A 54,612-nucleotide genomic window follows, 5' to 3' on the forward strand; every position below is an offset into this window, starting at 1 on the left:
CGTCCGGCCCCTCCAGCGTTCCCGCCTTCGGTGAAGCGGTATTTACGGAGGAGAAACGGCAGGGGCAAGGAGAAAAATGCGCCTCAGCCGCAACTATCTTTCATCTCTTTGAATTTTCATGAAAAATTTAGTCCCCGGCGCACCCGTGAAAGGATGGACGGCCAGCTTTGGATCAAGCACAAGGCGAATCTTCATCCTGACCATGGCACGATTCCCACCGGAATCGGCTCTTTACCGTGATCCAGGTGCAGCAGAATCGCTGCATTGCCCATCTTGCAGGCAATGTGGCAGCCCTTGGCGACGCGCCGGTGACAGTTCCACGACGGTTCAAGAACGAAAAAGGCGCGACCCTTGCGGATCGCGCCTTTCGGATGTGCGTGCTGCCGGACTCAGCGCTTCGAGAACTGGAAGCTGCGGCGTGCCTTGGCCTTGCCGTATTTCTTCCGTTCCACGACGCGCGAGTCGCGGGTCAGGAAACCGGCGGCCTTCAGCGCGGCGCGCAGGCTGGGTTCATACAGTTGCAGCGCCTGGCTGATGCCATGCTTCACGGCGCCGGCCTGACCCGACAGGCCGCCGCCCTTGACGGTGGCCTGCACGTCGAACTGGTTGGCCACGCCCGCCACGTCGAACGGCTGGCGCAGGATCATCTGCAGCACGGGCCGGGCGAAGTATTCGGTGATGTCCTTGCCGTTCACCACGACCTTGCCGGAACCGGGCTTGACCCAGACCCGGGCAACGGCGTCCTTGCGCTTGCCGGTCGCATAGGAACGGCCCAGGCTGTCACGCTGCGCTTCGCGGCGGATGGGGGCATCGGCCACGACGGCGGCGCTGCCCGACACGACGGATTTCAGATCGTCGAGGCTCTTGATGTCTTCGGCCATAATCACGCGCTCCGGGTGTTCTTGGCGTTCAGGACCTTCACGTCCAGAACTTCGGGCTGCTGCGCCTCGTGCGGGTGTTCGGTCCCGGCATAGACGCGCAGATGGGTCATCTGCTGCTTGCCCAGCTTGTTGCGGCTGATCATGCGTTCGACGGCCTTGATCACCACGCGTTCTGGATGGGCGCCTTCCAGCACCTGGCGGGCCGTGCGGTGCTTGATGCCGCCCGGGTGGCCGGTGTGCCAGTAGTATTTCTTGTCATCGCGCTTGTTGCCGGTCATCTGCACCTTGTCGGCGTTGATGATGATGACGTTGTCGCCCATGTCCATGTGCGGGGTGAAGGTCGGCTTGTGCTTGCCGCGCAGGCGGCTGGCGACGATCGTGGCGAGGCGGCCCAGAACGACGCCCTCGGCGTCGATCAGGATCCACTTCTTCTCGATCTCCGCCGGTTTCGCGGTATAGGTTTTCATCTTTCGTCCCTTCAGGGTCGTCATAATGCGAGATGGGGGTGTATCGGGGATCGCAGCCGATACGTCAAGCATACGGGATGCAAATATGTCCATTAATAACAATTGCTTGCCATTTAGGTATCTAGATACCACATCATAGCGCGCTGTTTTCCGGCCTTTTCGGCGGAATCGCGTAGGTCATCGAACAGCGGGCCACCGGATCCCCTGCCCCTTCCGAAAGGATCAGCGCCTCGGCCACGGCCAGGCTGCGGCCCAGCTTCAGGATCCGGCATTCGGCCAGCAGATCGCGCCCTGCCGCGGGCTTGCGCATGAAGTCGATGGAAGCGTTCGTCGTCACCGCAAGCGCCACCGGTCCGATCCGCGACAGGATCGCGCAATAGATCGCGATGTCGGCCAGGGCGAAGATCGACGGGCCGCCGACGGTGCCGCCGGGCCGCAGATGCCGGTCGTCCACACGCAACCGGGCGACCAGCTTGTCGGGACCGACCGATTCGATGCCGTGATCCCCTGCGGCCTGCGGGAAATCCCTGGCCAGAAAGGCATTCAGCGCCTGTGCGTCCATCACGATGTCCATGCTTTTCCTCTTGCCCCTTGCGGCATAGGCTTGCGGTCAAACGGGAGGAGAGATCAAGATGCCGGACCTGATCCTGCGCCAGGACACCGATCACATCGCGCGGCTGACGCTGAACAGCCCCGCCAACTACAATGCCTTGTCGGCCGAGATGATCGCGGCCCTGACGGATGCCCTTGCCGATGTCGCGGGGGATCAGGACATTCGCGTGGTCGTGCTGGCTGCCAGCGGCAAGGCCTTCTGCGCGGGCCACGACCTGCGGCAGATGCAGGCCGCGCGGGACGGTGCCGACGGCGGGGCTGCGGGTTTTGCCGATCTGTTCGAGACTTGCGCGCGGATGATGCAGATGATCCCCGCCCTGCCGCAGCCGGTGATTGCCGAGGTCCAGGGAATCGCCACTGCCGCCGGATGCCAGCTGGTCGCCTCTTGCGACATGGCGGTCGCGGCGGAAACCGCGCGCTTTGGCGTCAACGGCGTGAACATCGGCCTGTTCTGCTCGACCCCGATGGTCGCCCTGACCCGTGCCATCCCGCCCAAGGCCGCGTTCGAGATGCTGGTGACGGGCGAGTTCATCGACGCCGCCCGGGCGCAGCACCTGGGCCTGGTCAGTCGCGTCGTGCCGCCTGAGGATCTGACCGGCACCGCCATGCAGATGGCCGCGACCATCGCCGCCAAGCTGCCCGCCGCGATCCGCCTGGGCAAGCGCGCCTTCCACGAACAGTTGCGGCTTGGCCTTGCGGAGGCCTATGTTTCGGCGGGCGCCGCGATGTGCCAAAACATCCTGCTGCCCGACACCGCCGAGGGCATGGCGGCCTTCCTGGACAAGCGCCCGCCAAGCTGGGCCTGATCCCTTCACCTTTGTCCAAATATCCTCGGGGGTGAGGCCGCTTGCGGCCGAGGGGGCTGAAAGCCCCCTGCCTCGCTGCCCGTCAGCGCGCCGCCAGGGCCTTCACCAGCTCGGTGAAATGCTCGCCGCGCTTCTCGAAGTTCGGATACTGGTCGAAGCTGGCCGCCGCCGGTGCCAGCAGCACCGTCTCGCCCGGATGGGCCTCGGAAGCGGCGCGGGCAACGGCGGTTTCCATGGTTTCGGCGATGTCATAGGGGGTCTGGCCGATTTCCAGCGCGAAATCGCGGGCGGAATGGCCGATCAGATAGGCCTTGGCCACGCGCCCCAGATGGGGGGCCAGCGCCCCGATGCCGCCTTCCTTCCCCAAGCCTCCGGCGATCCAGCGGATCCGGTCAAAGGCTTGCAGCGCCTTGGCGGCGGCATCGACATTGGTGGCCTTGGAATCGTTGACGTAACGGACGCCGCCGATCTCGGCCACGGTCTGGCTGCGATGCGGCAGGCCCGCGAAGCTGTGGAACGCGGCCTCGATCTCTCGCGGCGCAAGGCCAACGGCGCGGCAGGCGGCATAGGCCGCGCAGGCGTTCTGGTGGTTGTGCGCGCCGGGCAGGCCCCGGACCCCGCGCAGGTCGATGGAGGCCGCCTGCCGCCCCTTGCGGTATTCGGCAAGATGCCCCTTGCGCGCAAAGACCGACCAGGCCGCCCCGTCCAGCTTCGAGCCAGACGAGACGCGGATCACCCGGTCGTCGCTCGGCCCCATCGACAGTTGCCCGGCAAGATACAGCCCCTCGATCTCATCGACGCCGATCACCGCGCGGTCCGGCCCGCCTTCGGCGAACAGCCGCCGCTTGGCCGCGAAATAGCCCCCCGGGCCGCCGTGGCGGTCCAGGTGGTCGGGCGACAGGTTGGTGAAGACCGCGACATCGGGCGTCAGCGCGCGGGCCAGTTCGGTCTGGTAGCTGGACAGTTCCAGCACCACGACCTCTCCGTCGATGGCGGGTTCCAGCGACAGCACGCCCGTGCCGATATTGCCGCCCATCTGCGTCGGGCGGCCCGATTCGGACAGGATGTGATGGATCAGCGCGGTGGTGGTGGACTTGCCGTTCGACCCCGTCACGGCGATCACGCGGGGGGCGCGGTCGAAGCCGTCCCAATCCTCGGTCGCGTAGCTGCGGAAGAACAGGCCGATGTCGTTGTCCACCGGGATGCCCAGGGCATAGGCCTTGGCGATCACCGGGTGGGGCCTTGGGTAAAGATGCGGGATGCCGGGGCTGGTGATCAGGGCCGTGACGCCATGCCAGGCATCGTCGCGGGTCAGGTCAAGGATGGTCAGGCCATCCGCCGCAGCCGCCGCGCGCGTGTCGTTGCCGTCGTCCCAGGCGACAACGGTGGCGCCGCCTGCCGCCAGGGCCGCAGCGGTGGCCTTGCCGGAACGTCCCAAGCCCAGGACAGCGATGGTTTGGCCTTCGACGCCTTGAACCGGAATCATGAATTGCTCCTGTCAAAGCCGGGGGCTTCGCGCCCCCGGACCCCCGCGGGATATTTGAAGTCCAATGCAGGCATCAGCGCAGCTTCAGCGTGGCCAGTCCGATCAGCGCCAGGATCAGCGAGATGATCCAGAAACGGATGACGATCTGCGGCTCGGCCCAGCCTTTCTTCTCGAAGTGGTGGTGGATCGGGGCCATCAGGAAGACGCGGCGGCCGGTGCGCTTGAAATAGGCGACCTGGATGATGACCGACAGCGCCTCGACCACGAACAGCCCGCCGACGATGGCCAGCACGATCTCGTGCTTGGTGACGACGGCGATGGCGCCAAGCGCGCCGCCCAGGGCGAGGCTGCCGGTGTCGCCCATGAAGACCGCCGCCGGGGGGGCGTTATACCACAGGAAGCCCAGGCCGCCGCCGATCAGGGCCGAGACGAAGATCAGGATCTCGCCCGAGCCGGGGACATGGTGGACGCCCAGGTATTCGGTGAAGTCCACCCGGCCCACGGTATAGGCGATGACGCCCAGGGTGCCGGCCGCGATCATCACCGGCATGATGGCAAGGCCGTCCAGCCCGTCGGTCAGGTTCACGGCATTGGCGGACCCCACGATCACAAGCATCCCGAAGGGAATGAAGAAGTACCACAGGTTCACCAGCACGTCCTTGAAGACAGGCAAGGCGACCTGTCCGCTGAGATCCGCCGGATGCAGCCACATCGCCCAGGCCGAGGCGACAAAGGCCAGGGCCAGGCCCATCGCCATGCGCTTGCGGCCCGACACGCCCTTGGTGTTCTGCTTGCTGACCTTGGCGTAATCGTCGGCAAATCCGATCGCGGCATAGCCTGCCGTCACCAGCAGCACGATCCAGACATAGCCGTTGTCCAGCCGCGCCCACAAAAGCGTGGAAAAGAACAGCGCCGACAGGATCAGGATGCCGCCCATCGTGGGCGTGCCCGCCTTGACGAAATGCCCTTCCGGGCCGTCGTCGCGGATCGGCTGGCCCTTCTTCTGCGTGCGGCGCAGGTAATTGATCAGCGGGCGCCCGAAGATGAAGCCGAAGATCAGTGCCGTGAAGAAGGCCGCCCCCGCGCGAAAGGTGATATAGCGGAACAGGTTGAAGAGGTCGCCCCCTTCGGACAGGCCGCTGAGCCAATAAAGCATCGGTTATTCTTTCGTTTGGAATGCAGGCGTTTGCGCCCTGCGGCGCAAGGCGTCAACGACGGTCGAAATCTTCGAGGACTTGGACCCCTTGACCAGCACGATGTCGCCGGGGGCCACCAGATCCGCCGCGCAGGCCGCCAGTTCCCCGGCGGTTTCGGCCCAGACCCCGCGCTTGGCGGGCGGCAGCGCGTCATGCAGCGCGCGCATCCGGGGACCGGCGCTGTGGACCAGATCGACCTGCGCCATGGCCGGATCGTCGGCCATGTCCCGGTGCATGGCGATCTCGTCCGCACCCAGTTCCAGCATGTCGCCCAGGATTGCGACGCGCCGCCCGCCTTGCAGTCCTGCCAGCGTGGCAAGCCCCGCGGACAGGGATGTCGGATTGGCGTTGTAGGCGTCGTCGATCAGGCGGATGCCCGCCAGATCCTCGACCGCGCCGCGTCCCTGGGGGGGCAGCCAGTCGCCTAGGTGCCTGGCGGCTTCCTTGAGGTCGGCGCCTGCGGCGGCAAGCGCGGCCAGCACGCCCACCGCGTTCATCGCGAAATGCGCGCCGGTGGTTTGCAAGGTGAAATCAACGGTTTCGCCGCCGATCCTTGCGCGGCATCCGATGGCGCCGTCCTCGGGCTTGGCCTGGACCAGCTTGGCCTGGCCGTCGCGGCCAAAGCCCATGACAAGCGCGCCCGCGGTATCCGCGCAGTCGCGCAGGATTTGCGTGACCGGCAGATCCTCGGGGATGATGGCGTGGCCGATGGGTTCCAGACCCTGGAAGATCGACCCCTTTTCGCGGGCGATGCCTTCGATGGCCCCAAAGGCCTCAAGATGCGCGGCGGCGACCGTGGTGATCATCGCGACATGGGGGCGGGCCAGGCGCGAGAGCGGCGCGATCTCGCCCGGGTGGTTCATGCCGATTTCCACAATAGCGAAGTCGGTGTCGCGCGGCATCCGCGCCAGGGTCAGCGGCACGCCCCAGTGGTTGTTGTAGCTGGCCTCGGCCGCATGGATGCGCCCCTGCCCCGCCAGCGCCGTCCGCGCCATGTCCTTGGTCGAGGTCTTGCCGACCGATCCGGTGATGGCGATGACCTTGCCCGCCATGCGCCTGCGCCCGGTGCGGCCCAGGGCCTCAAGGGCGGCCAGCACGTCGGGCACGACCAGCAGCGACGCGGTCGGGACGACCCCATCCGGGATCCGGCTGACCAAGGCGGCGCAAGCCCCCTTGTCCAAGGCCTGCGCCACGAAGTCATGTCCGTCGCGCGCGTCCGTCAGTGCGACGAACAGATCGCCCGGCCGGATCGTGCGGGTGTCGATGGAGACGCCCGTGGCAACCCAATCCCCTTGCGCCTGCCCGCCCGTGGCAGAGGCGGCCTCATCGGCTGTCCAAAGCGTCATATCTTGCCGTCCAGTGCCGCGACCGCGACGGATGCCTGTTCGGCATCGTCGAAGGGATAGATGTCGTTGCCGATGATCTGGCCGGTCTCGTGCCCCTTGCCGCAGATCAGCAGCGCGTCGCCCGGCAGCAGCGCATCGACGCCGCGCAGGATCGCCTCGGCCCGGTCGGCGACCTCGGTGGCATCCGGCCCCGCGCCTTCCATCACGGCGGCGCGGATAGCGGCGGGATTTTCGGTCCGGGGATTGTCGTCTGTGACGATCACCACATCGGCAAAGTCGCGCGCGCCCTCGCCCATCAGCGGGCGCTTGCCCCGGTCGCGGTCGCCGCCCGCGCCGATCACGCAGACGATGCGGCCCATCACGTGCGGGCGCAGCGATTGCAGGGCGGCCACGACCGCGCCGGGCTTGTGGGCGTAATCGACAAAGACCGTGGCGCCATTCTCGCGCTGCGCCACAAGCTGCATCCGCCCGCGCACGGTGTGCAGGTCCGGCAGGACGCGCAGCACGGCATCCGCCGAATCGCCCGCCGCCAGGACAAGGCCCATCGCCGCCAGCACGTTTTCGGCCTGGAAGCCCCCGATCAGCGGCAGGCGGACCATGTGCGGCTGGCCCATCAACGAGAATCGCAGATCCTGCCCGGTCGCGTCATAGCGTTGCCCCAGGATCCGCAGCATGGCCTCTTCGCGGGTGCCCACGGTCGTGACGGCCAGCCCGCGGTCGGTGGCGATGTCCAGCATCTGCCGCCCGCGTTCGCCGTCGATGTTGATGACGGCCGCACCGCCGTCCTCCAGGATGTGGTTGAACAACAAGGCCTTGGCCGCGAAATATTCGTCAAAGCCCGCGTGGTAATCCAGATGGTCCTGGCTGAAATTGGTGAAGGCCCCGGCCTCGACCCGCACGCCGTCCAGGCGGCGCTGGTCCAACCCGTGGCTGGACGCCTCCATCGCGGCATGGGTGACGCCCGCTTGCGCGGCTTCGGCCAGAATGCGGTGCAGGGTCAGGGGGTCGGGCGTGGTGTGGGACAGCTTGGCCTGATAATCGCCCTCGACCCCCATGGTGCCCAGGCTGATCGCCTTGTGCCCCAGATGCTGCCAGATCTGGCGGGTGAAGCTGGCGACGCTGGTTTTGCCGGATGTTCCGGTGACGGCCACCACATGGTCGGGCTGCGCCTCGAACCACAGGGCGGCGGCGCCGGCCAGGGCGGCGCGGGGATCCTCGGCGACCACCACGGCGCCGTTCCAGCCGGACAGGGCATCCGCCGCCATCTCGGCGCCCGCGCGGTCGGTCAGGACGGCGCCCGCCCCCATCCGCAGGGCATAGGGGATGAATTCCGCCCCATGCAGCGCCGATCCCGGCAGGGCGGCGAACAGATGGCCGGGCTTCACGGTGCGGCTGTCCAGCGACAGGCCGGTGATGGCCGGGTCGCGCCCGTCCCTTGCCCGCAGCCCAAGCTGCGACAGCGTCTTCGTGCCTTGCCCCACCGTTTCACCCGTCATTGATTTGCGCTGACCTTTAGCTCATCGCCCGGTTGCGATTCAACACGGGGGGCGAAGCGCGGGGCGATGACCGGCAGGTTTTCGTCGGTGACGGGTTCCAGGCCCACCAGCGGGGCCAGGCGGCGGATGATGGCGGAGGCGACGGGGGCGGCGGTGGCGCCGGCCGTGCGGCTTTCCCCGCCGGGACCGGTTACGGACGGTTCGTCCAGCGTCACGATCATCACGTATTTCGGCGCGCTGGCCGGAAAGACCGATGCGAAGGTCGAGACCACCTTGTTGTCGTAATACCCGCCCGAGGGGCGCGGCTTGTCGGCGGTGCCGGTCTTGCCCGCGACCTCGTAGCCTTCGACCTCGGCCTGCTTGGCGGTGCCGCGCGTGACGACCTGGCGCAGCATGTCCACCGCGCGGGCGGCGGCGCGTTCGGACAGGATCCGTTCGCCCTGGGGCCGGGTGCGACCGTGGATCAGCGTGGGCGTGACCTTCACGCCGCCATTGGCGACGGTGGCATAGGCCGCGGCCAGGTGCAGCGGGCTTGCGGCCAGGCCGTGGCCAAAGGACACGGTGGCGGCGGTCACGGCGGGCCAGCGGGTCGGGACCAGCGGCTTGCCCGTGGGGGCCTCGACCATCTCGATAGGCAGGGGGTCGAAGAAGCCCAGCTTCTGCAAGAAGGCCTTTTGCCGTTCGACCCCGATCATCTGGGCGATGCGCACGGTGCCCACGTTGGACGACTTCACGATCACGTCCGTCGCCGACAGTTGCGGGCCATAGTTGGAAAAATCGTTGATCCGGTACTTGCCGATGCGCATCGGCGTCGTGGTGTTGATGCCGCTGTTGGGGTTGATGATCTGCAAATCCAGCGCCTGCGCGACGGGGAAGATCTTGAAGGTGGACCCCAGTTCGTACTGCCCCTGCACCGCGCGGTTGAACAGCGGGCTGTCGGACGGATCGCCCTTCAGCAAGGGGCGGGGGCGGTCGTTCGGGTCGAAATCGGGCAAGGACGCCATGGCCAGGATCTCGCCCGATTCGATCTCCATCAGGATGCCGGTGGCGCCCTTGGCGCTCATCACCTCCATGCCGGAGGCCAGCACCTGCTCCATCGCGGATTGCACGGACAGGTCGATGGACAGCTGCAAGGGCGCGCCGTCGTTGGCGGGATCGCGCAGCCAGCCGTCGAAGGCCTTCTCGACGCCCGCCACGCCCAGGACCTCGGCGCTGTCCACGCCTTCGTTGCCGAAGCCCGACCCGCCCAGGATATGGCTGGCGATGTGGCCGTTGGGATAAACGCGCATCTCGCGCGGGCCGAACAGCAGGCCCGGCTCGCCGATGTCGTGGACGGCCTGCATCTGTTCGGGCGACATCTTGCGCTTGATCCACATGAACTTGCGGCTGCCGGTGAAGTCGCGCAGCAGCTTGTCCGCGTCCAGATCGGGAAAGATGCGCGCCAGGTTCCGCGCCGCGCCCACCGGATCGACCATCTGGTGCGGGTGGGCATACAGCGAATGCGTCAAAAGGTTCGTCGCCAGCACCCGCCCCTGCCGGTCGGTGATGTCCGCGCGCTGCGAGACGATCTGCGCCGACATGACCTCGCTGCGCGGCTCGATCGGATCGGTCGAGGCCAGCGCGCCCATGCGCACCCCCACCGTCCCGAAGCCCAGGACGAACAGGCTGGCCATCAGCGCCAGCCGCCCCTCGGCCCGGCGGCGGGCCTTGTCCTGGATCGCCTCGTGGCGCAGGCGGCGGTTCTCGGCCTCGATGGCGTCAGGGTTCTCGCCACGCTCTCGGGCGCGGAGGATCCGGGCCAGGGGACGCAAGGGGATGCGGATCATGACGGTCACTCCTGCGGGGCGGCGGGGTTGCCGGAAGATTCGGATGCGACTTCGGGTTGCGGCGCGGGGGGCTTGGGATAGTCGATATGGCCCAGATCCATCACCTGCCCCGCCTCGCGTGGGATCAGTTGCAGCCGGTCGAAGTTCAGGTCCACCAGTTCCCGCAACCGGTCGGGACGGTTGAGATAGGCCCATTCGGCGCGCAGCACGCCCAGATCCTCGCGCAACTGGGCGATCTCGCGCTGGACCTGGCTCATCTCGCCCAAGGCAGCCTGGGTGCGGTAGTTCTCGCGGTAAGCCCAGAAGGCCAGGCCCATGACCAGAAGCGCGCAGGCGAGATAGGTCAGGGGACGCATCAATGGCCCCCCTTCGGCAGGCGCGGCATGGCCAGTGCATCGGCATCGACCGCAGCCGCAGGCGCGTCGGTGCGGATCGCCACGCGCAGCAGGGCGGACCGGGCGCGGGGGTTGGCGGACTCCTCTTCGGGGTCGGGACCGATGGCGCGGCGGAAGGGCATGGTGAAGGCCGCGGGCGCCATGTCCTGCACGGGGGCATAGCGGCTGCCCCCGCCCGCGCTGTTCGACCGGGCCTGCATGAACCGCTTGACGATGCGGTCCTCCAGCGAATGAAAGCTGACAACGGCCAGCTTGCCGCCGGGCTTCAGGGCGCGCTCGGCGGCGGAGAGGCCATCGACCAGCTGGCGGAATTCGTCGTTCACCCAGATGCGGACCGCCTGGAAGCTGCGGGTGGCGGGGTGGCTTTGCCCGGGCTTGGGGCGCGGCAGGCACCCGGCCACGACCTCGGCCAGCTGCGCCGTGCGGGTCAGCGGGCGGGCGGCGACGATGGCGCGGGCGATGCGGCGGGCGGCGCGTTCCTCGCCGTAATGATAAAGGACATCGGCGATCACCGCTTCCTCGGCCGTGTTCAGCAGGTCGGCGGCCGACGGCCCCGCCTGTTCCATCCGCATGTCCAAGGGTCCGTCGCGCAGAAAGGAAAAGCCGCGTTCCGCCAGATCCAGCTGCATCGAGCTGACGCCCAGATCCAGCACCACGCCGTCCAGCGATTCGCCCGCAAGTTGATCAAGGTCGGAAAACGTCCCCTCGACCAGCCGCAGCCGGTCGCCGTATTCGCCCGCCCAAGGCATGGCCATGTCGAAGACCAGCGGGTCGCGGTCCACGCCGATCACCCGGTCGGCGCCTGCCGCCAGCAGGCCCCGGGAATAGCCCCCCGCCCCGAAGGTGCCGTCCAGCCAGACGCCGGAAACCGGGGCAACCGCGCGAAGCAGCGGGGCAAGCAGGACGGGGACATGCGATTCGGCCATGGCCTAGCCCTCGTCCACCTGGTCCAGGAAGGACCGGGGATCGAATTCGGGACCGTGCCGGGCGGTGAAATCCTCCAGCGCGGTAACATCCTTGGGCCGCGAATCGGGGTGATAAACCTGGATGTAATCGCCGCGCGATTCGAAGATCGTCTCGGATCCTTCACTAAAGCCCAGCTTTTCGCGCAATTTCTGGGGCAGCACCAGGCGGCCCTCCTTGTCGATTTCCAGATCGGTGGACTGGCCGTTCATCAGCACTTCCAGCCAGCGGCGCTCGGGCGAGCCGCGCGTCAGCTTGTCGATCTGGGCGTCGATTTCCTCGATGGCCTCGATGCTGTAAAGCTCGATCCAGTTCCACCAGTCGGGACCGTACACGGCCACCAGCTGCGTGCGTCCGGTGTTGGCGGTGGCAAAGGCAGGATCGCCGGCATCGAACACGCGCCGCAGCCGGGCGGGGATCGACATCCGACCCTTGCCATCGACCTTGACGGATTCAGTGCCTCTGAACTTCCGCGTCACCCTTGGCCTGCCTCACTGCCGCTCTTTCGCCCGCCCGAAAGAGAAAGGGCGGACCGGGCCGCTGCCACTGCCCGATCCGCCGCCCTCGTTCCCCGTCCGGCCCCTTTTTTGGGGTCTGTCCCTGTCACGCGCCACCTGGGGGAGGTGCTGCTCGCGCGTGCGGGCGCTTATTTGGAAAACGGATGCCTGTATGAAAGCCTGCTCGCCTGGGGGGTCTTGATGCCCCTTCGCTGCCCGTCTTCGTGATCTGGTTGTGGCACGGGAATTCATGGGAAGCAACGGTATTCTTCGCCAAGCGGTGAAACCAAAGCGCGAACGGCGGAATGTCGCATATTTGCCATTTGCCTGTTTCGACTCGGGAAAAGCCCCATGCCTGGGGATTTCGCCCCATGAAACCACCAGATCTGGAGAATTAACTTTTGTTATTTTGCGTGCCGTGAACCGGCGCCGCCCGGGTCAGGCAAGATGACCTGTTGCCACTTATCCACAGAAAACTGGGGCTGCGGATTTATCGCTCACAGGGCTTCACGCCGCTGCGATTTGGCCGGAAACGGATGGCACCCCGCCAAATCCCTGCATTCCCGTTCATTCCCAAGCCGTTTCGATTTCAGGCCACGCCGTCCCGGATCAGGCGTGCTGCAAGCCGGGCATAGGCCTGGACCGTCGCGCCCTCTCCCAAGGCGACCGGACGGCCCGAATCGCCCGCAAGCCGCACGTCCAGTTCCAGCGGCAGCTCGCCCAGGAACGGCAGGCCCAGCTGCGCCGCCTCGGCCGCGACGCCGCCATGGCCGAACAGATGCGCCTCGTGCCCGCAGTTGGGACAGACATAGGTGGACATGTTCTCGATCAGGCCCAGCACCGGGGTCTTCAGCTTGTTGAACATGTCGATGGCCCGGCGGGCATCCAGCAGTGCCACGTCCTGGGGCGTGGACACGATGACCGCCCCCGTCACGGCGGCCTTCTGGCACAGGCTCAGCTGCACGTCGCCGGTGCCGGGCGGCAGGTCGATCAGCAGCACGTCCAGCTCTCCCCAGTTCACCTGCTGCAGCATCTGCTGCATCGCGCCCATCAGCATGGGACCGCGCCAGACCACCGCCTCGCCTTCCTTCAGCATCAGGCCGATGGACATGACGGTGACGCCATGGGCGTGCAGCGGCTCGATATGCTGGCCGTCGGGGCTGGCGGGGCGGCCCGAGATCCCCATCATGCGCGGCTGCGAGGGGCCATAGATGTCGGCGTCCAGCAGCCCGACCTTGCGCCCGGCCCGCGCCAGGGCCACCGCGAGGTTCGAGGTCACGGTCGATTTGCCCACGCCGCCCTTGCCCGAGCCGATGGCGACGATGTTCCTGACGCCCGGGATCGCCTGCGGTCCCGCCTGCCCGGTCGGATGCCGCCCGATCTGCAACGAGGGCGCCGCACCGGACGTTCGCACGGCCTCGGACTGCTTGCCGGCGGGGGCGGTCATGACGATCTGGACCCTGGACACGCCCGGCAGCGCCTCGAGCCGGCGCTTCGCCTCGGCCTCGACGGGCGCAAGGCTGCGCGCGACGGCGGCGTCCGCGACCTCCAGCACGAATCTGACCGTGCCTTCGTCCACGGTGAAAGCGCGCACCAGATCGGCCTTTTCCAGCGTCCGCCCGTCCGGCAGCACGATATCAGAGATTGCCCTTAGGGCAGCTTCACGGTTCACGGACATGTCAGGCCTGTTCTTGCAACGTCAGCGCCAACATGGTCCAACGCGGCCCCCGCATCAACCACCCGCCGCAATTTGCGGCACCGGGCCACCGGCGTTGTGTCCCTCGCCCATTTTTGCAGCGCGGCGTGATCGCTAACGCCGTTTGGCCGTCACATTTTTGTCATAGATTGCAGGACACAAGCGGCAGGTTGCCGCGCCAGTCATGCGATTGCTGCATGGCAGCATTCCCGAATGATCCATTGTGCAGCCGCAGCATTAGCGCCATCTTGGGTCCATCGAAACAGCGCAAGGCCAATCCGGGTCAGCGCAGATGCCAGACGCCGAAAAGGAAACACATCATGGCTGCCATCGCCAACACCCACAACGCCGCTGCCGCTACCGGCTTCGCTGGCCGTCTGATGGCTGCGATCCAGCACATGCAGGAAAACCGCGCCCGCCGCGTGATCTATCGCCAGACGGTTCGCGAACTGAACGCCCTGACCAGCCGCGATCTGGCGGACCTGGGCATCAACCGCGCGATGATCGGTCGCCTGGCCCACGAAGCGGCCTGGGGCACGAAATAAGAATAAGCTATTCCGCCCCACCCTCCTCCCAGGGGCCGGAACGGGCGGCATCCTCACTCCTCCTCCCAGAGGATGCCGCCGAAACAGCGCAGGAACCCTTTCTCCTCCCTGGGGTTTCAGCGACAGGCGGCGACCCCTCCTCCTCCCTCGGGGTCGCCGCACACGAAACATAGCCGCCCCATTTGCGGCAACGAGATACGGCCCGTCCTCTCCTCCCCTCGGGCAGGGCCGTTTGCGGTGAAGCCTTTCCTCCTCCCCGGCTGAACCGCACCCCACATAGCCGCCTCATTTGCGGCACCTGATGCGACGGACCTCTCCTCCTCCCATGGTCCGCTCGTTGGCGGCAACGGCCCTCCTCCTCCCTGGCCTTGCCGCACCCCATACGCGGCCCCTCCCTCCTCCCTGGGCCAGCGTTACGCGGCGGCGCCCTCCTCCTCCCTGGCGCCGCCGCCCCTCCATAGCCGCCTTGTTCGCGGCACCCTGATGCGACGGACCCCTCCTCCCATTGGTCCGCTCGTTGGCGGCAACGGCCCTCCTCCTCCCTGGCCGTGCCGCACCCCAAACGCGGCCCCCCCTCCTCCCTGGGCCAGCGTTCCGCGGCGGCGCCCCTCCTCCTCCCTGGGCGCCGCCGCTTTTCGTTTGCAGCCCCGGAACCTGGCGATTCGCCTCGCGTTGAGAGGCGAAAGGGGATGGACATGAGCAAATTCCGCGTGGGCACGGCCGTCGAATGGGACTGGGGCAAGGGCACCGCCACCGGCACTATCACCGAATCCTTCACCGAACCGGTCGAACGCACCATCAAGGGCGCCACGATCAAGCGGAACGCCGATCCCGAAAACCCCGCCTACCTGATCGAACAGGACGACGGCGACCGGGTGCTGAAAAGCCATTCCGAACTGCGCAAGGCGACTTGAGGCTTTCGCCGACCTGTGGCGCGGGCTAAGGGCGGCTCATGCTCAGCTATCAACATGCCTATCACGCGGGAAACCTGGCCGACCTGCACAAGCACGCGCTGCTGGCCGCCGCGCTGGATTACCTGACGCGCAAGGACAAGCCCTTGTCCTATCTGGAAACCCATGCCGGGCGGGGCCTCTATTCCCTGGACGGGGCCGAGGCCGCGAAAACGGGAGAGGCGCGCGCGGGCATCCGGCGGGCCGAGGCCGAGGGCTGGCTGCTCCCCGATCACCCGCTGCTGGCGGCCCTGGCGCAAGTCCGCCGCAGTCATGGCCCATCCGCCTATCCCGGATCGCCGCTGATCGCCGCGCATTTCCTGCGCCGGGGCGATTCCGCGCATCTGGCCGAACTGCATCCCGCCGAACACGAGGCGCTGACCCATGTCGCGGGCTTTGCCACGCTGCACCGTCAGGACGGCTTCCAGATGGCGCAGGCGGTCTGCCCGCCGACCCCCCGGCGCGGGTTGATCCTGATCGACCCCAGCTACGAGGTGAAATCCGACTATGCCGTGATCCCGCGCCAGATCGGGCTGATCGCGCGCAAATGGAACGTCGGCGTCATTGCGCTGTGGTATCCGATCCTGCCTGACGCCCGCCACGCGCCGATGCTGGACGCGCTGATGACCGCCCATCCCGAGGCCCTGCGGTCCGAGGTGGCGTTTGCCCCCGCCCGTCCCGGCCATTCCATGACCGGATCGGGCCTATGGGTGCTGAACGCCCCCTTCGGCCTGGCCGGGGAAGCCGCGCGGCTCGAGGCGATCTTCCGCCGCAACGCCTGATCCGGGGGATTCCCCTGCCCTTGCCGCTGTGGCATGATCCGCCCCACCAACCAGAACGGCCCGTTCCATGTCGCAGCGTCTTTCCCTCAGCGCCACCATTCTTCTGGCCCTTGCCGTGGCCCTGGGCGTCTATTTCGCCTTTGCCGCCGTGCAGGGACCCTCGGGCATCCTGCGCCGCATCCAGATCGAGGCCGAGACGGCCGAACTGACCCTCCAGCGCGACACGCTGAAGGCCGAGGTGCAGCAGATGCAGAACCTGACCCGGCGGATGTCGGACGAATACCTGGACCTCGACCTGCTGGACGAACAGGCCCGACAGGTCCTGGGCGTCCTGCGCGCGGACGAGGTGATCCTGCGCTGACCCGCCGTCAGGCTGTCGCCACGTTCGCGGATTGCACCCCCTATCCCGATGCGCTACGCATAGTTTAACGCTGAACTATCCCGACCGCGCTTTGAGGAGGACCCCCCGCATGGCCAGGAAGCCTGCCCCCGCAGCCGAAACGCAATCCCCCGATACCCCGTCCAACGTGTCCCGGGACGAGCTGCTGCAATATTACCGCGACATGCTGCTGATCCGCCGGTTCGAGGAAAAGGCAGGCCAGCTTTACGGCATGGGCCTGATCGGCGGCTTCTGCCACCTGTACATCGGCCAGGAAGCGGTTGTCGTGGGCCTGGAGGCGACCACCAAGGAAGGCGACAAGCGCATCACCAGCTATCGCGACCACGGCCACATGCTGGCCTGCGGCATGGAAGCGCGCGGCGTGATGGCCGAACTGACGGGCCGCGAGGGGGGATACTCCAAGGGCAAGGGCGGTTCGATGCACATGTTCAGCCGCGAAAAGCATTTCTACGGCGGCCATGGCATCGTCGCGGCCCAGGTGCCGCTGGGCGCGGGCCTGGCCTTCGCCGACAAGTACCTTGGCAACGACAACGTGACCTTCGCCTATTTCGGCGACGGCGCGGCCAACCAGGGCCAGGTCTACGAGACCTACAACATGGCCATGATCTGGGAATTGCCGGTCATCTTCGTGATCGAGAACAACCAGTATGCCATGGGCACCTCGATGAAGCGGTCCACGCGGTCCACCACGCTGTATGGCCGGGGCGAGGCCTTCGGCATCCCGGGCGAACAGGTGGACGGCATGGACGTGCTGGCCGTGAAGGCCGCGGGCGAAAAGGCCGTGGCCCACTGCCGCGCGGGCAAGGGGCCTTATATCCTCGAGGTGATGACCTACCGCTATCGCGGCCACTCGATGTCGGACCCCGCGAAATACCGCACCCGCGAGGAAGTGCAGAAGATGCGCGACGAACGCGACGCCATCGAACATGTGCGCGAACTGCTGCTGCAAGGCCGCCACGCGACCGAGGACGACCTGAAGGCCATCGACAAGGACATCAAGGACATCGTGAACGATTCCGCCGAATTCGCCAAGGAAAGCCCCGAGCCTGCCCTGGAGGAACTGTGGACCGACATTTACGCCGAGGACCTGCCCCAGGGCAGCGCCGAAGAACACGCCTGAGGGAGGGTTGAACAAATGGCTACCGAAATCCTGATGCCCGCCCTGTCCCCGACGATGGAGGAAGGCACCCTGGCGAAATGGTTGAAGAAGGAAGGCGACGCGGTGAAATCCGGCGACATCATCGCCGAGATCGAGACCGACAAGGCCACGATGGAATTCGAGGCGGTGGATGAAGGCATCCTGGGCAAGATCCTGATCGCCGAAGGATCCCAGGGCGTGAAGGTGAACACCCCCATCGCCGTGCTGGTCGCCGAAGGCGAATCCGCCGACGACGTGAAGGCGGACAGCAAGCCCGCGCAGGTGCAGGCCCCCTCGACCGCGGAAGGACCAGACGACAAGGGGCAGCCGGGCCAATCCGCCGTCGAAGCCGTCAGGACCCCCGAACCCGACCGCAGCCCCGACTGGCCGGAAGGCACCAAGATGAAGACCATGACCGTGCGGGAAGCCCTGCGCGAAGCCATGGCCGAGGAGATGGAGCGCGACGAGACCGTCTTCCTGATGGGCGAGGAAGTGGGCGAATACCAGGGCGCCTACAAGATCAGCCAGGGCCTGCTGGACCGCTTCGGGCCGCGCCGCGTGGTCGATACGCCCATCAGCGAAATGGGCTTCGCCGGCATCGGCACGGGTGCCGCGTTGGCGGGCCTGCGTCCCATCGTCGAATTCATGACCTTCAACTTCGCCATGCAGGCGATGGACCACATCATCAACTCGGCCGCCAAGACCCTTTACATGTCGGGCGGCCAGATGGGTTGCCCCATCGTCTTCCGCGGCCCGAACGGCGCCGCCGCCCGCGTGGCGGCCCAGCACAGCCAGGATTATGCGGCCTGGTATGCCTCGGTTCCCGGGTTGAAGGTTGTGATGCCCTATTCGGCGGCGGACGCCAAGGGCCTGATGAAGCAGGCGATCCGCGACCCGAACCCGGTGATCTTCCTGGAAAACGAGATCCTTTACGGCCGCTCGTTCGAGGTGCCGGACCTGCCCGACTTCACCATCCCCTTCGGCAAGGCCCGCATTGCGCGTCAGGGCAAGGACGTGACGATCATCAGCTTCGGCATCGGCATGGCCCATGCCCTGGAAGCCGCCGACACGCTGGCCAAGGACGGGATCGAGGCCGAGGTGATCGACCTGCGCACCCTGCGCCCGATCGACTATGCCACGATCATCGACTCGGTCAAGAAGACCAACCGCTGCGTGACGGTCGAGGAAGGCTTTCCCGTGGGGTCCATCGGCAACCACCTGTCGGCCCATATCATGGAAAACGCCTTCGATTACCTGGACGCGCCCGTGATCAACTGCACCGGCAAGGACGTGCCCATGCCCTATGCCGCCAACCTTGAAAAGCACGCGCTGATCACGCCCGCCGAGGTCGTGGAAGCCGTGAAAAAAGTCACCTATCGCTAAGGGGAACGCGTCATGCCGACAGAAATCCTGATGCCCGCGCTGTCCCCCACCATGGAGGAAGGGACGCTGGCCAAATGGCTGGTCAAGGAAGGCGACACGGTCAAGTCCGGCGACATCATCGCCGAGATCGAGACCGACAAGGCCACGATGGAATTCGAGGCCGTCGATGAAGGCACCATCGGCAAGCTGCTGGTGACCGAAGGCAGCGCGGGGGTCAAGGTCAACACCCCCATCGCCGTCCTGCTGGAGGAAGGCGAGGATGCCTCCGCTGCGTCCAGCCCGGCACCCGCCAAGGCCGCAGCCGCGCCTGCCGCCGAGGAAAGGGCCGCCGCCGAAAAGGGCTATGGCGGTCCCATCGGCGCGCCCATCGCAGGCGACGCCGCCCCGGCAAAACCCGCGCCCGCCCCGGTCCAAGCTCAAGGCGACCGCATCTTCGCATCCCCCCTTGCCCGCCGCATTGCCGCCGAAAAGGGCATCGACCTGTCCGCCATCACCGGCACCGGCCCGCGCGGCCGGATCGTCAAGGCCGACGTCGAAGGCGCGAAACCCGGCGCGGCCAAGCCTGCCCCGGCTCCCGTCGCCGCCGCACCATCCGCTGCTCCGGCCCCCGCCGCCGCGCAGGCCCCCAAGGCGCCCTCCGCCGACGCGATCCTGAAAATGTATGCCGACCGCGAAACGACCGAGGTTCCACTGGACGGGATGCGCCGCACCATCGCCGCCCGCCTGTCCGAGGCCAAGCAGACCATCCCGCATTTCTACCTGCGCCGCTCGGCCAGGCTGGACACGCTGATGGACTTTCGCGCCATGCTGAACAAGCAGCTCGAATCGCGGGGCGTGAAGCTTTCGGTCAACGACTTCATCATCAAGGCCTGCGCGCTGGCCCTGCAACAGGTGCCCGACGCCAACGCCGTCTGGGCGGGCGACCGCATCCTGAAGCTGAAGCCCTCGGACGTGGCGGTGGCCGTCGCTATCGAAGGGGGCCTGTTCACCCCCGTCCTGAAGGACGCGCACCAGAAGACCCTGTCGGCCCTGTCGGCCGAGATGAAGGATCTGGCAAGCCGCGCCAAGTCGAAGAAGCTCGCCCCCCACGAATACCAGGGCGGCAGCTTCGCGATCAGTAACCTCGGCATGTTCGGGATCGAGAACTTCGACGCGGTCATCAACCCGCCCCACGGCGCGATCCTGGCCGTCGGCGCAGGCATCCCGACCCCCGTGGTGGAAAATGGCGAAGTGGTGGTGCGCAACGTCATGTCCATGACCCTGTCGGTCGATCACCGCGTCATCGACGGCGCCTTGGGCGCGCAACTGCTGGAAGCCATCGTCACCCATCTGGAAAACCCGGTGGGAATGCTGGCCTGATCACGCCGGACGCTTGAACGAAGGGACGTCCTCAAGGCGCCCTTCCTGCATCTTTGCCTTGGAAAAATATCCCGCAGGGGGTCCGGGGGACGCGAAGTCCCCCGGCGCTCGCGGGACGCAAAAACCTACTCCGCCGCCTGCCGGGGCTGGTTCAGCCCCACTCGCCGCCCCACCCAGCCGGTCAACCGCCCCTGCCCGCCGTGGATCAGCGAAAACAGCGCCGGCACGAACAGCAGCGACAGCACGGTGGACAAAAGCAGCCCCCCGATCACCGCGATCGCCATCGGCGCGCGGAACTCGCCGCCCTCGCCGGTCGCCAGGGCCGAGGGGATCATGCCCGCGCTCATGGCGATGGTGGTCATGACGATGGGGCGGGCGCGCTTGTGGACGGCGTCCAGGATGGCGTCGCGTTTCGCTACGCCGCGCTCGATGGCCGACAGCGCGAATTCCACAAGCATGATGGAATTCTTGGTGACGATCCCCATCAGCATCAGGAAGCCGATCACCACTGCCATGCTGATGGAATTGCCCGTGACGAACAGCGCCAGGATCGCGCCGCCGATGGCAAGCGGCAGCGACAGCAGGATCGACACCGGCGTGATGAAGTTGTGGAACAGCAGCACCAGCACGACATAGACCAGCATCACCCCCGCGCCCATGGCGGTGCCGAAGGCGCCGAAGACCTCGCTCATGATCTCGGCGTCGCCCGAGGGCTGGATGCGGGTGCCGGGCGGCAGTTCGATCCGTCCCTGCAAGGCGGCCACCTGCGCGCTGACGGGGCCAAGCAACTGCCCGTCGGCCAGGTTGGCGCTGACCGTGGTCTGGAACTGGCGGTCGTATCGCCCGATCTCGGTCGCGCCCGCCGACAGGCTGACATCGGCCACGGCCCCCAGCGGCACCTGCCCTTGGGTCGAATTGACCCGCAGGTTCTGCACCGTGACCAGATCGGCGCGGGCATCGGCATTCAGCCGCACGACGATGGGGATCTGTTCGTCGCCCGCATTGAACTTGGCGAGGTTCGCTTCGACATCGCCCAAGGTGGCCACCCGCAGCGTGGTCGCCATGTCGCTGGCCGAGACGCCCAGTTGCGCCGCCACGTCCGCGCGCGGCGTGATCTGGATTTCGGGCCGTTGCAGGCTGGCCGTGGTGGTGACGCTTTCCAGCGACGCCAGCCCCGACATGGCGGCGGCCAGGCGTTCGGCGGCCAGCGCCGCGCCGTCCTCGGTCGTGCCCAGGACGTTGATGGTCAGGTCGTTCTGGCCGTTCTCGTTCTGGAAGTTGATGCGCATGTCGGGCGTATCCGCCAGACGGGCCTTCAGATCCTCCTCCAGCACGAACTGGGATCGTTCGCGCGTTTCCTTCTTGCCATAGTTGATCATCGCCCGCGCCTCGGTCACGTCGGAACCGTCGCTGTAGACGAAGACCGACTGCACCTCGGGCACCTCGTCAATCTGCGCGGACAGGCGGCGGGCGGCGTCCTCGGTCTCGGCGATGGTGGCGCCGGGGGGCAACTCGACCTCGATCTGGCTGCGGCCGATGTCCGAGACGGGGATGAACTCGGTGGGCAGCAGGGTTGCCGAATAGATGGAGGCGGCAAAGATCCCCAGGCCGGTCAGCAGCGTCAAGCCGCGATGGCGCATGGTCCAGCCGACGATGCGCATCAGGTTGCGCATCACGAAACCGTCGCGCTGCTCGGTCCCATGCACCGTGCCGCGCATCAGATAGGCCGCCATCATCGGCGTGATGATCCGCGCCACCAGCAGCGAGAACAGGACCGATACCGCCACCGTCAGCCCGAACTGCTTGAAATACTGCCCCGGGATGCCGCCCATGAAGCTGACCGGGGCAAAGACCGCGACGATGGAAAAGCTGATCGCGATCACCGTCAGCCCGATCTCGTTGGCGGCTTCCTCGCTGGCCTCGTAAGGGGGCACGCCCATGCCGATGTGGCGGACGATGTTCTCGATTTCCACGATGGCGTCATCGACCAGGATGCCGGTGACAAGGGTGATGCCCAGCAGGCTGATGCCGTTGAGCGTGAAGCCCAGCCAATCCATCACGAAGAATGTCGGGATGATCGACAAGGGCAGCGCCACGGCAGCCACCAGCGTGGCGCGCCAGTTGCGCAGGAACAGGAAGACCACGACCACCGCCAGGGCCGCGCCTTCGTACAGCGTTTCCATCGCGCTGTGATAGCTGGCCTCGGTATAGGTCGTCGCGTCGTCGATCAGGGTGATGCGGGCGTTCGGGTAACGCTCGCCGATCTGCGCCAGGCGTTCCTTGGCCGCGTCGCCCGCCGCGAGATCCGAGGCGCCGGTGGTGCGGTAGATGCCGAAGGCCACGACCGGCTGGCCGTCCAGCAGGGCGAAGCTGCGTTCCTCGGCCGGGCCGTCGAGGACCGCGCCCAACTGGTCCAGCCGGATCGTGCGGCCATTGGCGATGGTGATCGGCGCCCCGGCCAGTTGCTCCACGCTGTCGGCCGCGCCCAGGGTTCGGATGGAATATTCGCGTCCCGCCAGATCGCCGCGCCCGCCGCCCAGGTCGATGTTGCGCGCTCGCAACTGGTTCGACACATCCGCCGCCGTCAGGCCATGCGCCAGCAGCCGGTCGGGATCCAGGTCCACCTTGATCTCTCGCGCGGCCCCGCCGATGCGGGTGGTCTGGCCGACGCCATCGACGGTGGACAGTTCCCGTCCGATCACGTCGTCCACGAACTTGGACAGCGATTCGATGGATTGGGTCGGGTCGCTGACGGCATAGGTCAGGATCGGCATCCCCGTCACGTCCAGCCGCCGCACCAGCGGCTCGCTGATGCTTTCGGGCAGTTGCTGGCGGACGTTGGACACCGCGTCCTTGATGTCGTTCACGGCCCGGTCGCTGTCGGTCTCCAGCTCGAATTCGACCACGATCTGCGCCGTGCTGTCGGTGGCGGTCGCCGTGATGTGGCGCACCCCGGTGACGGAGGCGATGCTGTCCTCGACCGGCTGGATCACCTGCGTGGTCAGTTCCGACGGCGCGGCGCCCGGCTGGTCGATGGTGACCTGCACGATGGGCAGGTCGATATTGGGCATCGCCGTGACCGGCAGGCGGGTGAAGCTGTAAAGGCCGACGATCACCAGCACCAGAAAGACGGCGATGGGCGGGACCGGATGGCGGATCGACAGGGTGGAAAAGTTCATGGTCCCGCCCCCGATGCCGCGACGGGGCGGACCTGGTCGCCGGTGCGGAAGAACGCGCCCGACCGGGCGATGACGGGTTCGCCGGGGGCGAGGCCCTCGACGATCTCGCGCCGTCCGTCCCACAGCAGGCCCGCCCGAACGGGGCGGGTGTCCACCGTGCCATCCTTGACGACCTGCACGCGTTCGCCGCTGTCATCCGCCAGGACCGCCCCCGCGGGAACCGTCACCGCCTGCCGCCGGTCGGTGACGACCCACCCGCTGGCGAATTGACCGATCCTGATCCCTTCGCCCCTGTCCAGGCTGATCCGCATCACCCCCAGCCGTGTCACCGGATCGACGGCTGCCGGAACCAGCCGCACCCGTCCCGGCACCGCGCCCGCGCCTGCCACGGTGATTTCGGCCGGGTCGCCGACCTTCAGGCGGCCAAGCGCGGTTTCGATCACCTCGGCCGACATTTCCACCGCGCCGTCGGCCAGCAGGACGAACAGCGGATCCCCGCCGCCGCCCGCCAAGGCGCCCAGTTCCGCGTTGCGTGTCACCACCACCCCCGCCACCGGGGCGATGATGGCGGCGCGATCCAGATCCAGCTGCGCGATCCGACGCGCGGCCTCGGCCTGGGCCAGGGCGGCGCGGGCCACGGCCAGCCCGTCGGCGGCGGATGCCGCCTGGGCGCGGGCATTGGCCTCGGCGGCCACGGCGTCGTCCAGGGCGGATTGGGATACGGTGCCCCCCTGGCGCAACTGGCGCACCCGTTCCAGGGTGGTCCGGGCCTGCGTCAGCAGGGCGGCCGCGCTGTCGATGGTGCTTTGCGCCTGGCCCACGCCCGCCTCGGCCCGCAGGTATTCGGCGCGGGCCTGTTCCAGTTGGGCGGCCAGCGTGTCGGTGGACAGGCGGGCCAGAACCTGGCCCTTGGCCACGCTGTCGCCCGCCTCGGCCAGGATGTCGGTGATCTCATGGCCCGAGACCTGGGGAAAGACCTGCACAAGCTGGCGCGCGACGATGCTGCCCGACACGGGGACGCGGGCCTGGACCTCGGTCACGGCGGCGGCCTCGACCGTGACCGAGGGGGCGAGGGGCGCGCGGGCCTCGGACGCGGCTGCGGGTTCGTTGGCCGACGCGGCCAGCGGCATCATCAAGGCAAGAAGGATCGGAACGATACGCATGTGTCAGCCGCCATGATGACCCCGGGATGCAACATAGTTGCTGAAGCGGGCGGCAACAACGCGCCCGTTTGCCGCTGCCTAGAAGTTGACCGCCACGCCCGGCAGGTTCAGTTCCGTGATCAGGTCGCGCAGTTCCTGCCGCGCGGCGATGTTCGACATGGACAGCTGTTCGGTGCCGATGTCCTTCAGATCCAGCAGGGTCAGCCCGCGCGGGAACAGTTCGCGGAAGATGACGCGTTCCGAAAACCCCGGCGCCACGCGAAAGCCGATGCGTTTGGACAGCGCTTCCAGCGCGCCGCCGACCTTGCGCTTGTTGTGCATCGCCTGGGTGCCCAACCGGTTGCGCAGCACCAGCCAGTCGATCGGTCCCGCCCCCGCCTGCGCCCGCATCTGCCGCGCGGCCCAGACCATCTCGGCATAGATCGAGGGTCCCTGGATCTTGCCCTCTGGCGACAGGCGGGCCAGCAGGTCGAAATCGACGAAGCTGTCGTTCATCGGCGTGATCAGCGTGTCGGCCAGGGTATGGGCCATCTGGCTCAGCCTGGTATGCGAACCGGGGCAGTCCAGCAGGATGAAGTCGCAGGTCTTCTCCAGGTCGGTCAGGGCGGGCGTCAGCGGGTCGCTGCCCTCGCCCATGGCGCCGATCACGGGCATGGGCAGGTCCAGCCCCTCGCGCGCGGCGAAATGGGCGCGGTTTTCCAGATACCGGCCGAAACTGCGCTGGCGCACGTCCAGATCCAGCCCGCCCACGCGGTGGCCCATGCGCACAAGGGCGGTCGCCACATGCATCGAGGTGGTGGACTTGCCCGACCCGCCCTTTTCGTTGCCCACAACGATGATATGCGCCACGAAGCCGCCCCTTGCCGTCCCTTGTCCGGGGCGAAGCCTAAAGGGGGCACGGGGCGAAGAAAAGCGCCGCCGCGCCCATCAGGCCGCGCGCACCGGACCGCGCGCCGGTTCGTCCGATTTCAGCAGCAAGGCCAGCGCCCCCAGGATGGCCACGATGCCGGGCAGCACCATCACGCCCGGCAACCCTTGGCCCAGGGCGGCCTCCAACCCGATCACCCACAGCGGCGTCAGATAGGTATAGGCCATGACCTTGGCGGCGGGCAGGCGCAGCGCCGCATATTGCACCAGCATCGTGCTGAAGGCGCTGGCGAAGACCGCCACATAGAAGATGGTGATCCAGACGATGGCGGGCAGCGCCCCCCAGGCCGTCGCCGTCAGCGCGCCCCATCCCCAGACCGCCGTCAGCATCCCGCCCGCGACCAGCGTGCCGAGGGAGGAGATCAGCGGCCCCTCGCCCCGGTTCAGCTTGCGGACCAGCGGCGTGTAAAGGGCGTGCAGCGCGCAGCCCATGACATAGATCGCCTCGCCCCGCCCGATCTCCAGCCGCAAAAGCGCCGCCGGATCGCCGCGAAAGATCACCCACAGCGCCCCCGCCCCGCCCAGGGCCAGCGCCAGGGCCAGATGCCCGGTCATCCGCTGCCGCAGAAGCAGCCAGGCAAAGCCCGCCGCCATGACCGGCGTCAGGGTAAAGACCGCGCTGGCGGCCACGGCGGGGGCGGTCTTCAGCCCCTCGAACATCAGCACGAAATAGCCCGCGAAGGCCGCGCCCAGCAGAAGGTAGCGCCAAGGCGATTCCAGCAGCGCGCGCGGCCTGCCCCGGCCGGGCACCAGGGCCGCGATCCCGGCCAGAACGCCCGCCGCGATGACGAAGCGCGCTACCGTGATCGCCGCCGGGTCGATCAGGTTCGCGGCGCGCACCCCCAGCGAGAACGACCCGGCCACAAGGGCCGAGAACAGCCCCATCGCGGCATGGCCGCGCAGGGCATCGGTCCGGGTCATTGCGAAACCGGCGCTTGGCGGCCCAGCATGTAGAATTCGTCGTTGGCGCGGAAATCTCCGGCATTGGCCATCCGGTTCGACATGCCGAAAAAGGCCGCGATGGCGCCGATGTCCCAGATCTCGTCCGCGTCAAACCCCGCGTCGCGCAGCGCCTGATGATCCGCATCGGCGATCTGATGGGCCGCAACCGTCACCTTCTCGGCATAGGCCAGCATGGCGCGCTGCCGGTCGGTCAGATCCGCCTTGCGCCAATTGACCGCCACCTGGTCGGCGATCAGCGGGTTCTTGGCCCGGATGCGCAGGATCGCGCCATGGGCCACCACGCAATACTGGCAGTTGTTGATGCCGCTGACCGCGACCACGATCATCTCGCGTTCCGCCTTGGTCAGGCCGGTGTCCTTCTCCATCAGCGCCTGGTGATAGGCGAAGAAGGCGCGGAATTCGTCGGGCCGGTGGGCCAGCGCCAGAAAGACATTGGGCACGAAGCCGGATTTCTCGGCCACGGTGGCAATGGCCTCGCGCATGTCGTCGGGCAGGGTTTCCAGATCGGGCACGGCAAAGCGGCTGATGGGATGGGTCATGGCGGGTTCCTCCTGCCGCGCAGCTTGGCCTGCGGCTTGCAGGCTGTGAAGGGGGTCAGGCGCCCCGCAGCGCGGTGACGGCCGCCTGGACCTTGGGCGAACGGTGCAGATCGACATGCGTGACCAGCCACAGCCGCGATTCCCATTCGGGCAGGGCCATCACCTCGACCAGCCCTTCGGCGCGCGACGGCGACAGGGGACCGATGGCAAGGCCCGCGCGGATCACCGCCTCGCGCGCGGCCTCGTCATTGGCGGTCAGCACGATCCGGGCCGGGTCGATCCTGCCGTGCAGCCAGCGCATCAGCGGCGCATTGCGCGCCTGCGGTCCCAGCAGCGCCAGCGGATGCGCGGCGATGTCCGTCACCGCGCCATGCGCCGCGATGTATTCGGGCGCGGCATAGACCGGATGCCGCAGCGTTCCCATGGGACGCACGACGTAATCCGGCTCGGACGGCTGGCTGCCCGCGCGGATCGCCACATGCGCCTCGCCCGCGTCCAGGCGGAACAGGCGCACGTCGGTGACATAGTTGACCCGCAGCCCCGGATGCCGGCGCATCAGCCGGATCAGCCGGGGCATCACCACATCGGCCAGTTCCGGCAAGGATGTCACGACCAGCTCGCCCTCGATCCGGTCGCCCCCGCCCGCGATCTGCGAGGCCAGCTGGGCAAAGCGTTCGTCGGCCTCGCCCGCGACCTTCAGCATGGCCTGACCCGCCTCGGTCAGGGCATAGCCGCGCGGATGGCGCTGGAACAGCTTGACGCCCAACTGCGCCTCCAGCCCGTCGATGCGGCGGATCACGGTGGCGTGGTGGACGCCCAGCGTTTCGGCCGCGGCACTGACCGTGCCGCTGCGCGCCACGGCCAGCGCGATGCGAAGATCGTCCCAACTGTCGAAATTCATGTGCATCCCCGCACAGAGACTGCGCGTTTATCGCCATTCCGTTCGCCGGGGCATAGCCCTAAATCATCACCAACGCACCAAACCCGAACGGACCTGCCATGAACATCCTGCATATCGACAGCGCCATCACCGGCGATGCCTCGGTCTCGCGCAAGCTGACGGCCGACATCGTGGCCAAGCTGACCGCCGCCAACCCCGAGGCGAGCGTCACCTATCGCGACCTGAACGAGGGCGTGCCCGCCATCGACACCGACTGGTTCGCCGCCGTCCGCATGGCCCCCGAAAACCCCACGCCCGAACAGCAGCGCCTGATCGACATCTCGGACGCCTACCTGGCCGAGGTTCAGGCCGCCGACGTTCTGGTGATCGGGCTGCCCGTCTATAACTTCACCCTGCCGGCGCAGGTGAAGAACTGGCTGGACCAGATTGCGCGGGCCGGAAAATCTTTCCGCTATACCGCCGAGGGTCCCGAGGGCCTGCTGAAAGGCAACCGCGCCATCATCGCCTATAGCGCGGCGGGCACGCCGATGGGGTCGGAATTCGACCATGCCTCGGGCTATCTCCGCTTCATGCTGGGTTTCCTGGGGATCACCGACGTGGACTTCGTGGCCGCCGACCGCCTGGCCATGGACCGCGAGGCGGGCCTGGCCCGCGCGCAAGAGGCGCTGGAAAACCTGGCCGCCTGAAGCTGCGATATTGCAGGGCCGCCACAAGGCCGGCCCTGCCTTGTGTTTTAACGATTACCGCGTGGCGGCGATTTACGAGTTGGTGATACATATCCGATAAGGTTCGGACACCGAAACGGATATCACCATGTTTTCCAGATTTCTTGCCGCCATCGCGATTTTGCTTGCCGTCACCCTGGCCATGCCCGTGACGGTGCAGGCGCAAGGCCCCTCGGTCGCCCAGGCTCCGCAGAATGCGCGCCAATGGAACGCGATGCTCCGGCAGGAAATCCGGCGCTCGTTGCGCCGCTCCGACACCGCGCTGAACACGACGGGCGGCAACGCGCGCAGGTCGGGCGCCGTGGCCCTGATCATCACGCGCGACGGGCGCGTTTCGGATGTCGTGATCCTGCGGTCCAAGGGCAAGGCGATGGATGCGGCCTATGTCCGCAGCTTCTCGAACATGCGGCTGCCGCCTTTCAGCCCGGACATGCAGGGCGATGCCATCACCGTATCCTTTGAAATCGGTGTGAAGCCGGGGTGATGGCGATGCCTGTTCCAAGAAATCGCGCTATTCCGCCGATGCTGGCCTTGCTGACCATGCTTGCATGTCTCGGCCTCACCCTGCCTGCCACGGGACCGGCCCTTGCCCAAGGCACATCCTTCGGCAAGGTGGAACGTGAAAGACCGACGGACAGGCAGGAATGAGCGTCCTTGCTGCACCGGAATCTCCTCCGACAGATCCATGTCGGCGGCGTGGAGGAGGGCACGCCCCCTCATCAGGTGATCGCCAGGTTGACCGTCACGCCCGGGGGAGAGATCACCGACATCAGGCTTGAACGCGCCTCTGCATATCCTCAAGTGAACCAGGCCGTTCTTCGCGTCATTCGCAACGCCCAGAAACAACCGCCCTTCACTCCGGACATGCCCGACCGGCCGCTGGAATTCCGCTTGCCGGTGAACATCAAGCCGTGATGACCCACGGCCCGCGTTGACTCGCGGGCCATTCTTTTGTATCAGCCCCTGGATTCCCGGAAGGACTGTCCCTTCCGGTCCCCGTCCATCACGGGGATCGCCCCCCGTCAGCGCGTCGCGCCCACGGGGGCCAACCTGTTTTGGACCGAAGGAGGCCCGGCGATGTTCGAGAACCTTTCCGACCGTTTGGGCGGCGTCTTCGACCGGCTGACCAAGCAGGGGGCGCTGACCGAGGACGACGTGACCGCCGCCATGCGCGAGGTCCGCGTGGCCCTGCTGGAGGCTGACGTTTCCCTGCCGGTGGCGCGCAACTTCGTCAAGGCCGTCACGCAGAAGGCCACCGGGTCTGCCGTCACCAAGTCGATCACCCCGGGCCAGCAGGTCGTCAAGATCGTCCATGACGAGCTGATCAGGACCCTGCAAGGCGAGGATGCGCCCGACGCGCTGCGCATCGACAACCCGCCCGCGCCGATCCTGATGGTCGGCCTGCAAGGGTCCGGCAAGACCACAACCACCGCGAAGCTGGCCCTGCGCCTCAAGGAGCGCGAGAAGAAGCGCGTGCTGATGGCGTCGCTCGACACCAACCGCCCGGCGGCGATGGAGCAGCTTGCGATCCTGGGCCAACAGATCGGCGTCGATACCCTGCCCATCGTGCCGGGCCAGACCGCCCCGCAGATCGCGAGCCGCGCGAAACAGCAGGCGGCGCTTGGCGGCTATGACGTGGTGATGCTGGACACCGCCGGGCGTCTGCACATCGACCAGGCCCTGATGGATGAGGTCCAGGCCGTCCGCGACATCGCGCAGCCGCGCGAAACGCTGCTGGTCGTCGATGGCCTGACCGGCCAGGACGCCGTGAACGTCGCGACCGAGTTCGACGGCAAGGTCGGCATCTCGGGGGTGGTGCTGACGCGGATGGACGGCGACGGGCGCGGCGGCGCGGCCCTGTCGATGCGCGCCGTCACCGGCAAGCCGATCCGCTTCGTGGGCCTTGGCGAAAAGATGGACGCGCTGGAAACCTTCGACGCGCAGCGCGTCGCGGGCCGGATCCTTGGGATGGGCGACATCGTGGCCCTGGTCGAGAAGGCCCAGCAGGTGCTGGAGGTCGAGCAGGCCGAGCGCATGATGAAGCGGTTCCAGAAGGGGCTGTTCAACATGAACGACCTGAAAGGCCAGCTGGAACAGATGCAGAAGATGGGCGGGATGCAGTCCATCATGGGCATGATGCCCGGCATGGCCAAGATGGCCAAGCAGGCCGAGGCCGCGGGCATGGACGACCGCGCCATCGCCCGGCAGATCGCGCTGATCAATTCCATGACGAAAAAGGAACGCGCCAATCCCGACATGCTGCAGGCCAGCCGCAAGAAGCGGATCGCGGCGGGCGCGGGCATGGAGGTGTCGGAACTGAACAAGCTGCTGAAGATGCAGAAGCAGATGGCCGATACGATGAAGAAGCTGGGCAAGATGGGCAAGGGCGGGATGCTGAAGCAGGCCATGCGCGCCATGACCGGCAAGGGCGGCGGGCTGCCCGACATGGAAAACTTCGACCCCGCCAAGATGGCCGAGGCGCAGAAGATGCTGCAGGATCCGCGCGGCCTGGGCGGCCAACTGGGCAAGGCCGGTCTGCCCGGCGGCTTGTCGGGGCTGTTCGGGAAGAAATGATGGACGCCGCCACAGATAACGCGACCGATCCCGTCGCCCGCGCGGCAGACCTGCTGCGCGACCACCGCGCCAGCATCGACCGGCTGGACGCGATCCTGGTCTATACGCTGGCCGAACGCTTCAAGCACACCCAATCCGTCGGCCGTCTCAAGGCCCGACACGATCTTCCGCCGTCCGACCCTGCCCGCGAAGCGCAGCAGATCGAGCGGCTGGAACGCCTCGCGCGCGAGGCCGACCTGGACCCGGACTTCGCGCGCAAACTGCTGAACTTCGTGATCGCCGAAGTGATCCGGCATCACGAAACCTTCCAATCCTGAGGGGCGCCTGCCCCGCACCCGCCATTCACAAGGAGAATCCCAATGGCAACGAAAATCCGTCTGGCCCGTGGCGGCAGCAAGAAGCGCCCGCATTACGCCATCGTCGTGTCCGACTCGCGGATGCCGCGCGACGGCCGCTTTCTGGAAAAGCTGGGCACCTACAACCCGCTGCTGGCGAAAGACAGCGAAGACCGCATCAAGCTGGACCTGGACCGCGCCAAGCATTGGCTGGACCAAGGCGCGCAGCCGACCGACCGCGTGGCCCGCTTCCTGGAAGCCGCGGGCGTCCGTGAAAAGGCCACGCGCGCCAACATGAAGAAGGCCGAGCCGGGCAAGAAAGCCACCGCCCGCGCCGCGGAAAAGGTCGCGAAAGCCGCCGCCCCCGCCGAGGCCGAATAATCACGACGGGCGGGGGCAACCCCGCCCTTTTCCATCAAGGGGACCGCATGTCACAAGACCGCATCTGCGTGGGCGCGATCGCCGGGGCCTTCGGGGTCGGTGGCGAGGTGCGGCTGAAAAGCTTTTGTGCCGAGCCTGCGGACATCGCGAAATACACCCCCCTGACGACCGAGGACGGCACCCGCAGCTTTACCGTCAAGCTGACCCGCCCCGTCACCGGCGGCCTGGGCGCGCGCCTGTCGGGCGTGGCGACGCGGGAAGATGCCGAGGCGCTGCGCGGCACGACCCTGTGGGCGCCGCGCGCCGCTCTGCCCTCGTTGCCCGACGACGAATTCTATCACGCCGACCTGATCGGGCTGGAGGTCGTTGATCCCGGCGGCGCCGTCCTGGGCCGGGTCCGCGCGATCTTCGACCACGGCGCGGGCGACATCCTGGAGGTCGTGGGCACCAAGGACGTGCTGCTGCTGCCCTTCACCCGTGCCGTCGTGCCCACCGTCGATCTGACGGCGCGCCGTATCGTCGCCGACCCCCCTGCCACCGATGAGTGACCAGCCCAAGTCCCACGGCCGCTTGTCCATCACCCCCAGCCTGCGCCCGCGCGAGCTGATGGCGGAACCGCAGGTGCAAGGCGCCTGGACCGCCAGCATCGTCACCCTGTTCCCCGAGGCCTTTCCCGGCATCCTGGGCCTGTCGCTGACCGGCAAGGCGCTGGCTCAGGGGCTGTGGAACCTGCGCACCATCCCCCTGCGCGACTTCGGCATCGGCCGCCACCGCAACGTCGATGACACGCCCGCGGGCGGCGGCGCGGGCATGGTGATCCGCGCCGACGTGATGGACGCCGCCCTGCGCGAAGCCCGGCAAGGCCTGCCCCGCCCGGTGATCTACATGTCCCCGCGCGGTACCCCCCTGACGCAAGCCCGCGCCCGCGACCTGGCGGGGGGCAACGGCGTCACCCTGATCTGCGGCCGGTTCGAGGGCGTGGACCAGCGGGTGCTGGACGCCCACGACATCGAGGAAATCAGCATCGGCGATTATGTCCTGACGGGCGGAGAGATCGCCGCTCAGGTCTTGATCGACGCGACGGTTCGCCTTATACCGCGCGTGCTGGGGAATCACGACTCTCTGGCCGAGGAATCCTTTTCCATCGGCAACAGGGGGCTTCTGGAAGCCCCCCAGTTCACGAAGCCCGCCCAATGGGAAGGCCGCGAGATACCGGAGGTTCTGCTGTCCGGCAATCACGCGGCCATTCATCGTTGGAGGGCCGGTGAGGCCGAAAGGCTGACCAAGCAACGCCGCCCCGACCTGTGGCGGGCATACCAGGACGGTATGGACCCGGCAAAGGACCGACAGCTCTCGGGCGCATCAGACCAATCGCGGAACCACCGCGAGCATGACAAGGAACCCAGGCGATGAACCTGATCGCAGAACTCGAAGCCGAGCAGATTGCCTCGCTCGGCAAGACCATCCCGGACTTCAAGGCCGGCGACACCATCCGTGTCGGCTACAAGGTGACCGAAGGCACGCGGTCGCGCGTCCAGATGTACGAAGGCGTGTGCATCGCGCGCAAGGGCGGCGCCACCATCGCGGCCAGCTTCACCGTGCGCAAGATCAGCTTTGGCGAAGGCGTGGAACGCGTGTTCCCGCTCTATTCGACCAACATCGATTCGATCGAGGTCGTGCGCCGCGGCAAGGTCCGCCGCGCCAAGCTGTATTACCTGCGCGACCGTCGCGGCAAGTCGGCCCGTATCGTCGAGAAAACCAACTATCGCCCGCTGTCCGACGCGAAAGCCTGAGGGATCATCCGATGAGAAAAGACATTCATCCCGATTACCACGCCATCGAGATCAAGATGACCGACGGCACCACCTACCAGACCCGCTCGACCTGGGGTTCGGAAGGCCAGACCATGACGCTGGACATCGACCCGACCGTGCATCCGGCCTGGACCGGCGGTTCGGCCAAGCTGATGGACACCGGCGGCCGCGTGTCGAAGTTCAAGTCGAAATACGCGGGCCTCGGCTTCTAAACAGCCCTGCCCCGAAATCGCGAAACGCCGCCCCGACCGGGCGGCGTTTTGCGTTGCAGGGTAGAATGGGGGCGCTGCCCCCGTCCCTGCGGGACTCCCCCGGGATATTTCGACAAAGGTGAATGGCAGCGTCAAGCCGCCTCGACGCTTGGCTCGACCAGGGCCACGATGTCCATCATGATCGCGTTCAACTGGAAATCCTTGGGCGTATAGACCCGCGCCACCCCCATCGCCTGCAACCGGGCCGCGTCCTCGTCGGGGATGATGCCGCCCACGATCACCGGGACATGATCCAGGCCCGCCGCGCGGATGCGGGCCATCAGATCCTCGATCAGCGGCAGGTGGCTGCCCGACAGGATCGACAGGCCCACGACATGGGCGCCTTCCTCGGCCGCGCGGGCCACGATCTGCTCGGGCGTCAGGCGGATGCCTTCATAGGTGATGTCCATGCCGCAGTCCCGCGCGCGGAAGGCGATCTGTTCGGCGCCGTTGGAATGGCCGTCCAGGCCCGGCTTGCCCACCACGAACTTCAGCCGCCGTCCCAGGCGGGCGCTGACGGCATCGACGGCCTCGCGGATCTCCTCCAGCCCCTCGGTGCGGTTCGACGGATTGGCCGACACGCCGGTCGGGCCGCGGTATTCGCCATGCACCTGCCGCATCACGCCCGCCCATTCGCCGGTGGTGGCGCCTGCCTTGGCCGCCGCGATGGAATGGGGCATGACGTTTTCCCCCCGCCGCGCCGCGTCGCGCAGCGCGCCAAGGGCCAACTGCACCGCGCCTTCGTCCCGCGCCGCCCGCCACGCCTGCAACCGGGCGATCTGGTCCTGTTCCACCGCAGGATCCACGACCATGATCCCGCCGTCGCCCGCCGTCAGGGGCGAAGGCTCGCCCCCCTGCCAGCGGTTCACGCCCACCACGACGGTTTCGTTCGTCTCGATCCGTCCCAGCCGTTCGGCGTTCGATTCGACCAGCCGCGCCTTCATGTAGTCGATGGCGGCGATCGCCCCGCCCATGTCGTCCAGCAGGCGCAACTCGTCGCGCGCGCCCTGCTTCAGTTCCTCGACCTTGGCCGCGATCACGGGGTTGCCGTCGAACAGGTCGCCGTATTCCAGCAGGTCCGTTTCATAGGCCAGGATCTGCTGCATCCGCAGCGACCATTGCTGGTCCCAGGGGCGCGGCAGGCCCAGGGCCTCGTTCCAGGCAGGCAACTGCACGGCTCGTGCCCGCGCGTTTTTCGACAGCGTGACGGCCAGCATCTCCAGCAGGATGCGGTACACGTTGTTTTCGGGCTGCTGTTCGGTCAGCCCCAAGCTGTTGACCTGCACGCCATAACGGAAGCGGCGGTATTTCTCATCCGCGATGCCGTAGCGGTCGCGCGTGATCTCGTTCCACAGTTCCGTGAACGCCCGCATCTTGCACATCTCGGTGACGAAGCGGATGCCCGCGTTCACGAAGAAGCTGATGCGGCCCACCATTTCGGGGAAGGTATCGGACGGAACCTTGCCCTTCAGGTCGTCCAGCACGGCGATGGCGGTGGCCAACGCATAGGCCAGTTCCTGCTGCGGCGTGGCGCCGGCTTCCTGCAAGTGATAGGAACAGACGTTCATCGGGTTCCACTTGGGCAGGTGTTCCCGCGTATAGGCCGCCACGTCCGTGATCATCGCCAAGGACGGCTTGGGCGGGCAGATATAGGTGCCGCGCGACAGGTATTCCTTGATCAGGTCGTTCTGGACGGTGCCTTGCAGCTTGGCGATGTCCGCGCCCTGCTCCTCGGCCACGGCGATATACAGCGACAGCAGCCAAGGGGCCGTCGCGTTGATCGTCATCGAGGTGTTCATCTGTTCCAGCGGGATGCCGTCGAACAGCGTGCGCATGTCGCCCAGATGGCAGACGGGCACGCCGACCTTGCCGACCTCGCCCCGCGCCAGCACGTGGTCGCTGTCGTATCCGGTCTGCGTGGGCAGGTCGAAGGCCACCGACAGGCCCGTCTGCCCCTTGGCCAGGTTGCCGCGATACAGCGCGTTCGATTTCTCGGCCGTGGAATGACCCGCATAGGTGCGGAACAGCCAGGGTTTGTCCTTCTGCGCCATCGTCGCCTCGCAACAATATTTCTGACAAAAAAGCGATACCGAAACAAACATGCGCCGTCAATTCGCCGCAGTGCGGCAACGGCACGCAAACGTCGGACATTTTATTGCCGGTTGCAGTCCGAAGTTGTTGCAATCTTGCGCGGTCATCATTTACCTCTGGAACCGGACAGCGGCGATTCTGCGCCGCAGCAGATGACAGGAGACATTGATGGCCCTAGATGCCCCCACCCCGATTGCCCCCTATGACGCCCCCGTCAAGGATCTGTACGACATCGGAGAGATGCCGCCCCTGGGCCATGTGCCGGCAAGGATGCACGCCTGGGCGATCCGCCGCGAACGCCAGGGCGAGCCTGACAAGGCCATGCAGCTCGAGGTCGTGGAAACCCCCAGCATCGACAGCAACGAGGTGCTGGTCCTGGTGATGGCGGCGGGCGTCAACTACAACGGCATCTGGGCGGGTCTCGGGATACCCGTCAGCATGTTCGACGTGCACAAGCAGCCTTATCACATCGCCGGGTCGGACGCCTCGGGGATCGTCTGGGCGGTGGGCGACAAGGTGAAACGCTGGAAAGTCGGCGACGAGGTCGTGGTCCATTGCAACCAGGACGACGGCGACGACGAGGAATGCAACGGCGGCGACCCGATGTATTCGCCCACGCAGCGCATCTGGGGATACGAGACGCCCGACGGCAGCTTCGCCCAGTTCACCCGCGTCCAGTCCCAGCAGCTGATGCCCCGCCCCAAGCACCTGACATGGGAGGAATCGGCCTGCTATACCCTGACGCTGGCCACTGCATACCGGATGCTGTTCGGGCACGAGCCGCACGAGTTGAAGCCCGGCATGAACGTGCTGGTCTGGGGCGCGTCCGGGGGCCTCGGGTCCTATGCGATCCAGCTGATCAACGCGGCGGGCGGCAACGCCATCGGCGTCATCTCCGAGGAGGACAAGCGCGACTTCGTGATGGGCCTGGGCGCCAAGGGCGTCATCAACCGCAAGGAATTCAATTGCTGGGGGCAGCTGCCCACCGTGAACACCCCCGAATACAAGGACTGGTTCAACGAGGTCCGCAAGTTCGGCAAGGCCATCTGGGACATCACCGGCAAGGGCAACAACGTCGACATCGTCTTCGAACACCCGGGCGAGGCCACTTTCCCGGTCAGCACCTTCGTCTGCAAGAAGGGCGGCATGGTGGTGATCTGCGCAGGCACCACGGGTTTCAACTGCACCTTCGACGTGCGCTATCTGTGGATGCACCAGAAGCGCATCCAGGGGTCGCATTTCGCGCATCTGAAGCAGGCGTCGGCGGCCAACAGGCTGATGCTGGAACGCCGCCTGGATCCCTGCATGTCCGAGGTGTTTCCCTGGGCGGAAATCCCGGCGGCCCACGTCAAGATGATGAGGAACCAGCACAAGCCCGGCAACATGTCGGTGCTGGTCCAGGCGCCCACGACCGGGCTGCGCACCTTCGAGGACGCGCTCGAAGCCGGTCGCAGGATCTGACGCGCCGCGGCAAGGGACGGGACTGCCCGGCGGGCGGTCCTTGTCCCGTCAAGGCCGCGCGACAGGCCGCGTCAGATCCGGGCCTCTCGCTGGTCGATCGTGCGGCATTTCCATTCCCGCACGGTTTCATGGGGGTGGGCGTCAATCCATTCGGCAATCTGTTGCTGGCCATGCACCATGCAGGCCATCAGGTTCGTCTCGACAAAGAGCAGCGCGCGGTCCTGGCACCTGTCAGGATCGGTGGACAGGCAACTGACAAACAGCAATTCGATCATCGGATCATCCTTTCCCGTCTTCGGTTCGACCTCCCGTCAATGAAGGTAGGGGATGATTCTCATGACGGCGTGATTCCCGCGTGAATCCGCGCCGTGATGCAGGAAGGGCAGCACAATTGGACAAGGGCCGGACCGATCTGGCGCGGCTTTGATCAGGATGACGACCGCTTCGGTTCAGATCGGAATGTCGGTCTGTTCCGCGCGGCGGCATTTCCAGGTTTTCACCTGATCGCGGGGATGGGTCTCGACCCATCGGGCCAGTTCGTTCTGGCCTTCCAACATGCAGGTGAAAAGGCCGTTCTGTTCCTCGAACAGCAGGCTGTGTTCGGTGCAGCGTTGCGGGTCGGCGATCAGGCAGGTGACAAAGAACAACTCGATCATCGCGCGTTCCTTTCGACGATCCTTCATACACGCATGGGCGGGCAAAAAGTTGCATGGGCAATCGCCGCGCCGCGCGTTAGAGGGGTGGAATGACCGCCCCCGCCCCCACCCTGTCCCCCGACCAGGCTGAAGCCTGGGACGCCCTGGCCGAGGCCTTCGGCGCGAACGGCATCGACCTGATCGCCCGGGACCTGGCCCCGCCGCAGCCCGGCAAGGGCCGGGTCATGGCGGTGATCGGCAAGGCCGGATCGGGTAAGACGCTGCTGTTGTCGCGGATCACCAAGGCCCTGCGCGAGGCGGGGGTCGAGATCGTCAGCGGCGATTACGAAGGCCGCCGCCGCAAGGACCGGCGCAGCGTGGCGATCCTGGCGCCGACGAACAAGGCGGCCTTCGTGCTGCGGATGCGCGGCGTGCCCGCGACGACGATCCACCGGATCCTTTACACCCCCGTCTATGATCCCGAATACGAAAAGCTGGCGGAATGGCTGTCCGGCACCGGCGACCGGCCCGCGGTCGAGGGGATGACGGACATCGCCCTGGACCGGGCCAAGTCATTTTATGACCAGCACACCTCCATTCCAGGCGCCCTGGCGGCGGCGGGCCTGCGCGGATCGGATTTCATCCGCGGCTGGAAACGGCGCGAGGATGCGCTGGATGTGGGGCTGATCGACGAGGCGTCCATGCTGGATGAAAAGCAGCTCGAGGATCTGCGCGAGATCTTTCCGCTGCTGGTGCTGTTCGGCGACCCCGCGCAGTTGGCCCCCGTGGGCCAGTCGGGCGAGATGGTGTTCGACAAGCTGGCCCCGTCGCAGCGTCTGGTCCTGAACCGGATTCATCGCCAGGCCGACGACAGCCCGATCCTGGATCTGGCCCATGCGCTGTCCGACGACGCGCTGTCCTTCGAGGGCTTTGAAAGCCTGATCCGCAAGGCGGCGCGAGGCGACGACCGGGTGGTCTGGGCGGAACGGGTGGAAAGCGACCTGATGGCGCGCAGCCCGGTCTTGGTCTGGCGCAATGCCACCCGGATCCGGCTGATCCACGCCTTCCGTGCGGCCTATGGCGCGCCGGGCGACGCGCTGCTGCCCGGAGAGCCGCTGATCTGCGACGGGCTGGAACTGCCGCTGAAGCACCGCAAGAAGCGCATCGACCTGGAAGCGCGCGGGCTGATCAAGGGCGCGCAGGTGGTTTACCTCGGCCCCGGCCGAAAGCCCGGCTTTTCGCGCCTGCACGTGATCGGGGCCGAGGATCCGCGCCTGTCGGCGGCCAGCATCGTCAAGATCGAACTGCCGGACGAGGACGAACCCTTCATTCCCTTTGCCGCCCGCATGGGCGCGACCTTCCTGCACGGCGCGGCGGTGACGATCCACAAGGCGCAAGGCTCGCAATGGCCCGATGTGCAGGTCTTTGGTCCAGACATCGCGGCGGCCGCCTGGTCCAACCGGTCCGAGGCGGGGATCCCCCTGTGGAAGCGGCTGGCCTATGTCGCGATCACGCGGGCGCAGGAACGGCTGCTGTGGGTGACCAAGGCGCGGCTGGCCCGGCCATCGGCGCCACTGGGGACGGACGACCTGGACGTGCAGGTCGCCATGGAACTGGCGGCCGAGGAGGATTAGCGTCCCGCGGTGGCCGGGGGCGCTTCGCCCCCCGGACCCCCCGAGGATATTTAGGCAAAGGTGAAAGAGTCAGCGTGCCGCCCTGCGATGGTCCAGGCGGTCGATGGAGAGGCGCAGCGCCTCGATCAGGGCCTCTTTCGGGATGCCGGTTTCGTGCGACAGCCGGATGATGCCGAAATGGACGCGGGCCAGTTCCTGGTAATACCGCGTGAAGGTGTAGTTGATCGACGCGCCCACCACGGCGCCGAAGATGGGCGCGGCCTGGGCGGCCAGTTTCTGGCCCATCGACACCGACAGGCGCGGCGCGACCTTGCTGATGAGGCCCTGCACCGTCTGGCCCGTGACCGACATGCGCGCGGCCAGCAGGCCCAGGTCGGTCGCGTCATCCTCGGCCATCGGGCCTGCGGCGGCGAAGATGCGCAGGCATTCCATCCGCACCTCCTCGCTGTCGGGATCGAGGCCGTGTTCCACGGCGATGTCCAGCATGGCGCGCAGCAGCAGCGTGATCGTGAAGGGCAGCTCGATCATGGCGCCCGCGAAGCCGCCCACGCCCCCCGCCGCCCCGCTGACGGTCGAGGCCATGCGGTTGAACCAGTCCCCCCGGTCGCGCACCATCTTGCGCGAGGTGGTGGCCGCCGCGAAGGCCCGGTTCAGCGCCGCGCGGGTGATGCGGTCCATCCGGTTGCGCACGAAGCCGGGCAGCTTTTCGATCAACCCCTCGGCGCTGTTGCCGACGACCGACATGATCTCCATCCCCAACCCGCCGGCATCCAGGTATCGCCGCGCCAGACGGTCGATCTGGGCGTGGACGGAAGGGTCATTGATCGGCGGAAGCACCAGTTGCGGATTGGTCGGCATCGCTATCCTCTTTCGGGTGATCGACCGTGACGCAGGCCGACAGGTCCTTGGCGCCGCGCGATATTCCTGCCGCAGCGGGCAGCGTTTCGCGCGTCACCGGTCCCGCCACGTCAACCCAGGCCCCGGGCCGAAGTTCCAGCCCCAGCACGCGCGCGGGGTTGGTGGGCGGCGGCATGACGACATCGTCCAGCCGCGCAAAGCCGAAGCGGCCGTAATAGGGCGCGTCCCCTACCAGCAGCACCCGGTCCCAGCCAAGCTTGCGGGCGCGGGCCAGGCTGTCGCGCATCAAAAGGCCGCCCAGGCCCTCGCCCTGGGCGGTCGGATGGACGGCGATCGGTCCCAGCAGCAGCACCGGCCGGCCCCCCACGCGCACCGGCCAGAAGCGGATCGCGGCCAGCAGGATGCCGTCGGCGCGCAGCACCAAGCACAGGTCGGCCACCTTGGGCACCCCGTCCCGCAACCGATAGGACGACAGCGCGGTCCGCCCCGGCGCGAAGCACAGGTCGTAAAGCGCCTCGACCTCGGGTTCGTCGGCGGGCGTTTCGGGGCAGATCTCGTACATCGCGCCTCCTGTCCTATGGGCGGGCCTTAGCATGGGCTTGCCGGTGATGAAACATCCCGGGGCATTGCGGCGCGGCGCGGCAGATGGCAGGTTGTGCGCGCATGAACCCACAGGAGGCCCGCGATGTTCTACCGCCCCGAAAACGGCCACGGGCTGCCCCACAACCCCTTCAACGCCATCGTCGCGCCGCGCCCCATCGGCTGGATTTCCACGCGCGGATCCCAGGGCGACAACCTCGCGCCCTATTCGTTCTTCAACGCGGTCGCTTACGTGCCGCCGCAGGTGATGTTCGCGTCCACCAGCGCCAAGCCGGATCGCAACGGCACCAAGGACAGCGTGGCGCAGATCATCGAATCGGGCGTCTTTTGCGTCAACATCGCCACGGGCGACCTGCGCGATCAGGTGAACGCCAGTTCCGCCCCCCTGCCCGCCGGCACCGACGAGTTCCAGGCCTGCGGCATCGCCGCCGCGGAATGCGAGACCATCGCCTGCCCGCGCGTGGCGGGCGCCGCCGCCGCGCTGGAATGCCGGATGACCCGCGTCCTGCCCCTGGCGGGCGAGGCGAATTACGTCGTCTTCGGCGTGGTGACGGGGGTGCATCTCCGCGACGATTGCGTGGTGGACGGCCGCTTCGACCCGCGCGCGGCGGGCGGCTGGCTGGCGCGGCTTGGCTACAAGGATTATTGCGCCGTCACCGAGTTGTTCCAGATGGACCGCCCCGTATGAGTTTGAACGTCAAGAACTATATCCGAACCATCGCCGATTTCCCGCACGAAGGGATCCTGTTCCGCGACGTGACCACGCTGTTCGCGGACGCGCGCGGCTTCCGCATCGCGGTGGATCAACTGCTGGCCCCCTATGCGGGCGCGCGGATCGACAAGGTCGTGGGGTTGGAGGCGCGCGGCTTCATCCTGGGCGGCGCGGTCGCGCATCAGCTCTCCACCGGCTTTGTCCCGATCCGCAAGAAGGGCAAGCTGCCGGGTGCGGTGATTTCCCAAGCCTATCAGCTGGAATACGGCGAGGCCGTGGTCGAGGTCCATGACGACGCCTTGAAACCGGGCGAGCGGGTGCTGATCGTGGACGACCTGCTGGCGACGGGCGGAACAGCTGCGGCGGGGATCAGTCTGTGCGAAAGGCTGGGGGCGAAGGTGGTGGGCTGTGCGTTTGTCATCGACCTGCCGGATTTGGGCGGACGAAGGGTGCTGGAAGGGTTGGGGCATGAGGTTCATGTCTTGTGCGGGTTCGAGGGGGAATGACCTGTTCGACCTTAAGTCCGTGATGAGAGCAAACGCTCAAATCAGGCTTTATCAAGCTTTGCCAGAAGACTAGTGAGGTTGTCGAATGACGCTTTTAGCTCCTCTAAGGTGTCTTTCGTGAGTTGGTGCTTGAAGGCTTCCAAACCCATTTTTAGTCTTTGTGCTGCCAAATTCCTCTGGGGATTTTTGTCTCCCAACATTTTTGCAATTTCTTCTGTCTTACTGATGGCAGAATTAATCGTTTGGGTTAATCCAGATCTAAAATTTTCCTTTAGATCATCATCTTGTATAAGATGATGGAGAAATACGTGTATTACCCCCATTTCCAGCGCCAGATCAATTTGAAGACCAAGTGTTGTTATCTTAACCGCTTCCCTAGAATCGCGGGCAGTGAAATACGCATTTATATTCGCAACTATGGCACCAAGAGCGATACCCAGTATCGTCCCGGACAATGCCTTTTGGTTGCTTCCAAGTTCTCGGAAGAAGCCACCTCCCCCCATGACTATGAAAACCGCTAAAGCACAAACACCCAAGAGAAATAGCAACCAAGCAAGACGCATATTCATCGCTATTAACCTAATATGACGCCCGGATTCATGATCCCCGCCGGGTCCAGCGCGTCCTTGATCGCGCGCATCGCGGCCAGCCGCGCGGGATCGCCCCATTCGGCCAGCTCCGCCGCCTTCAGCCGCCCGACCCCGTGTTCCGCCGAGAACGACCCGCCGCGCGCCACGACCATCTCGTGCACCGCCCGCGACAGGGCACGCCGAACCCCGTCATAGGCGTCGCGGGTCTTCCCCTGGACCGGGAACAGGTTGAAATGCAGGTTGCCGTCGCCCAGGTGGCCGAAGCAATTGATGCGCAGGTCCGCCATGCCCGCCAGCACCGCGCTGCAATCGCGGATGAAGCGGGCGATTTCCGACAGGGGCAGGCTGATGTCGTGGCTGGCGATGGCGCCGATGTGGCGGTTGGCTTCGGGGATGGTTTCGCGGATGGCCCACAGATCGGCGGCCTGCTGGCCGGACCGGGCGATCACGCCGTCGTGGACCAGGCCCGCCTCGGCGGCGTCCGTGAACAGGCCCTCAAGGGCGGCGTCGGCGGAAAGGCCGGAAGGCAGGCCAACCTCGATCAGGACCAGCCAGTCGGGGCAATCGGCGAAGGGTTGGCGCAGGTCGGGGAAGGCCGCGTCCAGGAAGCGCAGCCCCTCGCCCGAGATCAGCTCGAAGGCCGTCACGCCGCCCGCCATCCGGGCCTGCGCCAGCGACAGCAGGGTCAGCGCGGCCTCGGGCGATTCCACGACCAGCATGGCGACTCCGATTTCGGCAGGCACCGGGGCCAGCACCAGGGAGGCGGCGGTGATGATGCCCAACGTGCCCTCGGCCCCGATCAGCAGGTCGCGGATGTCGTAGCCGGTGTTGTCCTTTCGCAGGCGCTTGAGGTCATGCATGACCTGGCCCTGCGGCAAGACGGCCTCGACCCCCAGGCACAGGGCGCGAGCGTTGCCGTAGCGCAGCACGTTCACCCCGCCCGCATTGGTGGCCAAGACGCCCCCCAACTGCGCCGTTCCGCCCGAGGCCAGCGCCAGGGGGAACTGCCGCCCGACCTTGGCTGCGGCATCGCGCACCTGGTGCAGGGTGGCGCCCGCCTCGGCCACGATCACGCCTTCCTCGGGGTAAACCGCGCGGATGGCGGTCATCCGTTCCAGCGACAGCAGCAGGGGCATGGTGCCATCAGACATCACCTGCCCGCCCACCAGGCCCGTGCCGCCGCCGCGCGGGACGATGGGCACGCCCGCATTGGCGCAGGCGCGGACCACCGCCGCGACCTCCTCGACCGTGCGGGGGGCCGCGACCAGGCCCGCCCGGCCCTTGTAGCGGCCGCGCGGTTCTTCCAGATAGGCAGGGCCGATCTCCCGCAGCACGCCGAGGGGCAGCAGGGGGGCAAGGGCATCGGTGGCGTCGTTCAGCATCATTTCCCCTTACCGGGCGTCGGTTCGGCCGCGCCGGTCGCTGCGCAGGTTGGCGTAAAGCACGTGGTTGCGCCACCGCCCGTCGATCTGAAGATAGCTTTGGGCGACGCCCTCGTACTTGAAGCCCGACTTTTCCAGCACCCCGCGGGATGCCGCGTTTTCCGGCAGGCAGGCGGCCTCGATCCGCGACAGGTCCAAGGCGGTGAAGGCGTGGTGGACCAGCACCCCGATGGCTTCGCGCATGTAGCCCTGGCGGGCGAAGTCCTGGCCGATCCAATAGCCGATGGTGCCCGATTGCGCGGGGCCGCGGCGGATGTTGTCCAGCGTGATCGCGCCCAGCAGCACGCCGTCGCGGCGCACCAGGAACAAGGGCAGCGCGGTGCCGCCCCGGCTGGCGCGGGCCGCCCAATAGACACGGTTGACGAAGCTCTTGCGCGTCAGGTGGTCGGGCGACCAGACGGGCTCCCACGGCGTCAGGAAGTCGCGGCTGGACTGGCGCAGCGACACCCAGGCGTGGAAATCCGTATGGGCAGGCAGGCGCAGCACGATCCGTTCGGTTTCCAACCTGACGGGTCGCGGGCGCAGGAACATCAGGCGGCGAGCCGTTCGGCCAGGGCGCCCAACGCAGGTGCGGCCTTGACGGGGCCGTAAAGCGCCAGCGCGGGCCGGGCCTGCCCGATCAGGGTTTCGGCATGGGCGCGCACCTCGGTCACGGTGACGGCGGCGATGCGGTCCGCGACCTCGGCGGCGTCGGGCACCCGGCCCCAGATCGCCAGGGTCCGCGCCATGCGCTCGGCCTGGGCGGACGGGCTTTCCAGCGACATCAGCAGGCTGGCGCGCAGCTGCGCCTTGGCACGGGCGACCTCGGCCTCGGACATGTCGGTTGCGGCGCGCTTCATCTCGTCGATGGTCAGGTTCGACAGGTCGGCCACGTCATCGGCCCCGGTGCCGGCATAGATGGTCAGCATCCCGGTATCGTCGTGAAAGCCCGACTGGGCAAAGATCGTGTAGCACAGCCCCCGCTCCTCTCGGATCTTCTGGAACAGGCGGGACGACATGCCCCCGCCCAGGGCCGAGGAGAAAATCTGCGCGGCATAGAAATCGTCCGCCAGATAGCCCGGCCCTTCCAGCGCCAGGGCGAAATGCGCCTGTTCCAGCCGCTTGACCTTGCGGGTTTCCAGGCCCTGCCAGCGCGCGGCCTCTCTCGGGGCTTGCGCGATGGGGGCCAGATGGCCGAAGGCGCGTTCGGCCAGGCGCACGATGCGGTCGCGATCGACGGCCCCTGCCGCAGCCACGATCATCTGGCCGGGACCATAGTTTTCGGCAACGAAGCCCGCGAGATCCGCGCGGCCGAAGCTGCTGACGCGTTCCGCCGGACCCAGGATGGTGCGGCCCATCGGCTGGTTCGGATAGGCGGCCTCTTGCAGCCAGTCGAAGATGATGTCGTCGGGCGTGTCCATCGACTGCCCGATTTCCTGCAGGATCACGCCGCGCTCGACCTCGATCTCGCGTTCGTCGAAGACCGGGTTCAGCACGATGTCGGACATCACGTCGAAGGCCAGATCGACATCACCCTCCAGCACGCGGACGTAATAGGCCGTCGCGTCGCGCGAGGTATAGGCGTTGATATAGCCGCCCACATCCTCGATGGCTTCCGCGATCTGCAGGGCGGTGCGGGTCGCGGTGCCCTTGAAGGCCATGTGCTCCAGGAAATGCGCGATGCCGTTCTGTTCCGGGCGTTCGTTGCGCCCGCCTGCGTTGACCCAGATGCCCAGGGCGGTGGAATGCAGCCCCGGCATCAGGCGCGTGGCGATGCGCAAACCGTTGGGCAGGGTCGTGACGTGCAGGTTGGGGTCTTGGTTCACTGGGTTCTCCGGTCAAGGATCAGCGACTTAAGCCCCGACACGTCGTTTTCAACCCGCGTGACGCGTTCCGGCAGGTCGAACAGGGTCTGCATGTGCGGCGGCAGAGGGGGACGGATGCCGATGGCGGCTTCCACCGCGTCGGGGAACTTGGCCGGATGGGCGGTCGCCAGCGTCACCATGGGCACGCCGGGTTCGACGTGCCGGCGCGCGACGGCCACGCCGATGGCGCTGTGGGGGCAGAGGATTTCGCCCGTCTCGTGGCGGATGGTGCGGATCATCGCCAAGGTTTCATCCTCGGACACGCGGCCCGACAGGTAGTGCTCGCGCAGGGCCTGCAGCGCGCCCTGGCTGATGGTGAAGCCGCCCGCTTTCAGCTCGTTCATCAGTTGCCCGATGGCCCCCGCATCCCCGCCATAGGCCCCATACAGCGCGCGTTCGAAGTTGGAGCTGACCTGGATGTCCATCGACGGGCTGATGGACGGCTCGACCGTGCCCACCCGGTATTCGCCGGTGGTCAGTGCGCGGTGCAGGATGTCGTTCTGGTTCGTCGCCACGATCAGCCGCCGGATCGGCAGGCCCATGGCGCGGGCGACGGACCCCGCGAAGATGTCGCCGAAATTGCCGGTCGGCACGGTGAAGTCCGTCGGGCGCATCCCCAGGCTGGCGACGGCGGTGAAGTAATAGACGATCTGCGCCACCACGCGCGCCCAGTTGATGCTGTTGACGCCCGCAAGCCCCACGGTGTCGCGGAAGGCGTGGTCGTTGAACAGATCCTTCAGCCGCGCCTGGCAGTCGTCGAAATGCCCGGTCACGGCCAGCGCGTGGACGTTGGCCGCGTCGGGTGTGGTCATCTGGCGGCGCTGAACCTCGGACACGCGGCCATGGGGGAACATGATGAACACGTCCACGTTGTCGATGCCCTTGAAGGCCTCGATGGCCGCGGACCCCGTATCGCCCGAGGTCGCGCCGACGATGGTGATGCGCTGGCCGGACCGCTTCAACGCAATCTCGAACAGCTGCGCGATCAGCTGCATCGCGAAGTCCTTGAAGGCCAGGGTCGGGCCGTGGAACAGCTCCAGCAGGTGATGGCCGGGGGCAAGCTGGCGCAAGGGGGCCTTGGCCGCGTGTTCGATCCGGGCATAGGCGCGGTCGATGGCGCCGCGCAGTTCCTCGTCGGTGAAACTGTCGCCGGTAAAGGGGCGGATGACGCGGAAGGCCACGTCCTCGTAGGACGACCCGTCCAGGTCGTGCAGCGCCGAGAATGCCGGGATCGTCTCGGGCAGGTATAATCCGCCGTCGCGGGCCAGCCCCGACAGCATCGCCCCTTCAAAATCCAGCACCGGGGCCTTTCCCCGCGTCGAGACGTAGCGCATCCGCATTCCTTCAGTATTTCCGCTGCCTGATACGCCAGATCAGGCCGACTGTCATCCCTGCCCAGGTCGCCGCGATCAGGAACCATTGCACGGCATAGGACAGGTGGTTGTTGGGGATTCCCTCGATGGCCACCGGGATCGGCTCGATCCCCTGCGCGTCGCCCTCGACGAAGCTGGCGACGACCAGGATCGGTTCGGTGTCCAAGACCCGCGCCATGGCGGGCACGTCGCGGGCGAACCAGATGTTCTCGTCCAGGTTCGGCTCGGGCGTGGCGCTGCCCTTTTCGTCGGGCCAATGCAGGTTGCCGCGCACGGTCAGGCGCACGGGCGGGCGTTCGGCATGGCGCAACTCCTGCGGGACGAATCCCCGGTCCAGCAGGATCGCGCGGCCGTCGTCGGTGACGAAGCGCGACACGATTTGGTAGCCGCCGCCCTGTTCCCTGGTGCCCGACAGCACGTCGATCTCGGTCCCGGTGGTGGTGCCGCTGACGGTCACGGGCAGGTATTTCATCGACGGATCGACCGTGGCGGGCAAGGGCACGGGTGCGGCCTCGATGCTGGCCTGGATTTCGGCCAGCATCCCTTCCTTCCACTCCATCCGGCGCAGCTGCCACAGGCCAAGCTGGACCAGGATGGCGCAGCCGACGATGCCGAGGATCAGGGGAAACAGGATGCGGCGCATGAAGATAAAGCCAGTCGCAAAGAAAAACGCGCGGGGCCATCCCCGCGCGTCGCATGTCGGACCCTGCGGGGATCAGCTGCCCCAGACATAGACCACGGCGAACAGGAACAGCCAGACCACATCGACGAAGTGCCAGTACCAGGCCGCGGCCTCGAAGCCGATATGCTTGTCCTGGTCCATCTGGCCGTTCATCAGGCGCAGCAGGCAGACGGCCAGGAAAATGGTCCCGATGATGACGTGAACGCCATGGAAGCCCGTGGCCAGATAAAAGGCGCTGGCATAGGCGGTATCGGCCAGACCGAAGGCCGCATGGCTGTATTCGTAGGCCTGCAGGATCGAGAAGACGACGCCCAGGATCACCGCCACGATCAGGCCGTTGATGGTGGTCTTGCGGTCGTTGTCATGCACCAGCGCATGGTGCGCCCAGGTCACGGCCACACCCGACAACAGCAGGATCAGCGTGTTGATGAAGGGCAGGTGCCAGGGGTCGAAGGTCACGATCCCCTCGGGCGGCCAGACGCCGTCCTTGATGGGGCTTTCCGGTCCCATCGGATACAGCGCCTGCTTGATGAAGTTCCAGAACCAGGCGGTGAAGAACATCACCTCGGAGATGATGAACAGGATGAAGCCGTATTGCAGGCCGATCCGCACCACGGGGGTGTGGTCGCCCGCCTGGCTTTCGCGGACCACGTCGGCCCACCAGCTGTACATCACGTAAAGGACGCCGGCGAAGCCGATCAGGAACAGCCAGGGGCCGTTGACCGGGATGCCCAGCAGGTGGACTTCGTCCGCGTGCATCCAGCCCACCGCGCCATACAGCATCAGGAAGGCCGAGATCGCTGCGACGAAGGGCCAGATCGACGGCGGAAGGATGTGGTAATCGTGGTTCTTTGCGTGCGCCATGAGCTGTCCCCGTCGGCTCCTTCTGTGTTCAGTTGACGTTGGCGGCCGGGGCGGCGTCAAGCGCCGCCTGTTTCGGCTCGGTCCGGTGGAAGGTATAGGACAGGGTGATGTCCCTGATCCAGGACGCGTCGCGGTCGCCCACCAGCTCGGGATCGACGAAGAAGCTGACCGGCATCTCGATCCGCTCGCCGGGCTGCAAGGTCTGCTCGGTGAAGCAGAAGCATTCGATCTTGTCGAAGTAATAGCCCGCCACTTCCGGCGCGACGTTATAGCTGGCCGTGCCCGTCACGGCCACGTCGGAATTGTTCACGGCCTCGTAGAAGGCAAGGCCCGTTTCGCCGATCTTCAGCTCCATGCTGGTCTGCATCGGCCGGAACGTCCAGTCGAGGTTCGGATCCACATTGGCGTCGAAGCGGACGCGGATCACCTCGTCCAAGACCGTGTCCGACCCTGTCTGCGACACCTGCGTGGTGCCGCCATAGCCGGTGACGCGGCAGAACCAGTCATAGAAGGGCACGGCGGCCCAGGCCAGCGCGCCCATGGTCAGGACGACCGCGACCAGGGCGGTGACGGTCTTGCCCTCGGGCGACATGCGGCGGCTCATCGGGCGGCCTCCGGCTGCTCGGGCGGCAGGACGGACACGCGGGGCTGGTGGTCGAAGGCCTCCATCATGTCGCCCTGCTGGACCTTCACGACCGTCAGGCCGAAGACCAGCGCGACGAAACACGCCAGGACGGCGGCCAGGCCGACATTGCGCGACCGGCGGCGGCGGTGGATCTCGTGTTCGGCGTTCAAGGGCATCACCACGTCCCCCACAGGTTCTGAGCCAGCAACGCGACGAAATGCAGGAACAGGTAATAAAGCGACAGCTTGAAGACACGCCTTTCCACGGCATAGCCGTCGGCGAGTGCCGCATCCTCGGACCGGCGCAGGATCTGCCAGCCGCCATGGATGAACAGCGCGTTCAGCACGACCGACGCCGCAAGATAGATCGGTCCGCCGACCGATGTCAGCCCCAGCCAGATCGCGAAGGGCGCCAGCACCAGCGTATAGGCGAAGATGTGGCGGCGCGTCGCGGGGCGGCCATGGGTGACGGTCAGCATCGGCACCTGGGCCTCGTGATAGTCCGACTTCATGAACAGCGCCAGCGCCCAGAAATGCGGCGGCGTCCAGAAGAAGATCAGCGCGAACATCAGAAGCGATTCGATGCTGATGCCACCGGTGGCGCAGGCCCAGCCGATCATCGGGGGGAAAGCGCCCGCCGCGCCGCCGATCACGATGTTCTGCGGCGTCCAGCGTTTCAGCCAGATCGTATAGACGACGGCATAGAAGAAGATCGTGAAGGCCAGGAAACCCGCCGCGAACCAGTTCGCCGCCAGTCCCAGCATCATCACCGCGAATCCCGCCAGGATCAGGCCCAGCGACAGCGCGGCATTGCCGTCGATCCGGCCTGCCGGGATCGGACGGCCTTGCGTGCGCCGCATCACCGCATCGATGTCGGCGTCATACCACATGTTCAGCGCACCCGAGGCCCCGCCGCCAAGCGCGATGAACAGGACCGAGCAGAAGGCGATGAACGGATGCACATCGACCGGCGCGACCCACAGGCCCACGAAGGCCGTGAAGACGACCAGCGACATCACCCGCGGCTTGAGCAGCGCGACGAAGTCGCGGAACTCGGCCTCGGGGGCGCCTTCATAGGTGTTGATGTCGGTCATGTCGTCCGTCTGGCTTTCTGGCTGGTCCGGGCGCCGGTCACTCGGCCCGGGCCACCTGAACGTCGGTTGCGGCCGTTGCGGCGGCGGTTTCCGCGGCCCCCTCCAGGGTGCCGCCCTGTTCGGCGACCCAGGCGGCATAAACCTCGGGGCTGACCGCCTTCACGACGATCGGCATGTAGGCGTGGTTGATGCCGCACAGTTCGCTGCACTGGCCGAAATAGACGCCTTCCTGTTCCACGTTGAACCAGGCCTGCGCGATCCGGCCCGGAACGGCGTCCTGCTTGACGGCGAAGGCAGGGATGGTCCAGCTGTGGATCACGTCGTTGGCGGTCATCTGCATCAGCACGGTCTGGCCCACGGGCACGACCACGGCATTGTCGGTGGCCAGCAGGTATTCATCCTCGGAATAGCCGTAATCGGCCAGCTCTTCCTTGGTCAGCATGATCGAATCGAAGCTGATGCCGCTTTCCGGGTATTCGTAGGACCAGTACCACTGGTTGCCGATGGCCTTGATCACCACGTCGGGGTCGGCGGGCATTTCCTGCTGGCGGAACAGCAAGGGCAGCGAAAAGGCGCCGATGGTCACCAGGATCAGCACCGGCACCAGCGTCCAGCCGATCTCCAGCGGAGTGTTGTGCGTGAACCTGGCGGGAACCGGGTTCGAGCGGCTGTTGTAGCGCAGGATCACCGCCAGCAGCAGCAGGCAGACGAAGACCGTGACGACGGTGATGATGATCAGCACGAAATGGTCCAGCCACTGCTGGTCGCGCGCCAGTTCCGTCGCGGCGGGCTGGAAGTTCACGCCCCTGGGTTCCGGCTTGCCGATCGTGGGAAGCTCGCCCAGAACGTCCTGCGCCAAGGCAGAGCTGGCTATCATTCCCGCTGTCGCAAGCCCGGAAGCTGCCGCGACCCCACGGCGAATCATCGCTATTGCCATCATTCCATCCCGTTATCCTGACGCGGCCGCGCGACCGCAGGCGCCCGAGGGCGGCCCTTTTCCTTTAACAATCCCTGTTCTATGACCATATCTCGACCCCACGGGCAAGTGATACATAAGCCTGCCTTCGCAAAATCCCGGCATCGCGCCGCCGTTTCGGAAGATGACGCCCGCCATGAGCCGCACCCCCTTCGACCCCTTCGCCACCCACCTCGACCGTGACCGCGCCCTGGCCATCCTGCGCGAGGCCACGGCTGGCGCCGAGGATGGCGAGCTTTTCCTGGAACGTTCCGTGTCGGAATCGCTGGTCTTCGACGACGGGCGGCTGCGCAATTCCGGCTATACCGCCGAGCAGGGCTTCGGCCTGCGCGCCGTCCGGGGCGAGGTGACGGGCTACGCCCATTCGACCGAGATCTCGGAACCCGCCCTTCGCCGCGCCGCCGAGACCGCGCGGCTGGCCGTGGCCGCGGGCGGCGGCATCCTGGCCCCTGCCGCGCCCTTGCAGGTCCAGCCGCTCTACATGGCCGCCGACCCGGCCGAGGGCATCCCCTTCGCCACCCGCATCGCGCTGCTGCGCCAGATCGACGATTACGCCCGCTCGCGCGATCCCCGCGTGGTGCAGGTCACGGTGTCGCTGGCCTCGTCCCTGCAGGAAATCGCGATCCTGCGGCCCGAGGGCGGGCTGGTCACGGACATTCGCCCGATGGCCCGGCTGAACGTCAGCGTGATCGTGGAAAACAACGACCGCCGCGAATCCGGCGGCCATGGCGGCGGCGGGCGCGTGTCCCTGGCAGGCCTCATGGATCCGGCGAACTGGCAGCCCGCCGTGGACGAGGCGCTGCGCATCGCCCTGGTCAACCTGCGCTCGGTCCCCGCGCCTGCGGGGGTGATGGACGTGGTGCTTGGTCCCGGCTGGCCCGGCATCCTGCTGCACGAGGCCGTGGGCCACGGGCTTGAAGGCGATTTCAACCGCAAGAAGGCCTCGGCCTTTGCCGGGCTGATGGGCCAGCGGATCGCGGCGCCCGGCGTCACGGTCGTCGATGACGGCACCATCCCCGACCGGCGCGGCAGCATCAGCGTCGATGACGAGGGGATGCCCCCCGCCCGCAACGTGCTGATCGAGGACGGGATCCTCGTGGGCTACATGCAGGACCGCCAGAACGCCCGGCTGATGGGGGTGGAACCCACGGGCAACGGGCGGCGCCAAGGCTTTGCCCATGCGCCGATGCCGCGCATGACCAACACCTTCATGCCGGGCGGCGATGCCGATCCGGCGGCGATCCTGGCCGATCTGCGCGACGGCATCTATGCCGTGGGCTTCGGCGGCGGGCAGGTGGACATCACCAACGGCAAGTTCGTGTTTTCCTGCACCGAGGCCTATCGCGTGAAGAACGGCGTCGTCGGCGATCCCATCCGGGGGGCCACGCTGATCGGCGACGGGGCGACCGCGCTGCAACAGGTCCACGCCATCGGCAACGACATGAGCCTGGATCCCGGCATCGGCAACTGCGGCAAGCAGGGCCAGTGGGTGCCGGTGGGCGTGGGCCAGCCGACGCTGCTGATCGGCGGGCTGACGGTGGGCGGCTCGGCGGCGTGAGGGGCCGCTAACCGGTTGTTAACGCCTTCGGGGTAATGCTGATTCCCGGACAAGGGCCGGAGGCAGCATGGATACCGGGCATCTTCCTTTCGACAGGCGCAGCCAGGCGGACGACGACCTGACGGTGCTGCGGCTGATCCGGTCGCGCCGGGTGGGTCCTACGACCTATCACCGGCTGATCGCCGAACACGGCAGCGCGCGGGCAGCCTTAGACGCCCTGCCCGCCATCGCGGCGGCGGCAGGCATTGCCGATTATGAGGCCTGCCCCGAAGGCGTGGCGGCGGCGGAACTGGCGGCAGGGCGCAAGGTCGGCGCCCGGCTGATCCGCTGCGATTCGCCGCTTTACCCGGCGGCGCTGCGCGAGATCGACGGCGCCCCGCCGATCCTCTGGGTGCGCGGCGATCCCGCCTGGCTGTCGAAGAACCCGGTGGCGGTGATCGGGGCGCGCAACGCCTCATCCTTGGGCCTGCGCATGGCGCGCGGCATGGCGGCGGGGTTGGGAGAAGCGGGACACACCGTCGTGGCGGGCCTGGCGCGGGGCATCGACACCGCCGCCCATAACGCCGCCCTGCCCACGGGCACCATCGCCGTGATGGCGGGGGGCGTCGATGTGATCTATCCGGCGGAAAACGTCATCCTGGCCGCGCAGATCGCGGAAAAGGGCGTGCTGGTGTCCGAACAGCCGCCCGGAACCGAACCGCAGGCCCGCCATTTCCCGACCCGCAACCGCATCGTGTCCGGCCTGTCCCTGGCCGTGGTGGTGATCGAGGCCGCGCACCGGTCCGGCACCCTGATCACCGCCAAGAACGCCCTGGACCAGGGACGAGAGGTCATGGCCGTGCCGGGCCATCCGATGGATGCCCGCGCCTCGGGCTGCAACCAGCTGATCCGCGACGGCGCGGTGCTGGTGCGCAATTCGGCCGATGTCTGCACAGCGCTTGGCCGCGAGACCGAACCCGTGGGCATGGCCGAGGCACCCCCTGTTCCCCTCGCCCGCCCCCAACCGGTCGAGACCGGGGAAATCGAGGCGCGGATCCTGTCGCGGCTCGGCCCCTCGCCCTCGGATGAAAACGACGTGATCCGCGACTTGGG

At 67.0% G+C, this 54,612-nt stretch carries 58 protein-coding genes and 1 pseudogene (1 of these 59 only partly in view); 25 read left to right on the forward strand and 34 right to left on the reverse strand.

Features of this window, described 5'->3' with window-relative positions; translation table 11 throughout:
* Positions 1-240, forward strand: a 240-nt coding sequence (locus tag GIY56_RS18525) for a hypothetical protein (protein WP_230312450.1), incomplete at its 5' end; no start/stop codon positions are given.
* 149 nt (positions 241-389) lie between these two features.
* Here GIY56_RS18525 and rpsI read toward each other — a convergent pair.
* The 3 genes from rpsI to GIY56_RS11125 form a co-directional block, all read right to left on the reverse strand.
* Positions 390-881 (reverse strand): 30S ribosomal protein S9, encoded by a 492-nt coding sequence (rpsI, locus tag GIY56_RS11115; protein ID WP_154764926.1) that lies wholly within the window; start codon positions 879-881, stop codon positions 390-392.
* Between the two features lie 2 nt (positions 882-883).
* Positions 884-1,348: a 50S ribosomal protein L13 gene (rplM, locus tag GIY56_RS11120; RefSeq protein WP_154764927.1), complete on the reverse strand. Its 465-nt coding sequence runs from the start codon at positions 1,346-1,348 to the stop codon at positions 884-886.
* Between the two features lie 133 nt (positions 1,349-1,481).
* Positions 1,482-1,922 carry a PaaI family thioesterase gene (locus GIY56_RS11125; protein ID WP_154764928.1) on the reverse strand — a complete coding sequence of 147 codons (441 nt, stop codon included), beginning with the start codon at positions 1,920-1,922 and terminating at the stop codon, positions 1,482-1,484.
* Positions 1,923-1,980: 58 nt separating this feature from the next.
* Between GIY56_RS11125 and GIY56_RS11130 the strand changes: the two genes are divergently transcribed.
* Entirely contained in the window at positions 1,981-2,766 is a 786-nt protein-coding gene (locus tag GIY56_RS11130; protein WP_154764929.1) for an enoyl-CoA hydratase, read from the forward strand.
* A gap of 82 nt (positions 2,767-2,848) precedes the next feature.
* Here GIY56_RS11130 and murD read toward each other — a convergent pair whose 3' ends face one another.
* The 9 genes from murD to GIY56_RS11175 all read right to left on the reverse strand — a co-directional run bounded on the left by murD (position 2,849) and on the right by GIY56_RS11175 (position 13,649).
* The gene (gene murD / locus GIY56_RS11135) at positions 2,849-4,252 is read right to left on the reverse strand and encodes a UDP-N-acetylmuramoyl-L-alanine--D-glutamate ligase (protein WP_154764930.1); all 1,404 of its coding nucleotides are present in this window, start codon (positions 4,250-4,252) and stop codon (positions 2,849-2,851) included.
* Positions 4,253-4,325: 73 nt separating this feature from the next.
* Entirely contained in the window at positions 4,326-5,408 is a 1,083-nt protein-coding gene (gene mraY, locus GIY56_RS11140) for a phospho-N-acetylmuramoyl-pentapeptide-transferase (protein WP_154764931.1), read from the reverse strand.
* Positions 5,409-5,411: 3 nt separating this feature from the next.
* Entirely contained in the window at positions 5,412-6,794 is a 1,383-nt protein-coding gene (locus tag GIY56_RS11145; RefSeq protein ID WP_154764932.1) for a UDP-N-acetylmuramoyl-tripeptide--D-alanyl-D-alanine ligase, read from the reverse strand.
* Positions 6,791-8,290 (reverse strand): UDP-N-acetylmuramoyl-L-alanyl-D-glutamate--2,6-diaminopimelate ligase, encoded by a 1,500-nt coding sequence (locus tag GIY56_RS11150; protein WP_154764933.1) that lies wholly within the window; start codon positions 8,288-8,290, stop codon positions 6,791-6,793. Before GIY56_RS11150 ends, GIY56_RS11145 begins: the two co-directional genes overlap by 4 nt.
* Positions 8,287-10,116, reverse strand: a complete 1,830-nt coding sequence (locus GIY56_RS11155; RefSeq protein WP_154765077.1) for a peptidoglycan D,D-transpeptidase FtsI family protein — start codon at positions 10,114-10,116, stop codon at positions 8,287-8,289. The genes GIY56_RS11150 and GIY56_RS11155 overlap by 4 nt, the downstream gene beginning before the upstream one ends.
* 5 nt (positions 10,117-10,121) lie before the next feature.
* On the reverse strand, positions 10,122-10,472 hold the full coding sequence (gene ftsL, locus GIY56_RS11160) for a cell division protein FtsL (protein ID WP_154764934.1): 351 nt from the start codon (positions 10,470-10,472) through the stop codon (positions 10,122-10,124).
* Positions 10,472-11,437, reverse strand: a complete 966-nt coding sequence (gene rsmH / locus GIY56_RS11165; protein ID WP_154764935.1) for a 16S rRNA (cytosine(1402)-N(4))-methyltransferase RsmH — start codon at positions 11,435-11,437, stop codon at positions 10,472-10,474. The genes ftsL and rsmH overlap by 1 nt, the downstream gene beginning before the upstream one ends.
* Positions 11,438-11,440: 3 nt before the next feature.
* Positions 11,441-11,953, reverse strand: coding sequence for a division/cell wall cluster transcriptional repressor MraZ (locus tag GIY56_RS18875; RefSeq protein ID WP_196053611.1), 513 nt, complete (start codon positions 11,951-11,953; stop codon positions 11,441-11,443).
* Positions 11,954-12,560: 607 nt separating this feature from the next.
* Positions 12,561-13,649: an Mrp/NBP35 family ATP-binding protein gene (locus GIY56_RS11175; protein WP_154764937.1), complete on the reverse strand. Its 1,089-nt coding sequence runs from the start codon at positions 13,647-13,649 to the stop codon at positions 12,561-12,563.
* A gap of 338 nt (positions 13,650-13,987) precedes the next feature.
* Between GIY56_RS11175 and GIY56_RS11180 the strand changes: the two genes are divergently transcribed.
* The 7 genes from GIY56_RS11180 to GIY56_RS11210 all read left to right on the forward strand — a co-directional run bounded on the left by GIY56_RS11180 (position 13,988) and on the right by GIY56_RS11210 (position 20,224).
* A complete protein-coding gene (locus GIY56_RS11180; protein ID WP_230312451.1) occupies positions 13,988-14,212 on the forward strand; it encodes a DUF1127 domain-containing protein in 225 nt (74 codons plus the stop codon).
* A gap of 695 nt (positions 14,213-14,907) precedes the next feature.
* Entirely contained in the window at positions 14,908-15,126 is a 219-nt protein-coding gene (locus GIY56_RS11185) for a hypervirulence associated TUDOR domain-containing protein (RefSeq protein WP_154764938.1), read from the forward strand.
* A gap of 38 nt (positions 15,127-15,164) precedes the next feature.
* Positions 15,165-15,944, forward strand: coding sequence for a 23S rRNA (adenine(2030)-N(6))-methyltransferase RlmJ (gene rlmJ, locus GIY56_RS11190; RefSeq protein WP_154764939.1), 780 nt, complete (start codon positions 15,165-15,167; stop codon positions 15,942-15,944).
* 67 nt (positions 15,945-16,011) lie between these two features.
* Positions 16,012-16,305, forward strand: coding sequence for an FtsB family cell division protein (locus GIY56_RS11195; protein ID WP_154764940.1), 294 nt, complete (start codon positions 16,012-16,014; stop codon positions 16,303-16,305).
* Positions 16,306-16,414: 109 nt separating this feature from the next.
* Positions 16,415-17,464, forward strand: a complete 1,050-nt coding sequence (gene pdhA / locus GIY56_RS11200) for a pyruvate dehydrogenase (acetyl-transferring) E1 component subunit alpha (protein WP_154764941.1) — start codon at positions 16,415-16,417, stop codon at positions 17,462-17,464.
* A gap of 15 nt (positions 17,465-17,479) precedes the next feature.
* Positions 17,480-18,865, forward strand: coding sequence for a pyruvate dehydrogenase complex E1 component subunit beta (locus GIY56_RS11205; RefSeq protein ID WP_154764942.1), 1,386 nt, complete (start codon positions 17,480-17,482; stop codon positions 18,863-18,865).
* Between the two features lie 12 nt (positions 18,866-18,877).
* Positions 18,878-20,224, forward strand: a complete 1,347-nt coding sequence (locus GIY56_RS11210; protein ID WP_154764943.1) for a pyruvate dehydrogenase complex dihydrolipoamide acetyltransferase — start codon at positions 18,878-18,880, stop codon at positions 20,222-20,224.
* A gap of 125 nt (positions 20,225-20,349) precedes the next feature.
* Here GIY56_RS11210 and GIY56_RS11215 read toward each other — a convergent pair whose 3' ends face one another.
* The 6 genes from GIY56_RS11215 to GIY56_RS11240 form a co-directional block, all read right to left on the reverse strand.
* Positions 20,350-23,403, reverse strand: a complete 3,054-nt coding sequence (locus tag GIY56_RS11215; protein ID WP_154764944.1) for an efflux RND transporter permease subunit — start codon at positions 23,401-23,403, stop codon at positions 20,350-20,352.
* Positions 23,400-24,566, reverse strand: coding sequence for an efflux RND transporter periplasmic adaptor subunit (locus tag GIY56_RS11220; RefSeq protein ID WP_154764945.1), 1,167 nt, complete (start codon positions 24,564-24,566; stop codon positions 23,400-23,402). The genes GIY56_RS11215 and GIY56_RS11220 overlap by 4 nt, the downstream gene beginning before the upstream one ends.
* 78 nt (positions 24,567-24,644) lie before the next feature.
* Positions 24,645-25,415 (reverse strand): division plane positioning ATPase MipZ, encoded by a 771-nt coding sequence (locus GIY56_RS11225; protein ID WP_328288520.1) that lies wholly within the window; start codon positions 25,413-25,415, stop codon positions 24,645-24,647.
* Positions 25,416-25,493: 78 nt separating this feature from the next.
* The gene (locus tag GIY56_RS11230) at positions 25,494-26,414 is read right to left on the reverse strand and encodes a DMT family transporter (RefSeq protein WP_154764946.1); all 921 of its coding nucleotides are present in this window, start codon (positions 26,412-26,414) and stop codon (positions 25,494-25,496) included.
* Entirely contained in the window at positions 26,411-26,995 is a 585-nt protein-coding gene (locus GIY56_RS11235) for a peroxidase-related enzyme (protein ID WP_154764947.1), read from the reverse strand. Before GIY56_RS11235 ends, GIY56_RS11230 begins: the two co-directional genes overlap by 4 nt.
* Before the next feature lie 55 nt (positions 26,996-27,050).
* Complete coding sequence (locus GIY56_RS11240) at positions 27,051-27,896, reverse strand: LysR family transcriptional regulator (RefSeq protein WP_154764948.1); 846 nt, start codon at positions 27,894-27,896, stop codon at positions 27,051-27,053.
* Between the two features lie 98 nt (positions 27,897-27,994).
* On the opposite strand from GIY56_RS11240, the gene GIY56_RS11245 reads away from it, so the two are divergent.
* The 10 genes from GIY56_RS11245 (at position 27,995) to rpmE (ending at position 33,937) form a co-directional block, all read left to right on the forward strand.
* Positions 27,995-28,582 carry an FMN-dependent NADH-azoreductase gene (locus GIY56_RS11245; RefSeq protein WP_154764949.1) on the forward strand — a complete coding sequence of 196 codons (588 nt, stop codon included), beginning with the start codon at positions 27,995-27,997 and terminating at the stop codon, positions 28,580-28,582.
* Between the two features lie 127 nt (positions 28,583-28,709).
* On the forward strand, positions 28,710-29,105 hold the full coding sequence (locus GIY56_RS11250; protein ID WP_154764950.1) for an energy transducer TonB: 396 nt from the start codon (positions 28,710-28,712) through the stop codon (positions 29,103-29,105).
* A 170-nt stretch (positions 29,106-29,275) separates the two neighbouring features.
* Positions 29,276-29,536, forward strand: a complete 261-nt coding sequence (locus GIY56_RS11255) for an energy transducer TonB family protein (protein ID WP_154764951.1) — start codon at positions 29,276-29,278, stop codon at positions 29,534-29,536.
* A gap of 162 nt (positions 29,537-29,698) precedes the next feature.
* Positions 29,699-31,195 carry a signal recognition particle protein gene (gene ffh / locus GIY56_RS11260; protein WP_154764952.1) on the forward strand — a complete coding sequence of 499 codons (1,497 nt, stop codon included), beginning with the start codon at positions 29,699-29,701 and terminating at the stop codon, positions 31,193-31,195.
* On the forward strand, positions 31,195-31,512 hold the full coding sequence (locus GIY56_RS11265; RefSeq protein WP_154764953.1) for a chorismate mutase: 318 nt from the start codon (positions 31,195-31,197) through the stop codon (positions 31,510-31,512). The genes ffh and GIY56_RS11265 overlap by 1 nt, the downstream gene beginning before the upstream one ends.
* A gap of 42 nt (positions 31,513-31,554) precedes the next feature.
* On the forward strand, positions 31,555-31,911 hold the full coding sequence (gene rpsP / locus GIY56_RS11270; RefSeq protein WP_154764954.1) for a 30S ribosomal protein S16: 357 nt from the start codon (positions 31,555-31,557) through the stop codon (positions 31,909-31,911).
* A gap of 47 nt (positions 31,912-31,958) precedes the next feature.
* On the forward strand, positions 31,959-32,459 hold the full coding sequence (gene rimM / locus GIY56_RS11275) for a ribosome maturation factor RimM (protein ID WP_154764955.1): 501 nt from the start codon (positions 31,959-31,961) through the stop codon (positions 32,457-32,459).
* A complete protein-coding gene (gene trmD, locus GIY56_RS11280) occupies positions 32,452-33,324 on the forward strand; it encodes a tRNA (guanosine(37)-N1)-methyltransferase TrmD (RefSeq protein WP_154764956.1) in 873 nt (290 codons plus the stop codon). The genes rimM and trmD overlap by 8 nt, the downstream gene beginning before the upstream one ends.
* Entirely contained in the window at positions 33,321-33,704 is a 384-nt protein-coding gene (gene rplS / locus GIY56_RS11285) for a 50S ribosomal protein L19 (RefSeq protein ID WP_154764957.1), read from the forward strand. The genes trmD and rplS overlap by 4 nt, the downstream gene beginning before the upstream one ends.
* Positions 33,705-33,715: 11 nt before the next feature.
* Positions 33,716-33,937 carry a 50S ribosomal protein L31 gene (gene rpmE / locus GIY56_RS11290; protein ID WP_154764958.1) on the forward strand — a complete coding sequence of 74 codons (222 nt, stop codon included), beginning with the start codon at positions 33,716-33,718 and terminating at the stop codon, positions 33,935-33,937.
* Between the two features lie 131 nt (positions 33,938-34,068).
* On the opposite strand, the gene GIY56_RS11295 is transcribed toward rpmE, so the two are convergent.
* Positions 34,069-36,027, reverse strand: a complete 1,959-nt coding sequence (locus GIY56_RS11295) for a protein meaA (protein ID WP_154764959.1) — start codon at positions 36,025-36,027, stop codon at positions 34,069-34,071.
* Between the two features lie 208 nt (positions 36,028-36,235).
* Between GIY56_RS11295 and ccrA the strand changes: the two genes are divergently transcribed.
* Positions 36,236-37,528, forward strand: a complete 1,293-nt coding sequence (gene ccrA, locus GIY56_RS11300) for a crotonyl-CoA carboxylase/reductase (RefSeq protein WP_154764960.1) — start codon at positions 36,236-36,238, stop codon at positions 37,526-37,528.
* A gap of 71 nt (positions 37,529-37,599) precedes the next feature.
* Here ccrA and GIY56_RS11305 read toward each other — a convergent pair whose 3' ends face one another.
* Positions 37,600-37,803 (reverse strand): hypothetical protein, encoded by a 204-nt coding sequence (locus tag GIY56_RS11305; RefSeq protein ID WP_154764961.1) that lies wholly within the window; start codon positions 37,801-37,803, stop codon positions 37,600-37,602.
* Between the two features lie 174 nt (positions 37,804-37,977).
* The gene (locus GIY56_RS11310; RefSeq protein ID WP_154764962.1) at positions 37,978-38,184 is read right to left on the reverse strand and encodes a hypothetical protein; all 207 of its coding nucleotides are present in this window, start codon (positions 38,182-38,184) and stop codon (positions 37,978-37,980) included.
* An 89-nt stretch (positions 38,185-38,273) separates the two neighbouring features.
* On the opposite strand from GIY56_RS11310, the gene GIY56_RS11315 reads away from it, so the two are divergent.
* The gene (locus GIY56_RS11315; protein ID WP_154764963.1) at positions 38,274-39,797 is read left to right on the forward strand and encodes an ATP-dependent DNA helicase; all 1,524 of its coding nucleotides are present in this window, start codon (positions 38,274-38,276) and stop codon (positions 39,795-39,797) included.
* 69 nt (positions 39,798-39,866) lie between these two features.
* On the opposite strand, the gene GIY56_RS11320 is transcribed toward GIY56_RS11315, so the two are convergent.
* Both GIY56_RS11320 and GIY56_RS11325 read right to left on the reverse strand, forming a co-directional pair.
* A complete protein-coding gene (locus tag GIY56_RS11320) occupies positions 39,867-40,655 on the reverse strand; it encodes an EcsC family protein (protein WP_154764964.1) in 789 nt (262 codons plus the stop codon).
* 88 nt (positions 40,656-40,743) lie between these two features.
* A pseudogene (locus GIY56_RS11325) lies at positions 40,744-41,217 on the reverse strand (GNAT family N-acetyltransferase); the annotation flags it as partial.
* Positions 41,218-41,340: 123 nt separating this feature from the next.
* Between GIY56_RS11325 and GIY56_RS11330 the strand changes: the two are divergent.
* Both GIY56_RS11330 and GIY56_RS11335 read left to right on the forward strand, forming a co-directional pair.
* The gene (locus GIY56_RS11330) at positions 41,341-41,943 is read left to right on the forward strand and encodes a flavin reductase family protein (RefSeq protein WP_154764966.1); all 603 of its coding nucleotides are present in this window, start codon (positions 41,341-41,343) and stop codon (positions 41,941-41,943) included.
* Entirely contained in the window at positions 41,940-42,473 is a 534-nt protein-coding gene (locus GIY56_RS11335; protein WP_154764967.1) for an adenine phosphoribosyltransferase, read from the forward strand. Before GIY56_RS11330 ends, GIY56_RS11335 begins: the two co-directional genes overlap by 4 nt.
* 41 nt (positions 42,474-42,514) lie before the next feature.
* Here GIY56_RS11335 and GIY56_RS11340 read toward each other — a convergent pair whose 3' ends face one another.
* From GIY56_RS11340 to coxB, 11 genes are all read right to left on the reverse strand, one after another.
* Complete coding sequence (locus GIY56_RS11340; protein WP_154764968.1) at positions 42,515-43,042, reverse strand: YjgN family protein; 528 nt, start codon at positions 43,040-43,042, stop codon at positions 42,515-42,517.
* 5 nt (positions 43,043-43,047) lie between these two features.
* The gene (locus GIY56_RS11345; RefSeq protein WP_154764969.1) at positions 43,048-44,445 is read right to left on the reverse strand and encodes an FAD-binding oxidoreductase; all 1,398 of its coding nucleotides are present in this window, start codon (positions 44,443-44,445) and stop codon (positions 43,048-43,050) included.
* Between the two features lie 9 nt (positions 44,446-44,454).
* Complete coding sequence (locus GIY56_RS11350; RefSeq protein WP_196053612.1) at positions 44,455-45,036, reverse strand: GNAT family N-acetyltransferase; 582 nt, start codon at positions 45,034-45,036, stop codon at positions 44,455-44,457.
* A complete protein-coding gene (locus GIY56_RS11355) occupies positions 45,036-46,310 on the reverse strand; it encodes a M16 family metallopeptidase (RefSeq protein WP_407946969.1) in 1,275 nt (424 codons plus the stop codon). The genes GIY56_RS11350 and GIY56_RS11355 overlap by 1 nt, the downstream gene beginning before the upstream one ends.
* On the reverse strand, positions 46,307-47,683 hold the full coding sequence (gene thrC / locus GIY56_RS11360) for a threonine synthase (protein WP_154764971.1): 1,377 nt from the start codon (positions 47,681-47,683) through the stop codon (positions 46,307-46,309). Before thrC ends, GIY56_RS11355 begins: the two co-directional genes overlap by 4 nt.
* A gap of 10 nt (positions 47,684-47,693) precedes the next feature.
* The gene (locus tag GIY56_RS11365) at positions 47,694-48,365 is read right to left on the reverse strand and encodes an SURF1 family protein (protein ID WP_154764972.1); all 672 of its coding nucleotides are present in this window, start codon (positions 48,363-48,365) and stop codon (positions 47,694-47,696) included.
* A gap of 72 nt (positions 48,366-48,437) precedes the next feature.
* Positions 48,438-49,268: a cytochrome c oxidase subunit 3 gene (locus tag GIY56_RS11370; protein WP_154764973.1), complete on the reverse strand. Its 831-nt coding sequence runs from the start codon at positions 49,266-49,268 to the stop codon at positions 48,438-48,440.
* Between the two features lie 28 nt (positions 49,269-49,296).
* Positions 49,297-49,872: a cytochrome c oxidase assembly protein gene (locus GIY56_RS11375; protein ID WP_230312452.1), complete on the reverse strand. Its 576-nt coding sequence runs from the start codon at positions 49,870-49,872 to the stop codon at positions 49,297-49,299.
* A complete protein-coding gene (locus GIY56_RS11380) occupies positions 49,869-50,069 on the reverse strand; it encodes a hypothetical protein (RefSeq protein WP_154764974.1) in 201 nt (66 codons plus the stop codon). Before GIY56_RS11380 ends, GIY56_RS11375 begins: the two co-directional genes overlap by 4 nt.
* Entirely contained in the window at positions 50,069-50,986 is a 918-nt protein-coding gene (cyoE, locus tag GIY56_RS11385) for a heme o synthase (protein ID WP_154764975.1), read from the reverse strand. The genes GIY56_RS11380 and cyoE overlap by 1 nt, the downstream gene beginning before the upstream one ends.
* A gap of 37 nt (positions 50,987-51,023) precedes the next feature.
* Complete coding sequence (gene coxB, locus GIY56_RS11390) at positions 51,024-51,926, reverse strand: cytochrome c oxidase subunit II (protein WP_154764976.1); 903 nt, start codon at positions 51,924-51,926, stop codon at positions 51,024-51,026.
* A 172-nt stretch (positions 51,927-52,098) separates the two neighbouring features.
* Here coxB and tldD point away from each other — a divergent pair, with 172 nt between their 5' ends.
* Both tldD and dprA read left to right on the forward strand, forming a co-directional pair.
* Positions 52,099-53,520 (forward strand): metalloprotease TldD, encoded by a 1,422-nt coding sequence (tldD, locus tag GIY56_RS11395; protein WP_154764977.1) that lies wholly within the window; start codon positions 52,099-52,101, stop codon positions 53,518-53,520.
* 67 nt (positions 53,521-53,587) lie between these two features.
* Positions 53,588-54,612, forward strand: partial view of a DNA-processing protein DprA gene (dprA, locus tag GIY56_RS11400; RefSeq protein ID WP_154764978.1) — the 5' portion only. It continues 94 nt past the right edge of the window; only the first 1,025 of its 1,119 coding nucleotides appear in the window; the start codon lies at positions 53,588-53,590; the stop codon falls past the right edge of the window.

The sequence above is a fragment of the Paracoccus lichenicola genome, assembly GCF_009708075.1.
Taxonomy (GTDB): Bacteria; Pseudomonadota; Alphaproteobacteria; order Rhodobacterales; family Rhodobacteraceae; genus Paracoccus; species Paracoccus lichenicola.

Excerpts from the sequence above, each read along its gene's own strand:
- rpsI (WP_154764926.1), bottom strand. The coding sequence starts at position 881 with ATGGCCGAAGACATCAAGAGCCTCGACGATCTGAAATCCGTCGTGTCG.
- rplM (WP_154764927.1), bottom strand. The coding sequence starts at position 1,348 with ATGAAAACCTATACCGCGAAACCGGCGGAGATCGAGAAGAAGTGGATC.
- GIY56_RS11125 (WP_154764928.1), bottom strand. The coding sequence starts at position 1,922 with ATGGACATCGTGATGGACGCACAGGCGCTGAATGCCTTTCTGGCCAGG.
- GIY56_RS11130 (WP_154764929.1), top strand. The coding sequence starts at position 1,981 with ATGCCGGACCTGATCCTGCGCCAGGACACCGATCACATCGCGCGGCTG.
- murD (WP_154764930.1), bottom strand. The coding sequence starts at position 4,252 with ATGATTCCGGTTCAAGGCGTCGAAGGCCAAACCATCGCTGTCCTGGGC.
- mraY (WP_154764931.1), bottom strand. The coding sequence starts at position 5,408 with ATGCTTTATTGGCTCAGCGGCCTGTCCGAAGGGGGCGACCTCTTCAAC.
- GIY56_RS11145 (WP_154764932.1), bottom strand. The coding sequence starts at position 6,794 with ATGACGCTTTGGACAGCCGATGAGGCCGCCTCTGCCACGGGCGGGCAG.
- GIY56_RS11150 (WP_154764933.1), bottom strand. The coding sequence starts at position 8,290 with ATGACGGGTGAAACGGTGGGGCAAGGCACGAAGACGCTGTCGCAGCTT.
- GIY56_RS11155 (WP_154765077.1), bottom strand. The coding sequence starts at position 10,116 with ATGATCCGCATCCCCTTGCGTCCCCTGGCCCGGATCCTCCGCGCCCGA.
- ftsL (WP_154764934.1), bottom strand. The coding sequence starts at position 10,472 with ATGCGTCCCCTGACCTATCTCGCCTGCGCGCTTCTGGTCATGGGCCTG.
- rsmH (WP_154764935.1), bottom strand. The coding sequence starts at position 11,437 with ATGGCCGAATCGCATGTCCCCGTCCTGCTTGCCCCGCTGCTTCGCGCG.
- GIY56_RS11175 (WP_154764937.1), bottom strand. The coding sequence starts at position 13,649 with ATGTCCGTGAACCGTGAAGCTGCCCTAAGGGCAATCTCTGATATCGTG.
- GIY56_RS11180 (WP_230312451.1), top strand. The coding sequence starts at position 13,988 with ATGGCTGCCATCGCCAACACCCACAACGCCGCTGCCGCTACCGGCTTC.
- GIY56_RS11185 (WP_154764938.1), top strand. The coding sequence starts at position 14,908 with ATGAGCAAATTCCGCGTGGGCACGGCCGTCGAATGGGACTGGGGCAAG.
- rlmJ (WP_154764939.1), top strand. The coding sequence starts at position 15,165 with ATGCTCAGCTATCAACATGCCTATCACGCGGGAAACCTGGCCGACCTG.
- GIY56_RS11195 (WP_154764940.1), top strand. The coding sequence starts at position 16,012 with ATGTCGCAGCGTCTTTCCCTCAGCGCCACCATTCTTCTGGCCCTTGCC.
- pdhA (WP_154764941.1), top strand. The coding sequence starts at position 16,415 with ATGGCCAGGAAGCCTGCCCCCGCAGCCGAAACGCAATCCCCCGATACC.
- GIY56_RS11205 (WP_154764942.1), top strand. The coding sequence starts at position 17,480 with ATGGCTACCGAAATCCTGATGCCCGCCCTGTCCCCGACGATGGAGGAA.
- GIY56_RS11210 (WP_154764943.1), top strand. The coding sequence starts at position 18,878 with ATGCCGACAGAAATCCTGATGCCCGCGCTGTCCCCCACCATGGAGGAA.
- GIY56_RS11215 (WP_154764944.1), bottom strand. The coding sequence starts at position 23,403 with ATGAACTTTTCCACCCTGTCGATCCGCCATCCGGTCCCGCCCATCGCC.
- GIY56_RS11220 (WP_154764945.1), bottom strand. The coding sequence starts at position 24,566 with ATGCGTATCGTTCCGATCCTTCTTGCCTTGATGATGCCGCTGGCCGCG.
- GIY56_RS11230 (WP_154764946.1), bottom strand. The coding sequence starts at position 26,414 with ATGACCCGGACCGATGCCCTGCGCGGCCATGCCGCGATGGGGCTGTTC.
- GIY56_RS11235 (WP_154764947.1), bottom strand. The coding sequence starts at position 26,995 with ATGACCCATCCCATCAGCCGCTTTGCCGTGCCCGATCTGGAAACCCTG.
- GIY56_RS11240 (WP_154764948.1), bottom strand. The coding sequence starts at position 27,896 with ATGAATTTCGACAGTTGGGACGATCTTCGCATCGCGCTGGCCGTGGCG.
- GIY56_RS11245 (WP_154764949.1), top strand. The coding sequence starts at position 27,995 with ATGAACATCCTGCATATCGACAGCGCCATCACCGGCGATGCCTCGGTC.
- GIY56_RS11250 (WP_154764950.1), top strand. The coding sequence starts at position 28,710 with ATGTTTTCCAGATTTCTTGCCGCCATCGCGATTTTGCTTGCCGTCACC.
- ffh (WP_154764952.1), top strand. The coding sequence starts at position 29,699 with ATGTTCGAGAACCTTTCCGACCGTTTGGGCGGCGTCTTCGACCGGCTG.
- GIY56_RS11265 (WP_154764953.1), top strand. The coding sequence starts at position 31,195 with ATGGACGCCGCCACAGATAACGCGACCGATCCCGTCGCCCGCGCGGCA.
- rpsP (WP_154764954.1), top strand. The coding sequence starts at position 31,555 with ATGGCAACGAAAATCCGTCTGGCCCGTGGCGGCAGCAAGAAGCGCCCG.
- rimM (WP_154764955.1), top strand. The coding sequence starts at position 31,959 with ATGTCACAAGACCGCATCTGCGTGGGCGCGATCGCCGGGGCCTTCGGG.
- trmD (WP_154764956.1), top strand. The coding sequence starts at position 32,452 with ATGAGTGACCAGCCCAAGTCCCACGGCCGCTTGTCCATCACCCCCAGC.
- rplS (WP_154764957.1), top strand. The coding sequence starts at position 33,321 with ATGAACCTGATCGCAGAACTCGAAGCCGAGCAGATTGCCTCGCTCGGC.
- rpmE (WP_154764958.1), top strand. The coding sequence starts at position 33,716 with ATGAGAAAAGACATTCATCCCGATTACCACGCCATCGAGATCAAGATG.
- GIY56_RS11295 (WP_154764959.1), bottom strand. The coding sequence starts at position 36,027 with ATGGCGCAGAAGGACAAACCCTGGCTGTTCCGCACCTATGCGGGTCAT.
- ccrA (WP_154764960.1), top strand. The coding sequence starts at position 36,236 with ATGGCCCTAGATGCCCCCACCCCGATTGCCCCCTATGACGCCCCCGTC.
- GIY56_RS11305 (WP_154764961.1), bottom strand. The coding sequence starts at position 37,803 with ATGATCGAATTGCTGTTTGTCAGTTGCCTGTCCACCGATCCTGACAGG.
- GIY56_RS11310 (WP_154764962.1), bottom strand. The coding sequence starts at position 38,184 with ATGATCGAGTTGTTCTTTGTCACCTGCCTGATCGCCGACCCGCAACGC.
- GIY56_RS11315 (WP_154764963.1), top strand. The coding sequence starts at position 38,274 with ATGACCGCCCCCGCCCCCACCCTGTCCCCCGACCAGGCTGAAGCCTGG.
- GIY56_RS11320 (WP_154764964.1), bottom strand. The coding sequence starts at position 40,655 with ATGCCGACCAATCCGCAACTGGTGCTTCCGCCGATCAATGACCCTTCC.
- GIY56_RS11330 (WP_154764966.1), top strand. The coding sequence starts at position 41,341 with ATGTTCTACCGCCCCGAAAACGGCCACGGGCTGCCCCACAACCCCTTC.
- GIY56_RS11335 (WP_154764967.1), top strand. The coding sequence starts at position 41,940 with ATGAGTTTGAACGTCAAGAACTATATCCGAACCATCGCCGATTTCCCG.
- GIY56_RS11340 (WP_154764968.1), bottom strand. The coding sequence starts at position 43,042 with ATGAATATGCGTCTTGCTTGGTTGCTATTTCTCTTGGGTGTTTGTGCT.
- GIY56_RS11345 (WP_154764969.1), bottom strand. The coding sequence starts at position 44,445 with ATGCTGAACGACGCCACCGATGCCCTTGCCCCCCTGCTGCCCCTCGGC.
- GIY56_RS11350 (WP_196053612.1), bottom strand. The coding sequence starts at position 45,036 with ATGTTCCTGCGCCCGCGACCCGTCAGGTTGGAAACCGAACGGATCGTG.
- thrC (WP_154764971.1), bottom strand. The coding sequence starts at position 47,683 with ATGCGCTACGTCTCGACGCGGGGAAAGGCCCCGGTGCTGGATTTTGAA.
- GIY56_RS11365 (WP_154764972.1), bottom strand. The coding sequence starts at position 48,365 with ATGCGCCGCATCCTGTTTCCCCTGATCCTCGGCATCGTCGGCTGCGCC.
- GIY56_RS11370 (WP_154764973.1), bottom strand. The coding sequence starts at position 49,268 with ATGGCGCACGCAAAGAACCACGATTACCACATCCTTCCGCCGTCGATC.
- GIY56_RS11375 (WP_230312452.1), bottom strand. The coding sequence starts at position 49,872 with ATGAGCCGCCGCATGTCGCCCGAGGGCAAGACCGTCACCGCCCTGGTC.
- GIY56_RS11380 (WP_154764974.1), bottom strand. The coding sequence starts at position 50,069 with ATGCCCTTGAACGCCGAACACGAGATCCACCGCCGCCGCCGGTCGCGC.
- cyoE (WP_154764975.1), bottom strand. The coding sequence starts at position 50,986 with ATGACCGACATCAACACCTATGAAGGCGCCCCCGAGGCCGAGTTCCGC.
- coxB (WP_154764976.1), bottom strand. The coding sequence starts at position 51,926 with ATGATGGCAATAGCGATGATTCGCCGTGGGGTCGCGGCAGCTTCCGGG.
- tldD (WP_154764977.1), top strand. The coding sequence starts at position 52,099 with ATGAGCCGCACCCCCTTCGACCCCTTCGCCACCCACCTCGACCGTGAC.